Below are 57671 nucleotides of genomic sequence, written 5' to 3'. Positions count from 1 at the left end.
ATCGAGATGCGCGGCGTTTCCGGTGCCTGGGCCTCGGCCGCCTCGGCGGTCGCGGCGCCCTCGCCGGCCGGCGTCGAGCCGCCGACCTCCGACTGAAGCGGGGCCGCGGCAGAAGCCGCTTCGCCCCCGCCCGATCGTTCACTGTCGTTCATCGTCCGCTGCTCCCTCCGTTGGGGTCCGGTGCCGGCATCGGCCGCCACCCGCGCCTTCCGCCCGACCGCCGCGCTCGTCGGCGAGTCCTTCCGTTGCGTATCCTTCTCGACGTTCGACGCAGCCCGCGCGGGATCGAGCCGCGGCCAGAGCGGATCGCCCTTCACGACCTGCCGCTCGGCGCCCGGCGGCGTCGTCCAGACCGCATCGCGGTCCAGGTTTGGCTCGAAGCCGACCGGTGTCCCGACCCGCGCCAGCACCTCGCGGCACGAGCTGGGCATCACCGGCGCGAGAAGCAGGGCGGCAATCCGCACCGCTTCGCTCACGTCGTACAACTGCCGGTCGAGCTCCGCGGCACGCGCCGGATCCCGCGCCGTCGCCCACGGCTCGACCGCCGCGATGTACTCGTTGGCGGCGTCGACGAGCCGAAACGCCGCGGCCACGCCGCCATGCAGCGCGAAGGCGTCCATCGCCTCGCGGTAGGCCGTCACGGCCCCGCAGGCCGCCTCGGCCAGCGGCCCGGGCGCGCTCGGCGGCGCCACCAGCCGACCCTTGCGGTAGCGGTGGGCCATCGACGCGAGCCGCGAAACCAGGTTGCCGAAGTTGTTCGCGAGGTCGACGTTGTAGCGCTCCTCGAACCGGTCCCACGTGAAGTCTCCGTCCTGGCCGAACGCGATCTCCTTGGTCAGATACAGCCGCAACGGGTCCGGTCCCAGGCGGTCCGCCGCCTCCAGGGGATCGACCACCGTCCCCAGCGACTTGCTCATCTTCTGGCCCTGCCAGTGCACCCAGCCGTGGCCGAACACCCGGCGCGGCAGCGGCAGCCCCGCGCTCATCAGCATCGCGGGCCAGAACACGCAGTGGAAGCGGGTGATGTCCTTCCCGACGACGTGCAGGTCGGCTGGCCACCAGGTCTCGAACAGCGCCTCGTCGGCGCCGTATCCGACCCCCGAGATGTAGTTGATGAGGGCGTCGACCCAGACGTAGATCACGCTGTCGGGATCCGACGGCACCGGGATGCCCCATGCCTGGCCGGTGCGGCTCATCGAGATGTCGTCGAGCCCCGACTCGAGCAGCCGGAGCATCTCGTTGCGGCGGATCTCCGGCTGCAGGAACTCCGGATGCGCCGCGTAGTGATCCAGCAGCGGCTGCCGGTACTTCGACAGCCGGAAGAAGTGGTTCTTCTCCTTGATCCACTGCGGCGGCTTCCCGTGCACGGGACAGTTGCCGTCCTCGAGGTCCTTTTCCGGCTTGAACGCCTCGCACGAGACGCAGTACCAGCCCTCGTAGTAGCCGTCGTAGATGTCGCCGGCCTCGGCCAGCCGCGACACCAGCGCCGTCACGCTGGTCCGGTGGCGCGCTTCCGTCGTGCGGATGAAGTCGTCGAACGAGATGTCGAGCCGCGCCCAGACGTCGCGGAAAGCCGTCTCCATGCCGTCGCAGAAGGCGAGCGGCTCGACCCCGAGCTCGCGCGCGCGCTGGAAGACGTTCTGCGAGTGCTCGTCGTTGCCCATCATGAAGCGGGTCTCGACGCCGCACAGCCGCTGGTAGCGGGCGATGACGTCGGCCGCAATCTTCTCGTAGGCCGTCCCCAGGTGCGGGCGGCTGTTGACGTAGTCGATCGCCGTGGTGAGATAGAACTTCGCCATCGCGTCAGAGAGCCGTTTCCGTGTTCCCGTCGAGCCAGGCCTTGACGGCGATGGCCTGCACTTCCTTGATCGAGAGCCGGCGCTCGGCGGCCAGCCGCGCGCAGTCCTCGAACTCCGGCGACGCGTTGCGGATGGCGCCGTCGCGCCGCGCCACCTTGATGCGAACGGAACCGATCGGCGTCTCGACGGCGACCGCCTCCCGGTCGAGCCGCTCGCGGTCCGTCTCGGTCACCCGCAGGCCGATGGTGGTGGACTCGCGGAACAGGACGTCCGACAGCGCCTCGCGCCGTCCCGGCGGCGCCACCACGGTGACGAGCGTACCCGGCCGGTTCTTCTTCATCTGGATCGGCGCGTAGAAGACATCGAGCGCGCCGGCGGCGGCCAGCCGATCCATCAGCACGCCATAGAGCTGGGGATTCATGTCGTCGATCTGGCACTCGAGGACGACGACGCGCTCGAACGCGCCGGTCCCGGTTCCCTCCCCCACGAGCGCGCGCAGCACGTTGGGGCGACCCGCCGGATTCCGGTCGCCCGCGCCGTAGCCGATCCGCTCGACGCGCATCGGCGGCGCCGGACCGTAGGCGTCGGCGTACTCCGTCACGATGAGCGCGCCGGTCGGCGTGACCAGCTCGGCCGGCGGCCCCTGCGCATAGGTCGGGACCCCCAGCAGGAGCTCGGCCGTCGCCGGCGCCGGGACCGGCAGCTCGCCGTGCGCGCACGTCACCGTGCCCGAGCCGACATTGAGGGGCGACGCGACGACGCGGTCGGGAGCGAGCCATTCCAGGGCCTCGACCGCGGCCACCACGTCCACGATGGAATCGACCGCTCCCACCTCGTGCAGGTGCACCGTCTCGACCGGCACCTGGTGGATGCCCGCCTCCACCTCGGCCAGGCGGCGGAAGAGCCGCGCCGCGCGCTCCCTGCCCGCCGGCGACAGCGACGACCGGTTGACGATGCCGGTAATCTCCGCCAGACCCCGGTGGTGATGGCCCCCATGCCCGTGCGCGTGCTGCCGGCCGTGGCCGTGCGCATGGTCGTGGCCGTGCGCATGGTCGCGGTCGTGCGCGTGGTCGTGGCCGTGCCCGTGGGCGTGGCCGTGCGCATGGTCGTGGCCGTGGTCGTGCCCGTGAGCCTCCGCGCCGGCGTCGGCCGCCTCGCCGTCGACCGTCACACGGAACTTGGCCGCTCCGATTCCGCTCCGGTCGACGCGCGCGCTGCTGACGCCGACGCCGTCCAGACCGAGCGAGTCGACAACCTTCTGCAGCACGTCGAACGGCACACCCGCGTCGAGGAGCGCGCCGGCGATCATGTCGCCGGACGCTCCGGAGAAGCAGTCTAGGTAGAGGATTCTGGACATCGCCCCTGGGCGCCGCTCTCCCCGGCAATCAGCGTCCGGCGCCGCGCGCCGGCCGGCTACAGGCGGCCGTGCTCCTTGAAGCTGTAGTAGCAGGCATCGGCCAGCACCATGTGATCCAGCACGTCGATGCCCATGATGGCCCCGGCCTCCACCAGACGCGCCGTCAGGGCCACGTCGTCCTCGCTGGGCGTGGGATCCCCCGACGGATGGTTGTGAAACACCACGATAGCCGCCGCCCCGCCGGCCGTCGCCATCCGGAACACCTCGCGCGGATGCGCCAGCGTCTCGTCCAGTGTCCCGACCGACAGCAACGCCGTCAACAGCACGCGCTGCCGGGCGTCGAGCTGCACTACCCCGAACTGCTCCACCGACCGCGCGCCGTACCGCGGCAGCAGGTAGCGCGCCACGTCGCGGGGCCCGCCCAGCCTCGTCCGGGCGTCGGGCAACGCGAGGGTGCGGCGGCCCAACTCGATCGCGGCCATGATCCGGGCGGACATCGCCGGTCCGACGCCGGCAACCCCCTGCAGGTGCCCCTCGAGCGCGCGTGTCAACCCGTGTACCCCCCCGGCGTGGCAGAGGACCCGGTTCGCGATGTCGAGCGCGCTCTCGTTCTGGGATCCGTGACCGAGAACCGCGGCTAGCAACTCGTTGTCGCCGAGCCCGGCCGGGCCCAGACGCCTCAGCTTCTCGCGCGGCCGATCGTGCAGAGCCAGCTGTCTTACGCTCACGCGGCAAGCACATACAATCCGCGTGCCGCATTGGTCCGATCGTACTACACACCCGTTGGCGGAAGCGGCGGGACCCACCGCCCGCGTGCGACGATGTCGGCCCATCCGGTGAGCCGGATCTCCTCCTCCGTCCAATCGACGCGCTGCGCACCGCCCGGCGACACGACCTCCGCGCTCCGGGCCGCGCCGCCGTAGCTGGCCGCCGCCACCGCCGCCGCGCACGCCCCGGTGCCCGAGGCGAGCGTCGGCCCGACGCCCCGCTCCCAGATGCGGATCCGAATCCGGTCGGGGCGCTCCACCGTCGCGAACTCCACGTTGGTCCCCTCGGGAAACCGATCGTGCATCGCGAGGAGCCGCCCCAGGCGGCGAAACCGGCTCTCGACCTCGTCCATCGAAGGCGACAGGACCACGCACTGCGGGTTGCCGACCGACAGCACGACGACGCGCACGCGCTCGCCGCCCACGGCCAACTCTTCCTCGCGCAACCCGCGGGGCCGCCCCATCCCGGCGCGGAACGTATAGCGCGGGTGCTCCGCGCGCAGCAGCGTCAGCGTCTTGAGGCCGCCCGCCGTCTCGATCTCGATGGAGTCCGCGGTTGCGCCGTCCATCTCCCCGGGAGCCGACTCCACCAGCAGCGCACCCAGGCAGCGCACGCCGTTGCCGGACACCTCTGCAGGACTCCCGTCGGCGTTGAAGAGCCGCATCGTTGCGCCGGCACGCGCCCGACGATAGACGATCAGGCCGTCAGCCCCGACCCCGTGCTGCCGTCGGCAGATGGCTCGCGCCAGGTCGCCGAGCGCCTCTCCGCCGACCTCGTCCTCCTCGATGAAGAGAAAGTCGTTGCCGTAGGCGTGCGCCTTCGCGAATCCGACCGGCGCACCGGGCCGCCGTCCGCTCACGGCAGCTCCAGCGCGCGGAAGACCCACGTCAACCCCGTGGTCACGCCGAGTCCCGCGTCGTGCGCCGTCAGGCCGGCCACCAGCGCCGCGTCCACCCGGACCAGGCCGCGCGTGAAGCGCGCGCCGAAACGGACGTAGCCGGAGCTGTCGGTCCCCGGGGGAGGCGTGCCCGGCCGCGTATTGGCCCGGCCGTTCACCTCGCCGACGATCTCCGCGCCTTCCGCGAACGCCCGGGCGAAGGAGATCCCGTAGGTCAGCACGTCGTTCTGGCGGTCCCCGCGAGTCGGGTCGCTCAGGATCCCGAGCCCGACGTTCCCCACGACCCGGAGCGACCGGATCGTCTTGCCGACCAGCAACGAGTTGTAGAAGTCCATCGTATCGAGCCCGATACCCTCCTCGTTGCCCGCGTTCGGCAGCTTGGTGGCGAATCGGAGCGCGATTCCCGGACGCCTGCCGCCTTCGGACAGCAGGCGCGTCTTGGCGCCGACAACCGTATCGGACCAGCTCGACGTGCGATCGCCGCTGACGCGCAGCAGGTGGGAGAGCGGCGCCTCCGCCCGGCCGGTGATGCTGAGCGTGTCGTAGGACACGTTGTCGATCTGCACCTCGGCGATCGAGCTCACCCCGATGCTGACGCCGAACCGGGGGACGCTGCGCAGGTGACCGGTCAAACCCGACACGGGAAAGTGCTGATCCTTCTGGTAGTCGAACCCGGCCTCGACCAGCACGAGGCCGCTGCCGACGGACTCCGGATCCTCGGTCACGAGCGGTCGTTGCTGCGCGCCGGCGGGCGCCGTGCTGCAGAGAAAGGCGAGCACCACGCCCGCCGGGACTGTCGATCGAAGACGCATCCGGTGATTCTAGCCCGGCAACCGTCGGCTCCCGCTACGGTTGCCGACCCAGCCAGGCTTGTCCGGAACTCCGCACCGGCGCTACGGCACGGCCCCCTGGCCTCCCGGTCCGCCGGCCTACCCCACGACGCCCCCCTTGACGGCCGCACACTCGCGTCCGCGTCGGATATAGGCGAGCGCCCAGGCATCGTACAGCGCGTGCGCGACGATCGGCGCCAGCAGCCCGCCGGTCGCCGCCGCCAGCCACCCGAGCGCCGCGCCCATCAACGCCACCCAGCAACCGAAGGCGAACGTCCCGCGCCCACCCGTGTGCAGCACGCCGAAGACCAGACTCGCCGGGATCAACCCGATCTCCGGCTGCAGCACGCCGCGGAACAGCAGCTCCTCGCCGATGCCGGCGGCGAGCGATATCACCACCACCTCCCGCGCGCCGATGCCGGCGAAGGCGGGCTTCAGCAGGTCGCGGTACACGCGGCGGATGGCGCGCACCGGCCGCAACGCCGGCGCGCGGCACAACAGGCCGTGGTTGACGACGGCGAGGGCGGCGGCGCCGGCCACGCCGGCGGCCAGGTCACGGGGCCAAGGACCGGCGGCCACGGTCAGCGGAAGGGCGCGGTAGCGCGCCCAGCCCAGGGCCAGCAGGACCAGCAGCAACTCGCCGGCCAACGCCAACCGCAACAGGGAGTTCGGCGACCGAGGTCGCGCTTCGTCCACCACCGTCTACCCTCGCGTTCCGTCGTGCAGTCGCGGCGCGGACCCCTTGCCCGGATTCGCGAGGACCCTTTCGCTCCCGACGAGCCGCCGGCGAAGCGCTTCGACGTCGAGGAACGACGAGTACAGCACGATCCACGTGAAGAACGGTGCGGCCATCGTCAGATAGATTCCCACATGCAGCGCCGCCCCTGCGGTGAGCAGATACTTGCGCGCCCCGGTGACGAACACGGCCACGAAGAAGAAGACTTCCACCGCTACGGTCACCACGGACCCGGCAACGCACAGCCAGAAGTTCTGCGCCAGCCACAGCCCGGCCGGCATGCCGTGGCGGACGTAGTCGGTCAGGACCATCTGCTGCAGCGTCGCGCCGTTCATCCAGGCCAATCCACCGTCCAGCAGCTTCGCACTGCCCGACGAAAAATAGGCGACGGCCAGCAGGCACTGAATCAGCCGCAGGGCCCACGTCGCGTTGTCCATTCGCGCGTGCGGCCCCCACTGTTCGGGATGACGCGAACGCCTCCCCATCCACGAATCGACCGAATAGCAACAACCGGAGGGCGACAGGCCCAGCAGTACGAGCGCAATGCAGTACAACGCCTCCGGATGGTGCAGCTCGCCATACGAGTAGAGGTGGGCGATCAGGATGCAATAGCCCAGCCCGAGCGTCAGGAGTGCAGTGCGGGTGAAGAAGCCCACCGCGGCCAGAACCCCCGCCGCCGTCGCCGTCGACCAGACGCCGCGCAGAAACGACTCCGTGTGGAAGACCTCGACCGGGACGAGCACCAGGATGCCGCGGATCAGCGCCTGGTCTATGCGCGCCGGATCGTAGGTCAGCGCGACCGCGTAGTCGTCCGGCGAACTCGCGAAGATCAACAGCCACGCCGGCACGAGCGCCAGACGACAGACGGCGAGCGGCACCGCGGTCGTGACAGGGAACCAGAATCGGGTCCACCTGTCTCCCAGGAACGTGAACGAAGCCCGCGATGCGTGGCTGCTCATCGCGGACCCGTACCGGCCGCAGGCCCGGCGGCGGCCCCTTCCTCCCACGGGGCGCCGGGCTCAACGGCGATCGATTCGACCGCCAACGGCCGACGCTCGGGGAACGCGGCGATGCGCCCCGCCTCGAGCACGTAGGTCGTGCGTTCGGCTTCGATGCGCTCGAACGGCGGCAGATCGGCATTCGCCAACGCGCGCCGGAGCTGCGGCGGGACCGAACCCGGCCGGTCGAACAACCCTGGAATCAACTCGGTGTGGTACACGAACCAGCTCATCCCGAGCGCCTCCGCGGTGATCTCCAGGTAGGTCGGCGGCCCGTGCGCGGGCATGCCGTAGAGCCTGTAGTGAACGGCCCGGACGGCCGTGGTCTGGGCGGCGCTGTACAACGGATAGTCGATGAACGGCCACAGGGTGGGGCGATCCCTGAACAACGCCGACAACTGGAGCAGAAGCACGAAGACGACGAACGCGGAGACGGCTGCGTGGCGCGGCCGTAGGGGACTCGCAGGGGGCCGCAACAGGCTGGATTCCCCACCCAGAAACCGCCGGGCCGACGCCGGCGCCGCGTACAGAACCCATGCCCATGCGAGCAGGTCCACTGCATCGGCGAGTTGCATGCGCCAGGCGAACCGCTCCGGCGCCAGGACGTCGAGACCGGCGCTCACGAGATGCAGTGCGCAGGTCAGAGCCAGCAGGCGAGCGCCGCGCGGACCCAGAACCGATGCTCCGAACCCCGCCGGGGAACTCAGCAACGCCGCCGCGTAAACAGCCGCGAAGAACGCGCTCGCGACGGCCAGCCACCCGCACAGAACCGCTACGTTGCAGATGCCGAGCAGCCAGCGGGCGACGATGAAGCCGACCGCACCGGCGCATCGAGCCATCCGCAGCGTTCGCTCCATGCCTGTAGTGCCGCCCCGCACACGGCCTGACCGCGAGGGCGCTCAGAACGCACGCCGGCTGTCGAGCAGGACGGTCACGGGACCGTCGTTGACCAGCTCGACGTCCATCATCGCCTGGAACTCGCCGGTCTGCACGGACAGGCCACCCTGACGGAGCCGCCCGACGACGGCCTCGTAGAGGGCGCGGGCCTGCTCCGGGGCAGCCGCCTCACTGTACGAAGGCCGCCGGCCGCGACGGCAGTCACCCAGAAGCGTAAACTGCGATACGACGAGCACGGCGCCGCCGACCTCGGCAACCGAGAGATTCATCTTTCCCGCCGTGTCGGTAAACAGGCGCAGATCCCTGATCTTGTTCGCAACGTAGGTCACGTCGTCGTCCGTGTCCTCCCGGCCGACGCCGAGCAGGACGAGGAGCCCCCCCGCCATCGCGCCAACCACCCGCCGGTCGACGGTCACCGAGGCGCGCCGCACACGCTGCACTACGGCCCGCATGGCGCTGATCCGCGTTCGACGCCAAGGCGGAGAATCGGGGCAACCGCAAGGTCGCCCATCACGACGGCGCGGCGCCCTCCGACACCGGCTCGGGCAGATCGGACGGGATGTGGCCTGCAGCACGCAACTCGCCGGGAGGATTCAGACGCGTGTCCAGCAGATGCCGTGGAGCGACGTTGCCGAGGGCCTTCAGCATCGAGCTCTTCACGCCCGGATGCTCGCGCTCGAGGTCCAGCAGCCAGCGTTTGATCCGCTGCCGCTTAAGGCTGAGGTCGCCGCAGACCGGACAGCAGCAACCGATCACTTCCAGCCCGCATTCGCGCGTATACGCGCGCGCTTCGTCCTCCGTCACGTAGACCAGCGGCCGGATGACGACGTGCCTCCGGTCGTCCGAGACCAGCCGCGCCGGCATCGCCTTCAGCGACCCGGCGAAGAGCAGATTCAGCAGCAGCGTCTCCACGAAGTCGTCCGCGTGGTGCCCCAGCGCGATCTTCGTCGCGCCCACCTCGGCGGCGATCCTGTACAGCACCCCCCGCCGCAGCCGTGCGCACAGCGAGCACGGGGTCGCGTCGGCGTCGAGCACGTCGTCCATGATGTCGCCGATAGACGTGTGCTCGATGCGGTACTCCCACCCGCGATCTTCACAGGTACGGGCGATGACCTCGTGCTTGTAGGCGGCGTAGCCGGAATCGACGTTGACGGCCACCAGCGAGAAATCGACCGGCGCGCGCCGGCGGAGCACGTCGAGCAGGTGCATAAGCGCCCAACTGTCCTTGCCCCCCGACAGGCCGACCATCACACGATCACCGTCCTCGATGAGATCGAAAGCCTTGATCGCGCGGGTCGTCTTGCGGGCGAGCCGGGCTTCGAGAGTGCTCTGGTAGGCCATGCGATGATCGTCGCACAGTCTATACTCCCCCGGAGTCGTCTCACAAACGACGGTCGTGACTACACACGTGCAAGGGAATGAAGATATTGACGGGAAGGCTCGGCCGCAGTCTGCGACCCCTTGGCAGGGTCGCATCCGGCTGGAGATCGGCGGCATCGTGCTGCATCCTCCTGAGCGCCGCCCTGACGACCGTGTGGACGCAGTCCGGACAATTGCCTTTCGGTGGTGACGAACCGCACTACGTCATCATGTCCGTCAGCGTCGCCCGCGCCCTCGACCTCGAGCTGCGCAACAACTACTGGTGGGACGCCAGGACGCGAGAGGTCTTCGGCCCGGTGAACGCGCATGCCCTGCCCACGACGAAGGGCTGGTCACCGATGCACACGCCAGGGCTCGGCATGCTGCTGGCCGCCCCATGGTCGCTAGCCGGCGTGCTCGGCGCCAGAGTCGCTCTGTCTGTGATTGCGCTGTCGTTGCTGGCGATGGGCTGCTGGCGCCAGATGCGCGACAGCATCTCCCCGCACGCGGCACGGTTTGCCGTCCTGGGCATCATCGCCTGTGTGGCGACGATCTTCGGCGGCTCCCAGATCTATCCGGACCTGCAGTGCGGCGCGATCGTCCTGGCGCTGGTTACGTGGGTGTGGAGTCCGGCGCGGCGCACGTTGCCGGGATGGGCAGGCTACTGGCTGGTCGCCGGACTGCTCCCCTGGCTCCATACGAAGTACTTCGCCACCTCGGTGCTGCTCGCGGCGGTCGGAGCGTGGCAGGCCCGGCGCGACCAACGGCGGCCCGCCCTGGCGCTCTCGGTGCTGTTCGCGGCCGGGAGCGGTTCGCTGATGTGGTGGCACCTGCAGACGTTCGGCGGCGTGCTGGGTTGGCGCCGGCTCGCTGATCTGGGCACCGATCCGCTGCGGGTTCTGGAGGTCTTTCTCGGACTGCATCTCGACCAGGCCCAGGGCATGTTCTTCCAGCAGCCGTTACTTCTGGCGGGGCTCATCGGACTCGGCCACATGGTTGGCCGGCGTCACCCGCTGACCGTACCCTGGCTGCTACTCTACGGGTCCCTGATCGGCCCGAACTCGATGGAGCTGAATTGGTACGGCGGAGGCGGACCCGCCGGACGTTTCGCCTGGTCGGCGATGTGGCTGTGGATAGTTCCACTGGGCATCTGGCTGAAGGACGAGAGAGCCGCGGTAGAACGCTATGTTCGCCCGATCGTCCTGACGGGACTGGCGTACCAGGCGGCCCTGGCGATGCAGTGGGTCCCGGCGCCCTCCACGTTGTTTCCGCGCTACTCCGAGCTGCTGTGGGAACGGAACTCGCTCTTTCCGGTCGACTTGCGCCACTTCGTTCCCAGCTTCTACTTCTGGGACTTCGAGACCTACCTGTCACATCCTCCGAACGTCGTCTGGGTGACGGCGGCAGTACTACTGGCCGTCACCGGCTTCCTGTGGAACAGCCGCCGTAGAATCGACTACCGACCGGCCGGCTGGTGGCCATGGTCCTGACGGCTGCGACGGCAGCGAACCGATGGTTGCCGGCCGCCATCCTGTTTCTCGTCCTTGCGGCCATTCATACGTGGTCCCTCGCGACGGGGCCGGCGCACCTGTCGTTCCTGAATGACGACGAGTGGCTCAACGCGTGGGCCGTGGCGTGGATTGGACACCAGATTCCCCGCGATCCGCTGCACCTGTTCGACGCGAACATGTTCCATCCACGCCGCGGCGCCCTCGCCTACACGGAGCCGCTCATCGTTCCCGGCCTGATGGCCGCCCCGATTCACTGGCTCGGCGGTTCCGCGCTGCTCGCACACAATGTTCTGGTCTTGGCTGGACTGACGCTCACCGCGCTGGCGACGTACTGGCTCGTCAGGGTCTGGACCGGCGACTGGCGGGCCGGTCTGCTGTCGGGCGCGCTGTTCGCGTTCAGCACGCCGTTCATCACCCGCATCCCGCATGTGCAGGCGCTGCACGCATACTGGTTGCCGCTGGCTCTCGTCGCGCTCCAGCGGCTGCTGACATACGGGCGGGCGCGACATGCGGCCTGGCTGGGGCTCTGCGTGATCGGCGCGGCCTTGACGTCGGGGTATCTCGTGGTCTTCCTGTTCTTTGCGCTCGCGGCCGCCGCGGTGGCGCGTGCACCGGCGTTTCTGGGACGTGAGGGGATCCGACTGCTCGTGCGTCTCGTGGCGGCGGCGGCGGCCACGCTTGTGATCCTGCTCTTCTTGTTGCGACCCTATCTGGATGCGGACAACCGCCGACCGCCGGCCGCCGAGACGCCGGAGATAACGACGGCGCTGAGCAGCTATCTCGCGTCGGCCGCGCATGTGCACTACAGAACGTGGAGCGGCGGATTCTACCATCGGGCGCCCGGCACGTTGTTTCCCGGCTGCGTCGCACTCGTACTGGCCGGTGTTGCCCTCTGTCGCCGGCGGCGGGCGGCGCCGTGCGGCACGCGGCGGCTGCTGCTGGCAGTCGGAGGCATCGGCGTACTGCTGTCCCTCGGCTCGCACACGCCGTTCTATATCTGGGCATACGAAGCCTTCCCCCCGCTGCAGGGACTCCGCGCGGTCAATCGTTTCGGAGTTCTCCTGGTGTTCGCGACGGCGGCGCTGGCCGGCATCGGGCTGAGCGGATGTACATGGCCTGCGCCGGCGCGACGGCGGACCCTCGTCACGTTCATCCTGATCGCGCTGGCCACGGTGGAGAGCTTCCACGGGCCATTCGCATACTCCCGGCTCGACTACGCCGGAAGCATCCACCGCTTGTTGGGGAGGTCGTCCTGGCCCGGCGCAGTTCTCGAACTGCCAATCTACGGGTTCCGCGAGTTTCACCGGAACGCCCGGTACCTGCTGGCCTCCACGGCGCATTGGCGCCCGCTCGTGAACGGCTTCGGCGGTTTCGCTCCGCCGGATTTCGACGAGACCGTCCAGGTGGCACGGCAGTTCCCGTCCGTACCGGCGGTGGCGTGGCTTCAAGACATCGGCGTCGGGTACGTCGTCGTGCACCTGGATGCGTTTCCCGACCCGATGCACGCGCTTCGGAGTCTGATTCGGCTGGAGGGGCGACGGGACTTGGCGCTGGAGGCCGTAGAGGGAGCGACGAGGCTGTACAGGGTTCGACCCGAGAGAGCTCGTGCAATCGCAGCACTGACGCCCGCCCCGCGCTGGTCGCAGCTCCGTTTCGTCGACGATTCTACCGACGGGAGCATGCTGCGGGCTGCCGGCGGAACGCGCCGCGCCTTCGGATTCCAGTCGCCGCGGCGCTTCATCGCTTACATCGAGCCGACGGGGTTGGAGTCGTTCGTGGCCCTGCGACTGCCCGTCCCGATGTCGGGTCGCTTCCTGGACGCCACGACCGGCGCGGTGCTGCAGGGACTTGCGATTCCGGCCAGCGAGGCCGCCGACCCGCCGGTCCGCGTGATCGCGCCGCCCGGGCATCACGGAGTGCTGCTCGACCTGCACGCCCGGCGGGGCCCCGACTAACACTAACCAGGTAAACCTGAAAGCTGGGCTGGAATCGGCCTACGGGAGTCGAGTGTCGGTTCGGTCGTGAGGGTTCGCATCGGGCGAGAGGGTGAGCGGATCCGGCCCTCCTGCGGTAAGTTGGTGTTCAGTGACTAACGCCAGCACGCAGACAGGACCGGATCATGGACCGATTGTTGCAGCTTCTCGGACGGTTCGTCCAGTTCAGCTACGCCTGCTGGGACCGCATCGTGCTGCGCGGCTATTACCCAAGCCTGCAGCGCCCGGCGAACATCGTCCACCTCTTCCGTGACGTCGGGGGCGAGGCCCGGATCACGCCGGCCGTGTTGGCGCGGCGGACGGCGAGCTACCGCGCGTGGCTGGAGAGCTATGCCGAACAGCAGGGGATTCCCATCCTGACGGCGCCGAAGGGCGCCCGCAAGGAGGAATTCGTCGCGCCCTACTACCGTGCGTTCAGGGGCGAGTGCGGCGTGGTCGTCATCCTCAAGAGCATGGAACAGAGCTCGACCTTCATCTCCTACGAACCGCGCCACGCCCCGCCGAGCGGTGACGATTATCGGATTATCAACCGCGCCAGCAAGCGCTTTCTCCACTACTACTTCTACATCCTGGACCCGGTCATGGGACCGATGAGCCTGTGTGTCGCGTCGTATCTGCCTTTCACCGTCAGCTGCTTCCTGAACGGACACTCCTACGTCGCGCAGGAGCTGCGGCGCGCCGGTGTCCGGTTCCAGATGGACGACAACGCGATCGTCCGCTGCGCCGAGCCCGACCAGTTGAGCGCCACCGCCGACCGCCTCGACGAGAAGATCTTGCGGCAGCGTGCTGGCTACTGGACCTCGCGCCTGACCCCGAGGTTCAGTCCCCGCGAGCGCGCCGCGTGCGGGCTCGACTACCAGTGGTCGGTGGCCCAGATCGAATTCGCCCGCGACGTGATCTTTCGTCGCCGGGCGCGGCTGCACGAGCTGTTTCAGCGGGCGGTCGAGATCGGCGTGGCCCTGGGCGGAGCAACCCAGACACGGCACATTTTCGGGCGACGCATCAACTGCCGCTACCAGGGCAAGCTCGAGACCATCCTGGAGCGTCGTGATGAAGGCTTCCCGGTGCTGCGGGGGTACTACAAGAGCTCCTACGTCAAGCAGTACGAGAAGGGCGACCGGCTGCTGCGCACCGAGACCTGCCTGAACGACACCTACCACCTCGCCATCGGACGCAAGCTCGACAATCTACCCGCGATCAAGCAGCATCTGGCCGCCACGACCGACCGCTACCTCACGCAGCAGGCGGAACTGCTCGATTCCACCGTGGACCGGGGCGCGCTGGCTGCGCTGGCGGCACCGGTGACCACCGGGACGCGCCGCGTGCCCGGCATCAAGCTGCATGACGACCGCCTCGTCCGACTGCTCGACAGCCTGCTGTACACCGGCGGTTTGCTCGGGGACTGGACGACCCGACAACTGCACGAACGCATCCTGGCTCGGCACCGCCTCGGCGAGGATGACTACACCCTCGGTCAGCTTCGTTACGACCTGGGCAAGCTCCGCGCCCATGGCTTGGCGGAGCGGGTCGGTCGCAGTCGGCGCTATCGACTCACCCCTGACGGTGTGCGGCTCGGCGCGTTGCTCGTCAAGATCCGCACCCGTCTGCTCGGTCCGATCTTCGCCGACCCTACCCTGGCTCCCAAGCCACGTAGCAAGAACCCCAGCACCGTGGAGGCCGCCCTGCGCACCGTCGACCGAGCCCTCGACACCCTCTGTTCCACCCTCGGGCTTTCCGCCGCAGCTGCCTGATCGCCGGCAACCCGTTGCCGACGGCGAGGACCGCGCGTCACACGCCCGCAGTTTGTACAGAATCCGAACTTCCGCCGGACAAGGCAGCTAACCAGGTAAACCTGAAAGCTGGGCTGGAATCGGCCTACGGGAGTCGAGTGTCGGTTCGGTCGTGAGGGTTCGCATCGGGCGAGAGGGTGAGCGGATCCGGCCCTCCTGCGGTAAGTTGGTGTTCAGTGACTAACGCCAGCACGCAGACAGGACCGGATCATGGACCGATTGTTGCAGCTTCTCGGACGGTTCGTCCAGTTCAGCTACGCCTGCTGGGACCGCATCGTGCTGCGCGGCTATTACCCAAGCCTGCAGCGCCCGGCGAACATCGTCCACCTCTTCCGTGACGTCGGGGGCGAGGCCCGGATCACGCCGGCCGTGTTGGCGCGGCGGACGGCGAGCTACCGCGCGTGGCTGGAGAGCTATGCCGAACAGCAGGGGATTCCCATCCTGACGGCGCCGAAGGGCGCCCGCAAGGAGGAATTCGTCGCGCCCTACTACCGTGCGTTCAGGGGCGAGTGCGGCGTGGTCGTCATCCTCAAGAGCATGGAACAGAGCTCGACCTTCATCTCCTACGAACCGCGCCACGCCCCGCCGAGCGGTGACGATTATCGGATTATCAACCGCGCCAGCAAGCGCTTTCTCCACTACTACTTCTACATCCTGGACCCGGTCATGGGACCGATGAGCCTGTGTGTCGCGTCGTATCTGCCTTTCACCGTCAGCTGCTTCCTGAACGGACACTCCTACGTCGCGCAGGAGCTGCGGCGCGCCGGTGTCCGGTTCCAGATGGACGACAACGCGATCGTCCGCTGCGCCGAGCCCGACCAGTTGAGCGCCACCGCCGACCGCCTCGACGAGAAGATCTTGCGGCAGCGTGCTGGCTACTGGACCTCGCGCCTGACCCCGAGGTTCAGTCCCCGCGAGCGCGCCGCGTGCGGGCTCGACTACCAGTGGTCGGTGGCCCAGATCGAATTCGCCCGCGACGTGATCTTTCGTCGCCGGGCGCGGCTGCACGAGCTGTTTCAGCGGGCGGTCGAGATCGGCGTGGCCCTGGGCGGAGCAACCCAGACACGGCACATTTTCGGGCGACGCATCAACTGCCGCTACCAGGGCAAGCTCGAGACCATCCTGGAGCGTCGTGATGAAGGCTTCCCGGTGCTGCGGGGGTACTACAAGAGCTCCTACGTCAAGCAGTACGAGAAGGGCGACCGGCTGCTGCGCACCGAGACCTGCCTGAACGACACCTACCACCTCGCCATCGGACGCAAGCTCGACAATCTACCCGCGATCAAGCAGCATCTGGCCGCCACGACCGACCGCTACCTCACGCAGCAGGCGGAACTGCTCGATTCCACCGTGGACCGGGGCGCGCTGGCTGCGCTGGCGGCACCGGTGACCACCGGGACGCGCCGCGTGCCCGGCATCAAGCTGCATGACGACCGCCTCGTCCGACTGCTCGACAGCCTGCTGTACACCGGCGGTTTGCTCGGGGACTGGACGACCCGACAACTGCACGAACGCATCCTGGCTCGGCACCGCCTCGGCGAGGATGACTACACCCTCGGTCAGCTTCGTTACGACCTGGGCAAGCTCCGCGCCCATGGCTTGGCGGAGCGGGTCGGTCGCAGTCGGCGCTATCGACTCACCCCTGACGGTGTGCGGCTCGGCGCGTTGCTCGTCAAGATCCGCACCCGTCTGCTCGGTCCGATCTTCGCCGACCCTACCCTGGCTCCCAAGCCACGTAGCAAGAACCCCAGCACCGTGGAGGCCGCCCTGCGCACCGTCGACCGAGCCCTCGACACCCTCTGTTCCACCCTCGGGCTTTCCGCCGCAGCTGCCTGATCGCCGGCAACCCGTTGCCGACGGCGAGGACCGCGCGTCACACGCCCGCAGTTTGTACAGAATCCGAACTTCCGCCGGACAAGGCAGCTAACGGAAGACCCGCGGTGGGGCAATCCCGCCTTTCGACGGGACGAGTCGCGACAGCGCGAGCAGCGCAACCCCGTAGATGCCCAGGGCGATCACCTCGGTGATGGTGAAGCCCAGGTAGATCGACAGCAGCACGCTGGCCAAACCGCCGACGACGGTGAACAGTCCGTTCATGCCCCAGGCCCACGCGACTGCCGCCCGTGAACGTCGCTCGACGCACAGCACGCCCAGAGGGAACGCCATCCCCATGAAGAACCCGATTGGGAAAAGGTAGAGACCGGCAATCGTCATCCGTAACGACACCGGCAGTCCGAGTGCGGCATCGAAAAGGAATTCGTGCGTGACCAGGAAGAACCCTCCGTACAGCAACGTCCCGACGAAGGGCAGATGCCAACGTTCCGTCGGCAGGACCCGCAGGCGCGGCGACGACAGACTGCCCAACCCCGCCGCGAGCAGCAGCGTGAACAGCACTATCGCGTACGTGTACAGGGGGTACCCGATGAATTTCCAGAGCTTCTGAATGAAGGTCAGCTCCAGGATGATGAATCCGGCCCCGAGACACGAGAAATACACCAGCGTGCTCGCCTTCCCGCGCCATGGCTCGCGCCCCACCCGCGAGAATGCAAGCGGCACGCCAATGAACACGAACGCGAAGACCAGCGAAACCACGCCCGTCACGATTAGATGGACCACATCCATCGGAATCCCACCCCCGCGTTCGACCTGGCTGTTCAGCAGGTATGCGACCTCCGGGCGGACGAAGCCCTGCCGGTCGACCGGAGCCCCGCTCAGCCGCCGGCGAATGAAGTTGAAATACGGGCGATCGTCGGTCGTCGGAACGATCCGGTAGCCGGCCTGCTCGACGATCTCCGCCGGGAGGGCCCCGGAGTAGAACTCCGGCGGCAGATAGCTGCCCCGGGGGTCGAGCGGGTCTTCCACGACTTCATAGTGCGCCTCCCGCCCCGGATCCAGCGAGTACAGGTCCCTGAGCCGGCGCATCTCCGACGCCGTCCACGGAGTCATCTTGACCAGCACCGTGGGCAGCGAGTCGATCTCGATCGGGTACCTCATGACCACGACGACGTGCCGCCGGAAATCGGTCCGTCCGAGCCGCTTCCAGCCCAGGGCCGCCGTCGTGACTATACGCGGGTAGATATGGTGGTTTATGTGCAGGATACCGTCGCCGCCCAGGCCTTCGAAATACTCCTCGAACGCGTCGGCGGTCAACAGATACGTCGGGTCCATCGCCCCGGCTCCGGCCGCAACGCTCGAGGTCGAATGGTTGCTGAAGATCTGGATGATGTCGTACGGCTGGTCCGCCGCCCGAAGAAACGCTCGCCCTTCGCCGTGCACCGCGTTGACCTGGAAGTGGTTCAGCACCTGTCCGTTGTAGAAGCTGTACTCGTTCCGTCCCAGATCGATGACTTCTCCCACCAGCTCGACGGCATCTATGTCGCCGGCGCCGAAGGCGAGGGCGGCCCGTATCTCCTGACCCGCGGCGCTGCCGATGACAAGAACCCGCCGCGCGCTCCCTTCCCGCATCCAGTGCGACGCGAGGACGCCCCTTTGCCAGAAGTTCCGCAGAAACCCCCCCTCGTCGTTCCCTTCGGCCGCCATTCCGAGCTCGCGCCGCAGCCGCGGGTATTGTCCGTCGAACGGATATATGAAGCTGGACTGTGATCCGCCGTCATAGATGATGTTCTTGACCGGTCCGATGTCGATGACCTCGACTTTCGAGATCGGATCCCACCTGACGACTTCCGATCGGCCCTGGGCGCGCGCGTCTCGCAGCCCCCGATCGGCCTTGTGCTCGACGAAGACGAGGTAGCCGGGGAGCAGGAACGGGGTCACCACGAGCAAGGCCGCCAGCGCGGCAGGCACAAGGCTCCGTGGTCGCCACGGGACGAACATGACGGCGGCGGCCAGCGCCACGCCCGCTGCAACGAGCAGCCCGCCCCCCGGGCCAATCGGGAGCAGCAAGGGGACCAGCGCCACCGAACCGATCGCCGCCCCCGCGAGATCCCAGAAGTACAGCACCTGTATATGTCTGGCGTGCGTCGTGAACACGAGAGCGAAGATCAGGCCCGCCAGCAGAAACGGCATGGTTATCAGGAAGTACACGGCCAGGAAGCAGGCGAACTGAAACAGCGGCTGCGCGGCGATCGCATCGTAGTGGAAGGGAATCGCGTTGAGCGCGGGCCGAATGACGAGCAGCGACCCTGCCATTCCTACCGACAACCACCACAGGCGAGTTGGAACCTGTTCGGCGTCCGGCAGCGGCCGCAGGGTGGTATATATTCCAGCGAGTCCAAAGGCGAAAAGGGCGCTTGTGATGATCATGTAGCCGATGTTCGGATACAGAATCACGTCGAACACGCGCGTGAGGAGAAGCTCGACCATAAGCGTGTTGAATGCGGTCAGACCGATCCCGAGTGCGAGTCTTTGCATGGTTGCGCGGAATGTACCATGCGGCCGCGCGGCGCCGCAAACGGGCAGGCCTGCCCGGGCGCCGGTGAAGTGCCTCGGGGCCTGCCGGCTGCCGGCTCCGGCCGGATCGAAGCCCCACTTCATTCGCACGGAGTACCAGCGCCGGAGCCGCGCTGATAAGCTGGGCTCGCAGACAGGAGGCGACCTTGACCGATTCGATTTCCCCGTCTTCCGGGCGTCCCGAGGGCGCGGACGGACGACGGATCACCGTGATCCAGCAGGAGCTGTTCAAGCCCGGACGCTCGAGGGCTGCGCGCTACGCGCAGCTCGTCGTCGGCCGGCCGGGCGTCGGGGCGCTGGTCAGGTATGAAGCCATCGTGACCCTGTGCAGCGCCCTGCCCGGCGCGATCGGACTCTTCCTGCGCTCCAGGCTGTACCCGCTCCTGCTCGGCCGCACCGGGCGCAACGTCACCTTCGGCTGTAACGTGGTGCTTCGCCATCCGCACAAGATCCGAATCGGCGACAACGTCGTGATCGACGACGGATGCTGCCTGGACGCAAAGGGGAACGACAACCACGGCATAGACATCGGCACAGGCGTCTTCATCGGCCGCGGGACGATACTCAGTTGCAAGAACGGCGATATCGAGATCGGCGACCATGCCAACATAGGCTTCAACTGCGAGATATTCTCCGGCGCCCGCGTCCGACTCGGCAAGCACACGCTGTTGGCCGCGTACACCTACCTCGTAGGCGGAGACCACACCCACGATCGCACCGACGTCCCCGTGCTCCATCAGGAACGCATTGCCCGGGGAATCGAAGTAGAGGACAACGCCTGGCTGGGCGCGCATGTCGTCGTCGCCGACGGCGTGACCATCGGACGCGATGCAATCGTCGGGGCCGGCGCCGTCGTACGCACCCGGATTCCGCCATTCGCCGTCGCGGCCGGTGTGCCGGCCCGGATCATTCGCGACCGGCGAAACGACTCACCGGCTTGACTCCGCCCGCACCGAGATGCGCTGGCGCCTGTCGCATGCGATATTCTTGTCGGAGCCCGGTTCCACCCCGACAAGAGCGCCCGGCGTATCCGGACCGCCCGTCGCAAGGAAGATGACCGCAACCCCGCGTCCGCTCAACATCGTTCAGGTCTGCGATCACCTCGGCTGGCCCGGCTCACGGATGCACGGCGTCAAGCGATTGTTCACCTGGATGATCCCGCGCTTCGACCCCGAGCGATTCAACGTGAGCCTCGTCAGCCTGCGCTCGCCCGATACGTCGCAGGAACGCCTGGAGGACTACGGCATCGACGTCACGTACCTCTCGCGATCGAAGTTCGATCCGCTGACCCTCCCCGCGCTTCTGTCGGAGCTCGACCGGCGCAAGACCGACGTAGTCCATATGCACGGATACGGCGCAACCACCTTTGGACGGCTGGCTGCCGCACGACGCGGCATCCCCACCGTGCTGCACGAGCACGCGAACCTGACGGGAACCCCGTGGTTCCAGAAGGTGGCCGACCGGCTGCTCGCACCCTACACGGACCTCGCGATCGCCGTGTCGCGCTCGACGGCCGAATTCGTCATCGGGGCGCGGCAGGTTCCGCGCAACCGGACGAGAATCGTCTACCTCGGCGCCCCGCTGGAGGATTTCTGCAGAGCTCGGACACCGGAGGAGGTGCGGGCGATGCGGTCGTCGCTGGGCTTGCCGGCCACCGGCCCGGTAGTCGGCACGGTCACCAGACTGATGCCGTCGAAAGGCAACCGGTACCTCGTCGAGGCGGCCAGGCTCGTGCTGGACCGCGATCCGGACGTTCACTTCTGCATCGTGGGAGAGGGAGAACTGCTCGGCGACCTCAGACGGCGGGCCCGGCGGCTCGGTGTCGCGGAACGCGTCCATTTCACCGGCTTCACCCGTAACGTGGCCGGGGCGCTCGCGGCATTCGATCTGGTCGTTTTCCCATCGCTTTGGGAAGGAACTCCGCTGACGGCCTTCGAGGCGCTCGCGGCCGGGCGCCCGATCGTCGCGAGCGACGCCGACGGTCTCACCGACATCCTGCAAGATGGCCGCGATTCCGTCGTCGTCCCGAAACGCGATGCCGGGGCCATCGCTCGGGCCGTAGTGGCGCTGCTCGACAATCCGGGCCGCCGCGACGAACTCGCCTGCGCCGCCCGCCTTACCGGCGCCCGCTACGACATCACCACCTTCGTGCGAAAGATGGAACGGCTCTATCGGATAATGCACGAGTCTCGAGGCAAACCGGCGCCCCGCGGCCTTGCCGGGGTGAATCTAAGCTTCCTTTCCGACCAGGAGTCGGCGCCGCAGCGGACGGTGCTGACGCAGTGACGCGCCTTCCCCCCGCCGGCGCAGGTAGAAACATGGTCACCGACCGGCGGTTCCCTCGAGCCGACCCCGCCGCCGCCAGCGAGGCAGGGCGGCGGCGGGAACCCGGCGGCGACGTGCTCAGTGGGCCGTTTCTGATCGACGGCCACGTTCACTACTACCCGAACTTCGATCGAGATCGGTTCTTCGACAGCGCGCTCGCCAACTTTCGCAGCGCCGCAGGCGCCCATGCGTCGAACACCGAATACGCAGGTTGGCTGCTGCTCGCCGAATCCGCGGGCATGCACTACTTCCGGCGTTTTCGCGACACGGCCGGACAGACCGCCGACGGCGTCTGGACCATTCAAGCGACCGGGGAGGCGGAAAGCCTGGTGGCCCGGCGCGACACCGGCGCGAAGCTGCTGCTGGTCGCCGGACGGCAGGTCATCACCGCCGAGGGTCTGGAGGTCCTCGCGCTCTGCTGCGACGCCAGCCCCGACGACGGCCGGCCGCTTCGAGCGGCCGTCGCTGCTGCGCGCGGCCTGGACGCCATCGTGGTGCTTCCCTGGGCCTTCGGGAAGTGGTGGTTGCGGCGCGGCGACCTGATTGACGAGTTCGTGAAGGCGGCCGAACCGACCCGGATCTTTCTTGGCGACAACGGCGGCCGCACGCGCCTTGGACCTCGGCCGCGCCCCTTTCGGGTGGCGGAATCACGCGGCATTCGAATCCTTCCGGGCAGCGACCCCTTTCCGCTGCGCTTCGACGCGGGGCGCACAGGAAGCTACGGTTTCGTGATCGATGGAACGGTGGAAAGATCGCGACCGGCCGCCGGCCTCAAACGCCTGCTCAGAAGCGGCGTCGACTCACCGTTGCCCTACGGCGATCCGATCGGGGTGATCGGATTCTGCAGGAACCAGTTGCTGGTGCGCCTCAACCCGCAGCGCAGCCGCCTTCGACGTGCGGCGTCAGGGCGATGAGCGCGCCGAGGAAGCGGTCGTCACGTGAGCCCGGGGCAAGGAGGCTTGGAATGAACCCCGTGCTCGTTCGAACCGACAACAGATAGCTCCAAAGGCCTCGCACGAGGACGCCGGACGGCTCCAGCAGAACACGCGCCTCCACCCCGGGCCGCAGGTCGGTCGCCGCTTCGTCACCTCCGAAACGCACGGTAACCTGGTTCGCGACCGGCGCGCGGAGCGTTACCTCCATCGACGACAGGCAACGCCCGCTCCTGAGGGCGATGTCCGTACGGCTGCTTCCGGCCACCCACAAGTCGAGCGCGCCCGAGCGATGCACGTTGCGGTCGAGCATGGAGAGTAACAGTTCGGGATCCGAACGGTATGCTACGCGATGACGGGACGGGTGCAGGGCAATGGGCAAATCGTCGACCATCGTCAACTCGACCGGAAGCACGCGGAGCACTCCGCGCTCGGGACTCAGGTACGGATGCTTGGCCGCGACGAAAGGATTCACGAGAATGTGCGCGGTGAAGACCGCGCCGCCCGCCCACGCGACGATCGCGGGAATAGAAGACGCCAGCGGCGGCATCAGGAACAGCAGCGCCGGATAGATGCTGACAAAGTAACGGTTGCCCGCCGGTCCGCCCCCTCCCGACCAGGTGTACGGCATGGTCCCGCTGAGCACGACGACGCTGAGCGCCACGACACAGAGTGTGCTCCACTGCCACGGACGACGCTCTCGCCGCGCCGTGAGGAAAAGCGCGACCACCACCACGCCGGGAAAGAAGAACGGCAGCAGGCCGAAGTGGCGGCCGACCAGGAAATACCCGAGGTTCCTCGGCATCAGCGACAGGAAGCCGACGCGCCATGCCTCCTCGTCCACATCGTTGGTCGTCATCGAGGTACCGCGGTTGTCGAAGGTGGCTCCCGGATGCTCGAACGGATACGCTTCGTAGAAGATCTTTCGGTCTCCCCCCTGGTAGTTCAGCTCTCCGCTGATGACTGCATTGGTCGCGAAGCTGGCGGCGACAACGACCACGAACACGGCAGCGATGAGCGCGCTGTGGCGCAGGCGCCACCGTCCCGCCGCCAGCAGCACGCAGGGCCCGACGAGCAGGGCATGTGAAGGCTTCGAGAAGGTGGCCAGCCCCAGCAGGACGGCGGCGACTACGTCCGATTCAGGCCTCCACAACCAGGCTGTCCACCGGTCCGGCCGCGGCGGTGCGACCTCTTTGTAGCACCAGCAGAAGTACGCGAACGTCACGCAGGCGGCGTTGAATATCTCGGAGCCCAGAAACACCGCGTGCAGCGGCATGATCGAGACGCCGAAGAAGGCCAGCGCCGAGAAGATCGCTACCGCGCGCGGCGAACGCGCCGCCAGGAAGAAATAGGCCGCCAGGACCATGCCGGCGAGCAGCACCACGTGAAACAGCAGCATGCCGTTGAGACCCGCGATGCGAACGAACGGTGCGGCTACGAAGGAGTAGATGTACGCCTTCCCGAAATAGAGGCGATCGCGGAGATCGCGGACGCCGCCGCCGCGCTTCAGGAAGATGCCGGAAGGCCCGCCCTGGTAGACCTCGTGCAGGCGGGCGATGTCGCGCGACTCGTAGACCAGGTCACCGTCGTAGGCCACGCTGAGCGCCATCGCGACGTAGGTGGCCTCGTCGCCCTTTACCCCGTACGCGGTCCGCGCGACATCGACAGTCAGCGCCGTGCAGGCCCCTGCCAGCAGCAGAAATCCTATCGCCAGCAGTCCCGGATCGACGCCGCGTCGCATTCGGGCGCCAGGGTCGCGGACGGCAGCTACCTTCTCTGCAGCCAACCGCCGAATTGTCGCAGCAAGGGCAAGTACCGGTCAACGCCGCCTCTCCGCCGGACCGCACCCCGGGGCAACGACCGCACTTCCCGGCGTATGGACGGATCGGCAACCCGACCCTTGCCGCACGCGAAGTGAACCGGGAGAAGCTCCACTTTGCGTCTGGTATTCTGCTGCGCATGGTCGGTGAGGGACCGCGGGAACGTACGCGCCGCATCCTGGTCGGTTGCCTGGTGCTTGCCCTCGCGGGGTCCGGGATCCTTCAGGTTCGCCGCCTGGTCTTCGGCGACCGATCGGCCCTCATCCACGTCCGCTGGGCTCCCGAAGTGAACGCGGTGACGAGGAGCGAACGCGAAACCGCGTACGCTCTCACCCGGGGCAACCCGCTGGGAGGGCGGACCTGGGAGTACTACCTGGCGGACATCTCGCGGGGAAACCTCCGCGCGCTGGTTCAGGACTCCGCCATCGAGGTCACCGACGCGGTCGACCGAACCGGGTCTCGTTTCGAAACCGACGCTCCGCGCGGACCGTATGCCAGGGGACCCGACTGGCTCGCCGAAGTGCTGAACGGCCTGGTCGTACTGTTCGCGACCCTGGCGGTGCTCGCGTTGACGACGGCGATACTCGGGTGGCTATGGCTGCCGGCTTTCCTGCGGTCTCCGCACGCCGCGCTCTCCTCCCTGTTCACCGACCCGCGTCGAGCGGGCCCGGCGCTGGCGGAAACCGCGGCCCGCTGGGTGTCGCCGGCCTCACCGGACGGCGCGGGCGGTCACAGGCTCGTGGCGGCGGTATTCGTGACGGGCTGTGCCCTCCGGCTGATTCTGTCATTCGTCAACCAGCAGGCGAACGACGATCACATGTGGATCATCCGCACGATCGCCTTCGAAGACCGGGTGCCGGGCCTGAAGGACGACTGGCAGGGCTATCAGCCCAAGCTCTATCACTGGACAGTGGCATGGCTGCTGAGGTTGGCGGCACCGTGGATCCCCGAGGGCGGAGACGTCCAGATCCGGATCGCCAACCTGGTCAACTGCACGGCAGCCATCGCTCTGCTTCTCGTCGCACGGAGCTGGCTGAGGCGCTCGAGCCTCCCGCCCCCCATCGTGCTGATGACGTTCGGCTTCCTGGTGCTGAATCCACGACTCGTCGGCGTCGGCAGCCAGGCGACCAACGACATGTTCGTCATTCTCTTCGGCACGCTGTCCCTGTTCTGGGGAGTGCGATTCTTCGACGCCATGTCCTGGCGGGCGCTGTTCGGGATGAGCGGTTTTGCGGCACTCGCGGTGCTGTCCAAGGGGAATGGACTCGTGGTGCTGCTGGCCCTCGCGTGCGTTTTCGCGGCGCTGCTGGTCCGGCGCACCAGCCACGACGCGTGGCCGCGGGTGCGGCTGGCGACCGCCGCACTGCTGTTCGTCGGGGCCGTCATCTCTTCCGCGGCGGCGTTCGGTCCGTACCTCGACAACTATCGGGACGCGGAATCGCCGTTCGCGCAGAACATGAAGGCGCCGCCGCTGCCGCACTTCTTCGAAGAGACGACCGCGTACCGGCCCGGCATCCGGTCGGTCGCGAGCGGCATCTTGACGTTTCGTCTCGGCGACATGCTGCGGGAGCCGTCGCTGGTGAACCGGACGCTGCACGACCTCGACGATCCGACGAACTACGACGCGAGCGGCTACCCGCTGCACCAGACATCGTTGTGGTCGCAAGTGTACGGACGGTTGCATTTCGTGCACTTCGACAGTTGGCCGCCGACGTGGCAATCCGACAGCGCAATCGTTCTCTGGATCGGCCGGGCGGCGCTCGTGCTCGGGCTCGCCCCGACGGCCGTGCTGCTGATCGGTCTCGTGCGCGAGGGCCGTCGCAGCCTCATGGTGCTGGCGGACCGTGCGCCGGCGGTTCCGGCCGCCGGAGCGCTCCTGTTGACCGTTGCGGCGTTCGGGTCTCTCGGCTTCTCGATCGTCTATGCACTCACCATGCGCGATTTCGGCATCATGAAGACGATCTACATGTTTCCCTGTATTCTGGGCTTCGCGTGGTGCTTCGCACAGGGCTGCGAATGGTTGCGCGCGCGTGCGACGCCGGCAGGGCGCCGGCTGCCCGCGTGGTTCACGGGGAACGTTGTCGCGCTGTGTACGGTGTACTTCCTCGACATCGTCGCGCTGATCGCGGGGCTGCTTTCCGCCTGACGCGCCAACATGCGCGTCCGGGTCTCACCGAAAAGTACCTCGCCACGCGGCAGGACAGCTTCGCGCCGCCTCCTGCCGGTGCCGTCAGCCGCCTCCTGAAGGCGAATCCGGAGCTGTGACGACCGAACGCTCTCGACCGTCGACATGGTCGCCCCACCCGCCGCAAGCGTCGGCCTGCGTGGTCCGGAACCGCCTGGCTGCCGCCGTCCGGCCGTACGTACAGGTGGCGCGACCCGACCACTGGTTCAAGAACGTCTTCATGCTGCCGGGAAGCCTGCTGGTGCTGAACGCGACGGCCGGGTTCGGCAACCCGGCGCTCGCCTGGCGGATCCCGCTGGCGTTGGTGGCCGCCTGTCTCGTCGCGTCGAGCTACTACGTGCTCAACGACATTCTGGACGCGCCGTCCGACGCGAGACATCCGGTCAAGCGCAACCGGCCGATCCCTTCCGGGAGAGTGCGCCTGCCGATCGCCTATGCCGAGTGGGCGGCCCTCGCCGCCGCAGGGTTCGGCATGGCCACCCTGATCGGGGGACGGTTTCTGCTCACGATCGTTGCCCTGTGGCTGATGAGCCTCGTATACAACGTCCGACCGATCCGGGCCAAGGACCGAACCTACCTCGACGTGCTGGTCGAGGCGATCAACAACCCGTTGCGGCTCGCGATGGGTTGGTATGCAACCGGGACGACGCTGGCGGTGCCCTTGTCGATTACCCTGGCGTTCTGGATGCTCGGCGGCTTCTTCATGGCGGTGAAACGCTTCGCGGAGTACCGGCACCTCGACGACCGCGAGCGCGCCGCCGCCTACCGCGCGTCGTTTCGCGGCTACACGGAAGAGCGCCTGCTCGTGCTGGCGATCTTCTGTGCCGTGGCGTTCGGGCTGTTCCTTGGAATCTTCCTGATCCGCTACCGGATCGAGTTGCTGCTCATCGTGCCCTTCGTTGCGGGACTGATCGCCTGGTACATCCACCTGGGATTCCGGAGCGACAGCCCGACCCGAGATCCGGAACAGCTCTATCGGGAGCCCTACTTCATGGCGTTCATCGTCGTCTGCGTGCTTGTCGGCCTTCTGGCCCTCAACATCGATCTCCCGTGGCTGCGGGAGCTGTTCAAACCCACCGCGATCCTGGATGCCGGGGGAGAGTAGCAGCGCAGGCCCCAGCGGGCGCGTAGGGTGGCGGGGATGAATCGAGGGACGGGCCTCATCGGCCACGCCGCACGCGCAAGCATCGCGGGGATGAGCACGCTGCTGCTGGCCGTCCTGCTCGTCGTTGCCGGGCGTCTGCTCGGAGACCAGGAGTACGGCAAGTTCTCCTTCGCCCTGGCGCTGGCGATGATCTTCGAGACGGTGATGGACTTCGGCTTGAAGGAAATCACCACCCGGAAGGTCGCGCGCGACCGCAAGGCGGCGCAGTCGCTGGTAGCCCAGACTTTCGGATTGAAGCTGGCGCTCGCGCTGGCTGCGGCGATCGGCCTGGTGGTGGCCGCGAACCTGTTGCGTCCGGAGGCGGACGTCCGGCTGGCGTGTTATCTGCTTGGCGCCGCCTCGATTCTCCGATCCTACGTGCTGACGATTCGGTACACCCTGCAGGGGATTGAGCGATTCGGCCTGGACGGCCTCGTCGTGGTCATCGACCGGTCCCTGTTGCTGGTCCTGGGCGCGGGAGTCCTCGCGGGCGGCTTCGGGCTGATCGGGTTGGCGGTCGCCTTCGTCGGCGCTCGCGTGATCTCGTTGATCGCGGCCTGGGCGCTGGCCGCCGGTCAGATCGGAGCCTTTCGCCCGGCGTTCGACCGGGAGCGTTGGCTGGCGCTTCAGCGTCAGGCCCTGCCGTTCGGGGCCTTCATCATCGTGCTCCATCTGTACAGCTACGCCGACACGGTCATGCTCGGCGTGATCCGGGGGGACGAAGAGACAGGGCTCTACAACGCGGCCTATCGGCTCTATGAAGGCCTCGCCAACGTCGGACAGGTGCTGCAAACCGTGCTGATTCCCAGGCTGTCGCTCCACTATGGGACCAACCGGGCCGCGCACGGTCGGTTGGCGCGTCGCGGGTTGCTGGCCGGTGGCCTGCTCGCGCCCGCAACCGCGGCGGCGGGCTTCCTCCTGGGCGAACGGGCGGTCATCCTGCTGTTCGGACCAGCGTACGCACCGGCGGGGCAGGTACTGCAACTCCTCTCGATCGGTTTCGTGTTCGTCCTTCCGCTCTGCGCTCTGTATGCGGTGGCGCTCTCGGCGGGCGCCGGCGCCTGGCTTCTGCGGACGGCTGTCACGGGATGCGTCGCCAACATCGCACTGAACCTGGTGTTGATTCCCCGCTTCGGAATGCACGGCGCCGCCGCGGCCACCGTGGCCGGCGAGGCGTTGAGCATGACCGTGTTGGCGATGGGTCTTCGGCGCCACGTCTGGCCGCCCGCCGGCGTTCCCCGCCCGACGACCTGCGAGTAGGGACACGTGAGGGCAATCAGGCAGGAATACGATATGCACCGCGCAAGGACGGTGTGAGCCGCCTCATGCCGGTGTCATTCCTCGGGTGCGTCCGTCGCTCTCGCCGCGAGGCGCACCTGCACACCCAGATACCTCTCGTCGTCGGAGTCCAGCTCCGACAGGTGCGGAACGTAGCCGTCCCGTGTCCGGATGGAAAGCAGATGCAACCACGAATTGCGGGCGTAGACCGCCCGTGGCTCGATGCGGAGCGTGACCGGCAGATCGCCCCCGACCTGCACCGTCTCCGTGGCTCCACCGATGGACACTTCCACCGTGTTCGGCACGTGCGACGACAGTTGGACCGCAAAGACTTCCACCGGCACGAAGGTGCGCACGATGATTTCGGCCGTCGCCCCGCCCTCGATCCACATCGCGGACTCCTCGGGAGGAGTGGAGTGCCCGTCGAGCAGATACAGGAACATCTCGGGCTTCTCGCCGTACTGAAGGCCCCGCCGCTGCGGGATGAGATTGACCGGCAGGTCGCTTACCATCGTGAGTTCGACCGGCAGCAGTCTCAGAACTCCCTGCTGGGTGGGCGCATAGGTCTGGCGGGCCGAGACCAGGGGGTTGATCAGAATGTGCGCCACGAAGATCGAGCCGCCCGTCCAGGCCAGCACCGCGGGCCACATGGTGGCCATCACCGGCGCAAGAAAGAGAAACACGCCATAGGCGCTGAGGAAATAGCGATTCCCCAGGGGGCCTCCGCCGCCCGACCAGGAATGCGGCAGAAGAAACAGCAGGACCGCGGCCATGCCGCAGGCAGCCCCGAGGACCAGGACGTGCCAGGCGGCCATGGAACGGCGCCGCCACAGCATGCACGCGACGGCCACCACCGCCGGAAAGAAGAACGGCACGAATCCGAAGTGCCTCCCCACGAGGAAGTAGCCGGCGTTGCGCAACAGCACGAGCCACGACTCGATCCTGTCCGGCGGCTCGTCGAACGTCACCTCGTTGGTCGTCATCGGGATGCCGGCCTGGTCGAAAGCCGTGCCGTGCTCGTAGGGAAATCCGCCCGCGCCGCCATAGAACGTCCGCCGGTCGCCGCCCATGTAGTTCCATTCACCGGTCATGAGCGTGTTGACGCCGAACGCCCCGGCCGCCACCAGCCCGAAGACTCCCGCCACCAGCAGACCGGGAACGTACCGTCCGCGCCACCAGTAGAGCGCGACCAGCGGGGCGAACAGGGCCAGATTGGGCGGCTTGGAGAACGTCGCCAGCCCCAGCAGCACGGCGGCGATCAGGTCCGACCGCGAACCGGCCAGCCACCGCGATTGGGGGAGGCGTTCCGGCGGCGCCACCTCCTTGTAGAGCCAGAAGAAGTACGCGTACACGACCAGCGCGAAGTTGAGCATCTCCGGTGACAGCCAGACGACGTAGATCGGCGTAATCGACGCGCAGAGAAACGCCAACGAGAACGCGCACGCCACACCGTCCGGCGAGCGCGCGGCAACGAAGAGGTATCCGGCCACCGCCGCGCCGGCCAGCAGCCAGACGTTCAGCACCAGCAGACCGTTGAGCCCGAGCACCCGGACGAACGGCGCCGCCACGACGGCGTGAAGCCAGGCCTTCGCGAAGAAAAGTTGCCCGGGCGCCCCCGGCCCCGCCTCGCGCTTTAGAAAGAGACCCTCCGGCCCGCCTTGATACAACCGGTAGAACCGGCTCAAGTCCGTCGACTCGTACACCATGTCGCCGTCATGAGCGGCGCTCAGGGCCATCATCACGTAGGTGGCTTCATCTCCCTTGACGCTCCCCAGTGCGCCGACGACGTCCAGCGAGAGGGCCGCCGCGGTACCCGCGACGGAGATGGCGAGTATCAACAGCAGCCCGGGCTCGACGGCGCGGCGCAGGCGCCGGGACCGAATCCCGCCCGACGACGATTCGGAGTGCCCCGTCACTTGACTGCTCTCATCGGGATTCCAGCCCCTGCATGCGGCGGACGGCATGAAGACGACGGCGCGGCAGTCATCGAAGCCCACGAGCACCACGGCTCCGGCCTTGCCGATAAATGCGGATTCTACCACCGCGGACTCAGCGTCCGCGGGCGCAGGCGGCCGGTGTGCAGCGCGGTGCGTCCCGACCCCGGCCGCAGCGAAGCCGGAGTGAAAGCAGGGCGCCGGCTCACCGTCTCCCGTTGCATCGGCTCGCCGAGACGCAGTAGACTCCGTGCGCATGAGTGGGAGTATGCGCCGTGCGGTCGCGCTGGATGCCGTGGCGGTGCTGGCGGCGCTGGTGTTGACGAGCGGCTGCGCTCCCCCTCCCGAGCCCGTCGGCGTCGCAAGGGTTGCGCTGGACCGGCACACCGTCCCGCTGGGCGCCTCGATCGAGGCAACCATCCAGTTCGATCTCGCACCGACCCTCGAGCCGCTGGGCGAGGACTATCAGGTGTTTCTCCAGATGCTGGACCAGAACGAGGTCCTGCTCTGGACCACCGAGCACGATCCCCCGGTACCGACGACGGCATGGCGGCCCGGGGAGTCGATCCGGTACACGCAGAACGTCAGGGTGCCGGCCTATCCGTACGTCGGTCCGGCGACCGTCGCGATCGGCCTCGTTTCCCCCGTCTCCGGGGAACGCCTCGCTCTCGCGGGCGACGACCTCGGCGAGTTGGCCTATGGCGTAGCCACCCTGACTCTGGAGCCGCAGCACGAGAGCAGCTTCGTCATGTACGACGAGGGCTGGCACCAGGTGGAGTTCGACCTTTTCGACGAGACCTCGTGGCGCTGGAGCACCGACCGCGCGGTGCTCTCTTTCCGTAACCCGGGAAGCGCGGCAACACTGCTCCTGGAACTGCAGGGCCGTCCGAGTCTGTTCGACACTCCGCAGCAGCTCACGCTGACCGTCGGCGGGCGCACGTTCGACAAAGTCACACTGGACACGGAAAGCCCCGTGCGACTGGAGTACGAAATGACCGCCGCGGATCTCGGCGAAGCCGACGACGTCCGGGTCGAGTTGCTGGTAGATCGGACCTTCGAGCCGGCCGCTCTCGACGCCGGCGCTCTCGACACGCGCAAGCTCGGTATCCGGTTGCTCGATGTGTACGTCGAGCCGCGTCCGAACTGACCTGCCGGTATTCGGGACGGGCGTCCAGAACGGGCGGTCCCCTCCCAACCCTCTCCCGTGTCCTGGTCCCTTCCAAGCCGTTTGCGACCCCGCCCGCGGCTCTGTAGCGCCCTGGATCCGGAGGCGCAGCCGCAGCTCCAGGCGTTGAGCGAGCGGCTGCAAGCCTTCTACAACGACAGCGCCGTCGCCGCCGGTTACTTCGAGGCCGCCGAGCGGACCAACCCCACCTGGACGCCGAAGATGACCGGACACTGGCGGCTCAAGCAGACCATCCCGCCGGGCAGCCGCGTGGTCGACCTCGGGTGCGGGACCGCACATCCGTGCCGCAACCTGGAAGATCGCGATGTCCGTTATACCGGCGTGGACTGGTCGACGCCGCAGATCGACCGCAACCGGGAACGCATGCCGAACCACGAGTTCGTGGCGGGCTCCCTCTACCGCACCTCCCTGTCCGCCGGTTCGTTCGACGCAGCGATCAGCCTCTACACCATCGAGCATCTCTGCTGGCCGCACCTCCTGCTCGAGGAGATGATTCGGCTCGTTCGGCCGGGTGGACTCATCGCCGTTCTCACGCCTCCGTTTCGCCAACGCGCTTCGATCAAGTCCTTCGACTACGGTCTCAGCCCGCGTCCCTTCAAGGACAAGATCCGCACGTTCAGATGGCTGGATGCCGCGCTCCACCTGTACCAGCACCGGGTTGCGTACCCCTGGTTTCTCCGCCGGAATCATCCCATCGACGCGCCCGAGCACCGTTTTCTGGTCCACCTCGACCCCATCTGTCTGCAATCCCGGACCTGGTTCCCGGACGCTGACGCGGTCTATCTGACCTATGCCCGCGAGATACTGGACCACCTGGTGCGACTGGGCGCCGACGAGGTCGAGTTGCGACCCTTCGACTGCTACGTCGTCGCCCGCAAGCGATAGCAGCGCTCGACCGCCGGGGCGCCCCGACCGGCTCGGCCTCGCCCCCTTGCGGCGCTCCACCACCTCGTTCGGCTATGATTGCTCACGATTATTCGGGCGGCCGGCCGGCTCCCTGATTCGTCGCAGGCCACTTCATACCGGAGACACTTCAACGCGGCGGTTCCCGAACGAAACCATCGCAAGGCGTCCGGACCGTGAACCGACCAGATTTTCCGCGCGACGTGTCGGTCGCGATCGTGGCCCACAACGCCGCGGCTACGCTTCCCGACACGCTGCAATCGCTACGGGAGGCGGGCTGCCCCGAAGCGCGAATCACGGTAGTCGACGTCGCCAGTACGGACGAGACGGCCGCGTATCTTTCCCGGAGCGCGCCGGGCGTGCACCAGCGCCGACTCGACGCCAACCGGGGGCCCGGTCCGGGCCGCAACGTGGCCATTGTCGAGTGTCCGACCCCCTGGGTGCTGCTGCTTGATGCCGACGTCATGGTGGAAGCAGACACGATTGACCTGCTGCGGCGGGCCGCGGAAACGCCCGGCGCGGCCATCGCCAGCCCCGTCGTGATTCACGCGGATCGACCGGACCTGATCCAGTACGCGGACACCGGGTTCCACTTCATCTGCGAAGCAGTCAATCCATACCTGGATCGACCGGTCGAGGCGCGCGGAACGGACACGCGTGACATCGGCGCAGCCTCGGGTTGCGCTCTGCTCATCGACTGCGCGGTCGCGGCCGAAGTCGGGTTGTTCGACGAGCGCTACTTCATCGGCAAGGAGGATGGAGACTTCACGCACCGGGTCAGGCTGGCCGGCTACCGAATCGTCGAGCCTCCACGCGCGCGGGTTCGCCACCGCAGCCGCCGGCGCGGCTCGTGGCTCTTCTACTACCAGATCCGCAACCGCTGGCACGTGATCCTCAAGAACTACGAGGTCCGTACGATCCTCGTTCTGCTGCCGGCTTTCGTGCTTCACGAAGCGCTGCAGGCGATCGTCCTGACGGCCAAGGGACACGCCGTCACCTACTTCAGAGCGTGGGCCGGCCTGTGCCGCCTGCTTCCCGCACTGGCCGCCGACCGGGCGCGAGTCCAGCGCATCCGGGTTCGTTCCGACCGGGAGCTGCTGAAGGACGGCGCGCTGGTCGTGCGGCCCGATCTGGCCGGCGGGAACCTGACCGGCCGGGCGCGGCACGGGTACGAGCGGATGCTTGGCGCCTACTGGCGCGCCATCAGGCCGGTACTGTCGCCGGGCCGCAGAAACGCGTCGGGTACATGACATGCGCCGTCCACGGGTGCTGGTGCTGACGACGTACTACGCGCCGATCCTCGGTGGCGTGGAAACGCACGCGCGCCTCATTGCTCGCTGGATGCACGAGCGAGGCTACGAGACACTGGTGCTAACCACGCGCGTCGGGATGGATCGACCCGCGCCGCCAACGGTCGACGGCGTACCCGTGCATCGGACACGCCCGTCGGGCAGCCGCCGGCAGTGGGCGAAATGGCTGGCTCTGCCGTTCATCTTCTGGGCACTGGTTCGATTGCGCAATCGCTACGATGTCGTCTACTGCCCCGATCCGCGGGGAGTCGGCGTCGCGGCGGTAACGGCGCGCCACCTCCTCTCCAAGCGGCTCGTCTTCCAGGCGGCGACGCCCGGAGTACTGTCCTGCACGCACTGGGACGGCATGCTGGCGCGCGCCGCCCTGGATCCGGCGGGAAGACTGGGACGGGCCATCAAGAGCACGGGCCGCCGGGTCTACGGCGCCGCCGACGCGTACGTCTGCATATCGCAAGAGATTTCGAACGAAGGCCGGTCAGCGGGAATACCGGAGCGGCGAATGGTGTACCAGCCCCACGGCGTTCGCCTCGATCGGTACCGTCCGGCCGCGACGGATGCGGTACGGCGGATCCGCGACGAGCTCGGCCTGCCGCGGGAGCGAATCATCTGCCTGTTTCTCGGCCGGCTCAGCCGGGAGAAGGGCGTCCTCGATCTCGTCGATGCCTGGCGGCGCGTCGACGACGAGTCGGCGGTGCTGGCACTGGCCGGGCCGGAGATGCCGGGCCATCATCTGGATGCCGGCCCCCAGGCCCGGGAGCTGGTCGCGCGGTACGGCCTCTCCGAACGGGTGCGGTTCCTGGGCGCCACCGACACGCCGGCCAGGGTCATGCAGGCGGCCGACGTATTCGTGCTTCCTTCCTACTACGAGGCCTTCGCCATCGCGGTGGCGGAGGCCATGGCGTGCGGCCTGGCGCCGGTCGTCTCGCCGGTCGCGGGCATCGCCGACCACCTCGACCACGGCGAGAACGCGCTGCTCTGCGAACCCGGGCGACCGGACCATCTGGCTGCAACGCTGCGGCGCGCGATCGGCGACACCGCGCTTCGCGTCGCGCTCCGCCGAGCGGCGCGGGCCACGGCCGAGCGTCATTTCGACGGCGAGCGGATGGCGGCGCGCATCGCCGGGCTCCTGACCGACGTCGCAGCGTTCCGACGCGAGGCGGCGTGACCCCGCGGAACCAGAGCCTCGTCGGCAACGCAGCCCGCGCCAGCGGTTCGATCGCCAGCACGCTGCTGCTCGCCGCACTGCTCATCCTGGCCGGCCGGGTGCTCGGAGACGTCGAGTACGGCAAGTTCTCCTTTGCACTCGCGGTGGCGATGATCTTCGAGGCTCTCGTCGACTTCGGACTCAAGGAGATCACGACCCGTGAAGTGGCCCGCGAGAGGCGGGCGGCCCGCCGTCTCCTGGCCGACACCTTCGGATTGAAACTGGTGCTCGCCGCCGCGGCCTCGATAGCCCTGCTGTTGGCGGTACATGTCCTGGGCGCGGAGCCCGACGAGCGATTCGCCTGCTACCTGCTGGGAGCCGCATCGATCCTGCGATCGTACCTTCTCACGATCCGACACACGCTCCAGGGGCTCGAACGCTTCGGACTCGACAGCACCTCGGTGGTCATCGACCGCCTGCTTCTCCTGGGGCTCGGATCCGCGGCCCTGACCGGCGGATTCGGGCTGCTCGGACTCGCCGCGAGCTTCGTGTTCGCCCGCATGCTGTCGCTCTTCGTCGCCTGCATGCTGGCGGCGAGCCAGGTCGGGCGAATTCGTTTCGCGTTCGACGTGTCGTCGTGGCGTGCTCTCCAGCTCCAGGCCCTTCCGTTCGGGGCGTTCGCGGTCGTGTTCTATCTCTACAGCTACGTCGACACCGTCATGCTGTGGGCTCTCCGCAGCGACGCGGAAACGGGGCTCTACAGCGCGGCGTACCGCCTCTACGAAGGCCTGAGCAGCGCGCCGCAGGTGCTGCATGCGGTCCTGATTCCACGGCTGGCGAGCCACTTCGTCCGCGATCGGGCGGCCCACGCGAGGTTGTCGTGCACGGCTCTATGGGTGAGCTTCGTACTGGCCGTCCCCGTGTGCATCGGCGCGGTTCTCCTGGCCAACCCCCTGGTCGGCGTCTTCTTCGGCGCCGAGTACGCAGCGGCGGGACTGCCGTTGCAGATACTCGGCGTCGGGTTCGTGTTCGTGTTTCCGCTCTTCGTCCTGCACGCGGTCGCACTGTCGGTCGATGCCGGCTCCCGACTGCTGCAAATCGCGGTCATCGGATGTCTGGCGAACATCGCGATGAATCTCGTCCTGATCCCACGCTACGGCATGCATGGCGCGGCGGCCGCCACGGTGGCGGGCGAAGCCCTGAGCGCGGCTCTGCTCGGATGGGGGCTCCGCCATCGGCTCTGGCCCACACATGCCCCGCCCCGGTAGACGAGCCGACGACCTCGGCGGGGGTCCGATCCCGTCGGACGATTCGCGTCCCGAGACCCGTCACCCCGGGCTGCCGCGCGCAGCGCAGGGGTATACTTTGCGTCACGGCACTCCGGCGTTCCTGGAGCTCGCGGCCGTGGTGAGTCAAGCGCGGTGGGCACCTCGGCTCTTGTGCCATTCGCAGAACGGGGCGGTACGTTGCGAGGCATGCTCGACCTCGCCACGGGCCGCTACCCTGCCTTCCTCTTCGGCGGACCGATCGGGCGCCTCCTGCCGGTGTTTCATCTCCACGAAGTGACGAGGGCCTCGCTCGAGCCGAAGCTGCAATACCTGGCCGAGCACGGGTACCGGACCGTAACCACCGAGGAAATCGACCGTTTCGTGCGCGGCGGCGTGCACCCCGGCGAACGAACGGCGGCAATCTGCTTCGACGACGCGCACGCGAGCCTGTGGACCATCGCCGTCCCGCTGCTTCGCCGGTACGAACTCCGGGCAATCACGTTCGCCATCCCGGGACGGATCGAGGACGCGGCCGCCGTTCGCACGACAATCGACGACCCGGTCCCGCCGCCGCCGGCGCGGGCGGGCGACTTCGTGACGTGGCCCGAGTTGCAGGCGCTCCACCGGGAGGGTGTCGTCGACGTACAGTGTCACGGTTACTCGCATTCGAAGATCTTCTTCCACGATCAGCCGCAGGGTTTCGTCACCCCGGACTTCGCCAGGTGGCATCCGCTCGACCGACCGCTGATCTCCCGGCGCGCAGCCGACGGCTACCTCGCACCCGACGATCTCGGTGCGCCTCTCTACCCGCAGCGATCACGCTTGAGCGACGCCCTCCGACACTTCGACGGCACGGGCGCGCGCGAGCGGTGCACGGCGTACGTGCGCGCCCGGGGTGGTGCGGCGTTCTTCCGGCGCAAGGGCTGGCAAGCCGAGCTGCTGGCACTCGTGAACGCGAACGACAGGGGTGTCTTCGAAACCGAGAACGAGCGCCGAGATGCGATCTACGAGGACCTGGATCGCGCGCTGGCGGTGTTGCGCGACAGACTTCGAACCAGGACCGTCCGCCATCTCTGCTTTCCCTGGGAGATCGCGGGCGCCATCGCATACGGCGCGGCGCGGTCGATCGGCTTTCGAACCGCCTTCTCCAGCCGGCTTCTGGGCCTGCGGGCCGTCCGTGCGGGAGACGATCCGTGGCGGCTCATGAGACTCAATGGCAGGTTCATCCCGTGGCTGCCCCGGCGGCGGCGCCTGGTCGCCCCCGGCCGGATTCGTCGGGTCCGCGGCGGATCGCACCGAACCCCGTGACTGCTCGTACCGGTTCCGATTCGACGCTCTCCTCCGTATGGTAGAGTCAGCGGCCACGTGAGCAGTCTGGCGAGGATTCTGATGCTCGCCCCCGAGCCCTTCTTCGAGCCTCGGGGAACGCCCTTCAGCGAGTACCACCGCATCAAGGCCCTAGGCGAGCTCGGCTACGCCGTCGATCTCGTGACCTATCCGTTCGGCCGCGACGTGACGCTCCGCAACCTGCGGATCGTGCGCTGCGCGCGACCGCCGTTGGTGGAGGGCGTGAAGGTCGGCCCGTCGGCCACGAAGCTGCTCCTCGATGGACTCCTCGCCGTGACCGCAACACGGCTGGCGTTCGCCCGCCGTTACGACGCGATCCACTCCCACGAGGAGGCCGGCGTTCTCGGGCTGTGGCTGGCGAGACGACTCGGGATTCCCCACCTGTACGACATGCACTCCAGCCTGCCGCAACAGTTGGCCAATTTCCAATACACCCGCTCCGCGCTGCTCCGCCGGCTGTTCGAGCGCGTCGAGATCTCGATGATCGAGCACTCGCAGGTCATCATCACGATCTGTCCCGAGTTGCAGGCGACCGCCGTCGCGCGGGGCGCCGGCCGCCGGGCGTTCCTGATCGAGAACGTGATGGGGGGCGACGTGGAGGAGACCAAGCCGATCCCGGCGCGGGAGATGCGCGCGCGCTACGGCGTGGGCTCCGACCAGCCGCTGGTGCTCTATACCGGAACCTTCGAGCCGTACCAGGGACTCGATCTGCTCACCGAGGCGGCCGCGCTGCTGCGGCGCTCCCACCCCGACGCGCGTGTCCTCGTGGTCGGCGGAACGGTCGCGCAGGTCGATCGAGCCCGTGCGCAGGCGGTGCGGTCCGGCAGCCCGCTCGTGCTCGCGGGCCAGCGTCCACCGCAGGAGATCCCCAGCTTCGTGGCCGCCAGCGACATCCTGGTGTCGCCACGCATCAGCGGCACCAACACGCCCTTGAAGATCTACTCGTACCTGCGGTCGGGCAAACCCATCGTGGCGACGGATCTTCAGACGCACACGCAGGTCCTCAGCGACTCGACCGCGGCGCTCGTGCCTCCGAATGCTCCTGCTCTGGCTGCCGGCCTGGCTAGACTCATGGACCGGCCCGAGGAACGCCGCCGACTGGCAACGGCCGCCCGCTTGCTGGCCGCTTCACGCTACAGCCGGGAGACCTACCTCTCGCGTACCGCGGCCGCGTACGAACGGCTTCTCCGCCGGCGTCCGTCCATCGGAAGCGTCGGCGCCCCGCATTCGGGAGCCGCATGAGAGTCCTGGTCAGCGGCGCCACCGGATTCACGGGCGGCCATCTCGCCCGTTACCTCGCGACGCGCGGCGCATCCGTTCGCGGGCTCGTTCGCCCCCGCAGCCGCCCGCGGGCCGCAGCGCTGGAGCAGGCCGGCGTCGAGATCGTGCTCGGCGACCTGGCCGACGACGCGTCGCTGGCGCGCGCCTGCGACGGAGTCGACGCGGTCTACCACATCGCGGCCACCTACAGGAACGCGGGTCAGCCGGATGCGGCCTACCGCGCGGTCAACGTGCGCGGCACCCGTGCGCTCCTCGACGCCGCGCTGGCAGCCGGCGTCACCCGGTTCGTCCACTGCAGCACGGTAGGCGTCCACGGGCACGTCGAGCGTCCGCCCGCGGACGAAGACGCGCCGCTGGCGCCCGGCGACATCTACCAGGAAACGAAGCTGGAAGCTGAACGCCTGGCCAGGTCCGTGGGCGCGTCGGGAGACATGGAGGTGGTGGTGGCCCGTCCGGCCGGCATCTACGGCCCCGGCGACACCAGATTCCTGAAGCTGTTCCGGGGTATCGCCAAACGCCGCTTCCCGATGCTCGGTTCCGGCGCGGTGTGCTACCACTTCACGTACATCGACGATCTCGTCGAGGGATTCCGACTCTGCGGCGAGGCGCCGGTTGCCGCCGGCCGGACATACATACTGGCCGGCCGCCGGCATACGCCGCTCACGGAGCTCGTTCGAGTTGTCGCCGACGAGGTCGGCGTCCCACCGCCGCGCTGGCGGTTCCCGGTCTGGCCGGTCTGGGCGGCGGGCGCAGTGTGCGAAGCCGTATGCGTGCCGCTGGGGGTCGAGCCGCCGCTCTACCGGCGGCGCGTCGAGTTCTTCACCAAGAACCGCGCGTTCGATACGGCGCGCGCGCGGCGCGAGCTTGGCTTCGAGCCGGCGGTCGATCTCGTCGAAGGAGTGCGGCGCACGGCCGATTGGTATCGACGGGAAGGGCTGCTGTAGCATTCCTCCCGTGGCTCAGGTCTACGCGCTGCGGTACCTCGCTCGAGCCGCGGCAGGGGCCCCGAGAGACCTTGCCGACGCACTGCTGGCGCGGTTCCGGCCGATTCAACCCACCGTACTCATCTTCAACTGCACGTTCGACTGCGACGCGCAGTGCCGGATGTGCGGAAACTGGAAGCGTGGCGGCCTGCAACCGGACCTGACTCTCGCGGAAATCGAGCGCGTCTTCGGCTCGGCGTTGTGGACCCGTCTGGAGAACTTCCACCTGTCCGGAGGAGAGCCGACGACCCGGGACGATCTGGTCGACGTCTGCCGCGTCGTTCTCGACCGGCTGCCGCACCTGCGGAAACTCGGCCTGAGCACGACCGGCCTCACGCCCCACCGGGCGATTCCGATGCTGACCGACATCGTCGAGTTGTGTCACGAGCGGGACGTCATCGCCAGCTTCCGCATCGCCATCGACGGCATCGGCCCAAGGCACGACGCCATACGGGACGTACCGCGCGGCTTCGACAAGGCGGAGGAAACGATCCGCGCGATGCAGGAACTGCAGAGGCGGCGCCGCTTCAACCTCGGCGTATCGACGACCGTCTTCTCCGAGAACCTGGACGACGCCGAGAACATCCTCGCCTGGGCCCGCCGGAGAAGACTCGACATCGTGTTCAACATGTTCCGCGTCACCGACCCGATGCTCGGAAACGGCGACCTGGCGGACGGCTGCCGGCCGATCGGGGAGGCCGAGAACAAGATGCGGCAGTTCTTCCTCGACCGGGTTCGATCGGACCCGCTGCTCGACGGTCAGAACTACATATACCTGCACTATGCCGACATGATCGCGAACGGCTATCACCGGCAGGCGCCGTGTCCGTTCCAGACCCAGGGCGTCATGCTGAATCCGGACGGCGGCTTCTTCTTCTGCGAGAACAGCGAATCGGTCGGCAACGTGCGTGAAGAGGATCCGGTCGACATCTACTTCCGGGAATCGAGTCAGGCTCACCGGCGTCGCATACGGCGGGAACGGTGTCCGACCTGCGTGAGCCCCTGCCAGATCAACGTCGCGGCTATCAAACAGGTCCTACCCTACGTGAAGTTCCTGTGCCGTGCGTCGTACGAGAAGCGGAAGTGCGCAGAGACCTCGCGACGCTGACGTCCCGCACCTTCGACCTGCTCGTCATCGGCGGGGGCATATACGGCGCGATCGCGGCCTGGGACGCGACCCTGCGAGGCTTGCGCGTCGGCCTCATCGACCGCGCCGATTTCGGCGGCGGCACCTCGTTCAACAGCGCAAAGACACTGCACGGCGGGGTTCGGGCGCTGCAGTCCGGCAACGTCGCCGCGCTGCGCCGGTTCGTGCGCGAGCGCCGCGCCCTGTGCCGCATCGTTCCGCATCTGGTCCGGCCATTGCCGTTCGTGGTCCCGACGTACCGCGGGATAACCCGCAATCGAACGCTGCTGCGCCTCTATTTCGCGATCAACGACCTGCTGGCGCGCGATCGGAACGACGGAATCCCGGTCTCCAGGCAACTGCCGCCCAGTCGACTGCTGTCCCGCAACGAGTGTCTCGATCTCAATCCGCTCATCGATCCCGACGGCGTGACCGGGGGCATGGAGTGGTTCGATCACCAGATGCACAACAGCGACCGGGTCCACTTCTCGTTCATCGCGTCCGCCGTGGAGGACGGGGCGATTGCCGCCAACTACGTGGAGGCCAGGGCCGGGCTCACGCGGGGAAACACGGTCGAGGGCGTTCGCGCATCCGACCGCCTCACCGGCGAGTCGCTGGAGATTCGCGCCCACATCGTCCTCAACGCCGCTGGACCCTGGGCGCCGGAGCTCGCACGCCGGCTCGCGTCGTGCGACCGCGGACGCCTCGATGGGCGACTGTCCAAGGCGATGAACTTCGTCATGGCGTCGCCGTTGCGGGGCTCGCATGCGGTCGCCGGGCCGGCAGCCGGACGATTCCTGTTCATCGCGCCGTGGCGCGAGTTCGCCATCGCGGGCACGAGCTACGACAGCTACGACGGCAGTGCGAACGGCCTCGCGCTCGATCGGACCGAGATCGAGCGGTTCATCGGAACCCTCCGCGAGGCGTTCCCGGGGCTGTCCCTGGAGCTCGGCGACCTGCGCCTGGTCCATCGCGGCCTGTTGCCGGTGTCTCCGAACGGCGACGGCGTTCGGCGCAGGACAATCAGCGAGATCGTGGATCATCGCCACGACGGACTCCACGGGCTCATAAGCATGCTCGGCGTGCGCTACACGACCGCCCGCGATACGGCCGAACGCGCCGTCGATCTGGCAGTCCGCCAGTTGCAGCGCGTCGCCGCCCCCTGCCGGACCGCGGACACACCCCTCCTCGGCGGCGACATCCCGGCCGACGTGGATGACTTCATGAAAGAAGTCACGCGTCCGGGGGACGGCCCGATTTCGCCCGAGACGCGAAGGCGGCTGGCTTGCACGTACGGAACCCGACACCGGCAGGTCCTCGGCATGCTGACCTCCTCGAAGACGGACCGGGTGCCGCTCGGCTCCACGTGCGCCGTCACTGCCGGGGAGATCAGGTACGCGGTCCGAGAAGAAATGGCGGTCAGACTGGCCGATGCTCTGCTGAGACGTACCGAAGCGGGTTCCGCGGGCTACCCCGGAGAGGATGCGGTGTTCTCGGCGGCCGGGATCATGGCAGAAGCGTTGGATTGGACGCAGGAGCGTATCGACACCGAAATCGCGGACGTTCGCGGCGCGTACCGCCTTCCCGGTCAGCCGGATCGGTGACCTCCGCGTCAGAACAGCACGCGGAGCCCGGCGCCGGTCTGGATCCCGCCGACGTAGTAGGTACTCTGCTCGCCGTCGGCGGAAGGCGTATCGACCGAACCGAGCGTCAGACGTACGAAGTACCCCACGCCGAGCTTGGGCGCCAACCTGGCGGGCGTCAGTATGACCGTAACGTCGAGGCCCGCATTGAACCCCACGCCGTTTCTCGTGTGCTCCCCGGTATCGACCCGCAGATCGACGTCGGCGAACGGCGGTCCGCCCGCCTCGCTTGCGGTCAGGTTGGCGACGACCCCCTGGCGCAGGTTGAAGTAAGTGGGCCCTGCCGAGAACGCCAGACTCCAGATGCCGCTCGGTCTGAAGCGCCACGCAGCGTAGACGTGGGTGGCTCGCTGCCGATGGGGCAGCGTAAGCGTCTGCGCAGGCGCCGTCCGATCCCGGCCCCTATCGAGAGGGTGCGGGACCGCGCCGGTTACCAGCGCTGTCCCGGACCTGCCGACCTGGGTGTAGCTCGCGCCGATCTCCAGTCCGCGCCAGAGATGCAGGGCGCCGCCGGCGTCGACGTGCGCGGTGCCCCCGAACTCCTCGCTCACCAGAAACCGCGCGCGTTCGCCGTACGCTCGAAAATCGGTCTCCCTGGCGTAACGCGTGTCACCGACCTGGTAACCACCATTGACGTGGAGCAGCATGCGGCCGGAAAGGAGCCATCCGGAATCTCCGGACCGAGCCTCCGGCGCCCGGGAAACCGAGGGCTCTTCCTCCTGTGCGAACACGGAGCCGGCAGCGGCGAACAGCAGGAGCGAGCTCAATCCCATCCCCGCCGCCGAGCGCCACAAGGTGTGGGTCATCCCTGTCTCCGGCGAGCGACCGACTGTTCACCCGACGCGAGCGCCATTCCACGCGCAGCGCCGCGCTGCTCGCCGGTCGCGGGCACGATCTCCACGTCGTAGCGGGCCACGAGAACCCGCTCCAGCTCTTGCGCCATCAAGTCGTAGCCTTGCTCCGTCGGGTGCAGGCCGTCGCGCCCGATGCATGGAATCTGCGGCAGGCCGCTGCACGGTCCCGTCAGCAGGAGGTGATGGATATCGATGAGCTCGGCGCCGTGTCGGGCGGCGATCGCCTGGATGCTGCTGTTCAGCCCCGATACGAGAGACGCCGAGCCGGTGCCTCGTTGGGGTGGGATGGTCATCAGAAGAGTATCGATGCCGGCGGCGCGCGCGGCCGCGACCATTCCGTCGAGGGCCGCGGCGGCGCTGTCCGCGCCGGATCCGGCGATCACGTCCAGGTCGTTGGTGCCGTGCATCAACAGCACGACCTCCGGGCGGTGCCTCCCGAGTTCCAGGCCGAATCGTGCCTCGGCCTGCGACGCTTCCTCTCCAGGCACGCCGGCGTTGACGACCTCGATGTCCTGGGTCAGATAGAGTGAAGCCAGACGCCGCCGGAGACGGGCCGGGTAGGAGTTGAAGCTGTCCAGCCTCGCTCCTCCGTTCGGTGAAGACACGACACCCGCGGTGATGCTGTCCCCGAACGCGAGCAACCGGGTGACCGCCAGTTTCGGCGGACCGAGAACGGTCACCCCGAACACGCAGCTCGCCGTCTGCTGCAGTGCATCCGAGGCGCCGCACGTCACCTCCGTCGTACCGATTCCGAAGGCGCTGCCGGAGTGCGGCGAGCACCCCGCGGTCACCGGCGGCTGGCCGCCACTGACGACAGGCGCCGCGAAGTGCACCGTGGCCGGTCTGCCGTCGAACGACTGGGCCCGACCGCCGGCCGGGCAGGCGATCGCGAGGCGCCCGATCCTGTCGGCGGGCAACGGCGAGGGCGTCGCCGGCGGCAACACGGACGACTCTGCGCATGCGGACAGCCAGAGGAGGACCGTGACGACTGGAACGAGCGTACTGCTGCTGTGGAATCTCACGACGAGGCCGGACGATTCGACGGTGACGAGATGTTAGCCTCAACAGTCATGCGAATCAATTCGCGACGCACGCCTCCGGCGGCGGGCCGTCGGACCGCGACGTGCTCGACCGCAAGCACGACACGCGTCCGGCCCGTCGAGGGCACCGATCCCAAGAAGCGCCGTCCCCGGGGCCCCGCGGCCTCCTGGTTGCTGTTGACAGCGGCCATGGCCTGCGCGGGTCCCGCCGACCCCGAGCTCGTCGAACGATTCCGGGTTGCCTGCGCGCGGCTGGCCGCGGAAGCGTCGGCGGCGGGAGAGGAGGTCCTGACCGGCAGCGACGGGTGGCTCTTCGCCGTGGACGAAGCCGCCGCCCTGGGCGCCGCAGCTCCCCGTTCGGGTACGGCTGTCGCCGCGATCGCGTCGGCGGCCGAGAGGCTGCGCCGCGACGGCATCGAGCTCATCGTCGCACCCGTGCCGCCGAAGGGCATCGTCTACCCCGACCGGCTCGCGCCGGACCTCGACGTACCGATTCCGGTCCGCCGGCTCGACGCGACCCTGCAGGCCCTCTACGACGACCTCCGGGCCCAGGGCGTTCGTCTGGTCGATCTGACGCCGGCGTTCCTCCGCGACCGGTTTCATCACGAGGGGCCGCTCTACTGCAGACAGGACTCGCACTGGTCGGGCGTCGGGTGCGTCGTGGCGGCGGGGATTATCGGGGAGGCGGTTCGGGACCACGTCGCTGTCGACATGACGCCGGCCCGGCCATACGGCCTGGCGTGGTTCACCACGCCGATCCGCGGGGATCTGTGGCAGCGCCTGCCGGAAGCGCCGCCGCGCGAAGAGATTCGCGTGCGCGGCATCATCGAGCCGGAGGATCCGCTGCTCGCACCGGTGGCGATCGGTGGCGACGCGCCGGTCGCAGTCGTCGGCGACACGCACGCGCTCGTATTCCACCCCGGAGAGCCCCACCACGCGCGCGGCGCCGGGGTTGCCGATCAGCTTGCCTTCGAGCTCCGACAGCCGGTCGCCCTTCATGCGGACGACGGGACGGCATTCGCCGAGGACGCGTGGCGTCTTCCGGCCCTTGGCGAGCAAACCGTGGTGGTTGTCTGGATCTTCGCGGCAGCCCGTCTGCTCAGCGGGGCGTGACGCGGCCGGCTCGGCCCCCGCCCGTGGCGTCGGATGCCCGGTCGTGCGGCGACGGGTCGGCCTGCGTCTCCAGGATCTCGCGAACCGCGTAGATCGGTTTGTCCTGCGATTCGTGGTACGTCCGGGCCTGCAACTCGGCGAGGAGCCCCAACGTCAGGAACTGCATGCCGGCGAAGATCAGCAGGATGCCGAGCAGCAGCAGCGGTCTGTCCCCGATCGGCTGATCGGCGACGAGCCGCACGTATCCGAGGTACGCGGTGATGGCGAGTCCGGCCGTCCCCATCAACAGCCCGGGCGGACCGAAGATCTGAATCGGCTGCGTCGAATAGCTGAGCAGGAACTTGACGGTCAGCAGGTCGAGAACGACCCGCATCGTCCTGGCCAGACCGTACTTGGACTCGCCCATGCGCCGCGGCCGGTGGTTGACCTCGACCTCGGCGATGCGGACCCCCTGCTCGCTGGCGATAGCCGGAATGAACCGGTGCATCTCGCCGTAGAGCCGCAGAGAGCGGACCACATCGCCCCGGAACACCTTGAGCGAGCAGCCGTAGTCGTGAAGCCGCACGCCGGTCGTGCGCGAGATCAGCCAGTTGGCGATGTTCGAAGGCAGCCGCCGGTTCAGCCACGGATCGCGGCGCTTTCGGCGCCACCCGCAGACGATGTCGTGCCCCTGGTCGAGCCTGTCCACCATCATGGGCAGGTCCCGCGGGTCGTTCTGCAGGTCGCCGTCGGCGGTAGCGATGACCCGCCCGCGCGCGTGCGCGAAGCCGGCCGCGAACGCCGCGGTCTGTCCGAAGTTCCGCCGAAACGCAATGACGCGAACGTGGGGGTCCCCGGCCTGCAACGACTTCAACGCCGCGAAGGTGCCGTCGCTGCTGCCGTCGTCGACGAGCAGGAGCTCGTAGGAACGGCCCCAGGCGCCCAGCGCCGCGGTCAGCTCGCGGTGCAACTCGGCAACGTTGGGCTCCTCGTTGTAGAGGGGAATCACGACCGAGAGGTCGGGGGTCATGCTTCGCTTCGATGAGGCCGCGGGGAATCTACCCGTGGAGGCGGTCGATTATAGCTCGCCGGTGCGCGTCGCCCTGCGCTGCCGCCAGAGGATCCAGACCACGCCGCCGGCGACGATCAATCCCACCAGGACGAGGGCGACGGCGCGGCCGTTGGCCTCGATGAACGCGATGGCGTCGTCTCCATAGCGGACGGAGAGCATCCCGATCGCGAAGTATCTGAATCCCCGCGCCAGGGCGATCGTAGTCGCGAACTGCCACAAGGGCACGGCCGCGACCCCCGCGAGCAGCACGAAGATCTTGAAGGGCGCCGGCGGCGGCAGGATGGCCGGGATGGCGATGGCGAAGACACCATAGCGCTTCGAAAGCGCGAGAGCCCGCGCCATCCGTGGCCCGCCGAACCGCCGCCGGACCAGGGCCTCGCCGCCGGACCGGCCGATGCAGTACAGCACCAGGCACCCGGTGACCGAGCCCAGGGTCGCCATCAGCGCGTAGTACGGCATGCGCGCGTTGTGCTCGATCACCAGCATCACGACGAGCAGGTCGTTGATCTCCGGCAGGGAGAGGAAGGACGAGTCGAGGAAGGCGACGACGAACAGCCCCGGGCCGCCGATGCCGAGGGCGAAGGCCTGAATCCAGGATACGATGCGGGCCACGGACGCCGGCATTATACCAACCGGCGACCGCCGCACGTCCGCGGCCTCACCGTGCCGGTCAGAAACCCACCTGGAACGTCACCTGCGTGGTCAGGCCGCCGAGGTCGATCTCGTCTTCGAGGAACCCGTTGTCGATGCCCACCAACCCGCTCACCTCGTGGTACTGGGCCTCGAGGCCGAGAGCGTACCGGTCGCCGAAGGGAATCCGCACCCCGCCCAGCACGACGCCGCCGGCGTCCGTCCCTTCGGCCACGAAGCGGTCGTTGAACGTATCGAAAGAACCGAACCGGTCGACCGCGCTGAAGTCGATGAACTTGCCGAATTCGGCGTAGCGCCACGCGTAGAGGCCGAACCCGCCACCGAAGTACGGCTGTACCGGCGTGTCTCCGAACGGCAGGAAGCGGATGGTCGCGGTTGCCGGAACGATACGGAGACGGAAGTCCTGGAAGATCTCGCTGCCGTCGACGTCCACGTAGTCGTTGTACACGCTCGGGACCGTCCGCTGGTAGAAGCCGAGGCCGAGACTCACCTCGAAGTGGTCCCCGAGAGCGAGATCCCAGGACCCGCCCACCGCCCCGCCGTCGAAGTCGTCCAGCCGGAACGCGAAGACGTTCAGGTTCTCCAGCAGGACGTCACGGTCGATCCGGCTGTCGAATCCCTTGATCGCGAACTGCCCGGCGGTTAGCGTGACCGACTGCTGCGCGAGCGCCGACCCCGTGCCGAGGACGCTCGCGACGATTACGGCGGCGGCGAAACCCGTTCTCCTGGCGCTGCGTGACATGCTGGCCTCCGGTGTGTAGTAGACAGGCATTCGATCCCTCCCACCTGTCTACAAGCACGATCGATGCCAGCAGGCCGGCACGCGGAACGCGCGCGCCATCAGTGCTTTCCGCTCGGCCGGAGCCGCGGAAGCATCCCATGTTATCTGGCGGAGACGGGTCCGGCTCGGCCGCGGGGCCCCGGCCGAAGCTGGCAAGAGACGAGCGTCGACTCGCCGATCGGTGTCGCGGATTGGTGTCCAACCGTCCAGTGCAGAGAACGCCGGCCGACCATCGACACCCTGTCGACGCGCAGGCAGGGCGATGGGCTATACGGCGCGTCCGCGAATGATGCCCAGCATGGCGTCGTGCAGCAGACCGTTGGTCGCCACGACCGAGCCCTCGCGCGAATCGAAGGACGCGCCGGCCAGCGTGGAGACCGTGCCGCCGGCCTCGGCCGCGATCAGCGCGCCGGCCGCCATGTCCCACGGATGCAGGCGCTGCTCCCAGAAGCCGTCGAACCGCCCGGCCGCCACGTAGCACAGGTCGAGCGCGGCGGAGCCGAGCCGCCGCACGGCCCGCGCCTCGGCAACGAACGCGCCGAACAGCCCGATCACCTCGTCCACCGTCTCATGCACGTCGTACGGAAACCCCGTACAGAGCATCGCGTCGACCAGCCCCGAGGTCGTGGACACGCGCAACGGAACGCCGTTGACCCGGGCGCCGGAGCCCAGCTCGGCCGTGAAGAGCTCCTCGCGCATCGGGTCGTAAACGGCGGCGATGCTTGGAACGCCGTCGATCTCGAGCGCCAGCGACGCACAGAAGATCGGCAGGCCGTGCGCATAGTTGACCGTGCCGTCGATCGGGTCGAACACCCAGCAGTAGCGCGGCTGCGCGGGTACGCCGGCGTGATCGTCGAGCTCCTCCGCGAGGATGGCGTGGGACGGGAACCGCTCCCCGATCATGTTGCGGAACCAGCGCTCGACCTCCAGGTCGACCTGCGTCACCAGGTCGATGACCCCCTTCTTGTCGACCTGCACGTCGGTTCCGAAGTGTGCGCGCTGAATCCTTCCGGCCTGCAGCACGGCTTCGGCCGCGGTGGCGACCAGGAGTGGATCCACCGCCTCCGCATCGCCACGCCGGCCCGGCCCGCCCCGCGTCATTCCGCCGCGCCCAGCTTCTTGACCATGCGCACCTCCATCCCCCCTTCGGGGATTCGCTGCAGCCTGATGTCGTCCATGAAGCTGCGCATGAAGAAGATGCCGCGGCCGCTCGACCTGAGGAGGTTCTCGGGGGCCAGGGGATCGGCTACGGCGTCCGGGTCGAAACCCGGACCCTGATCGAGAACGCGAATGACCAGGCGCAACGGCTTCGCCCGGGGCTCGAGCCGGATCTCGACGGTTACGCGCTTGTTGCGGTCCTCACCGTTGCCGTGCTTGATCGCGTTGATCACCGATTCGCGAACCGCCACGCCGACCCAGTGGATCGTCTCCTCGTCGAGACCTCCGACCTGACCCGCGTGATCCGTCAACACCTGGACCACGTCCAGCATGTCCAGATGGCTCGGAAAGTCGAGGCGGATGAGATTCCCGGCGGGAGGCATGCGCTGGGGTCGACGCGTAAAGATAACCGGCTGGCCGCGGTCGGGCAAGCTCGTCGGCAAGGAGGGTCGCATGGCAGGTCGTCCAATAGTCGCTCACGGTGAAGTGCCATTGAAACGAGCGGGTTCGACGCCAAGCGGCTGCCCCTCCGTTCGAACTGCCGGTCGACGTCGGGTAGTACCGCGTGCAACCGGCAAGCAAGAAACGTGCGCTATAGTGGGCGCGCATGCGCGTCGCGGCGTCGCCCTCCGTCATCGTGGAACCGGCCCGGCTGCTGCGGGGGCGGCTGCGGGTGCCGGGCGACAAGTCGATATCCCACCGCTATGCCCTGTTGGCGGCGCTGGCGCATGGCACGTCGACGATAGACGGCTACTCGACGGGCGCGGACTGCGGCTCGACGCTCCGCTGCCTGCGCGAGCTCGGCGTCGAGATCGAGGAGACCGGGACGAGCGACGGGACATCCACCTTGCGCGTCGCGGGCCGCGGGCTCGGCGGTCTCTCTCCCCCGGCGCGCGTGCTCGACGCCGGCAACTCGGGCACGACCATGCGCCTGCTGGCCGGCATCCTCGCCGGGCATCCGTTCGATGCGGTGCTCACCGGGGACGGGTCCCTGCAGCGCCGGCCGATGCGGCGCATCATCGAGCCGCTGGAGAGGATGGGGGGGCGCGTCGAAGCCGACGGCGGCCGCCCACCGTTGCGCATTCGCGGCGGCTCCCTGAACGGCATGACGTACGTGCCGCCCGTCGCCAGCGCCCAGGTCAAGAGCGCGGTGCTGCTGGCCGGCCTGCATGCCCGGGGAGTCACGCGAGTCCGCGAGCCGGCGCCGACCCGCGACCACACGGAACGCGCGCTCGAGGCGTTCGGGGTGCCGGTCGACGCCGGAGACGGCGCGGTCGCGGTCGCCGGCGGCTCTCCGCTCCGGCCGCTGGCCCTCAGAGTGCCCGGGGACCCGTCGTCGGCCGCTTTCTGGGCGGCGGCGGCCGCCGTGGTGCCGAACTCGGACGTGACCATCGAGGCCGTCGGGCTGAACCCGACACGCACCGCGTTCCTCGACGTTCTCATGCGCGCCGGCGCCGCTATCGAGGTGCGCGTCGAGGACAGCTCCGGCGGCGAGCCCCTCGGCGACGTCCGGGTCCGCTCGGGATCGCTCCGGAACCTCGTCATCGGGGCGCCGGAGGTGCCGTCGCTCATCGACGAGCTTCCGGTCCTCGGCGCCCTCGCCGCGCACGGCCCCGCCGTGGACGTCGGCGGCGCGGCGGAGCTGCGCCACAAGGAGAGCGACCGCATCACGGCGCTTGCGGCCGGCCTGCGCGCCATCGGCGTGCGGGTGGACGAACGTCCCGACGGATTCCGCGCCGAGCGCGAGGGCGTACCGCCGGGCGGCGCGGCGGACGCGGCCGGCGACCATCGCCTGGCCATGGCGTTCGCGGTGGCGGCCCTCGCGGGCGCCGGACCGAGCGTGATCCACGGCGCCGGCGCGGCGGACGTCTCGTATCCGGGATTCTTCAGCGCCCTGGACTCGCTGCGCGCCTGATCGGCGCGGGACCGCGCGCCGCCGGGGCGCCCGCGCAATCCGCCGCACCCTTGCTACACTGCGCCGCGTGCGAACCGACAAGGTCTTTCTCGTAGGCTTCATGGCCGCCGGCAAATCGACCGTCGCCCGAGCGCTCGGCGCGCGTATCGACTGGCGGGTGGAGGACGTGGATTCGCGGATAGAGGCGCGCGAGCGCCGCGCGGTGGCCGACATCTTCGCGACGCACGGCGAAGCCCGATTTCGCGCGGTCGAGCGCGAGGTGCTCCGCGAGCTGCTGCCGATGCGGCACACGGTGGTCGCCACCGGCGGCGGGACATTCGCCGACCCGGCGAATCGGCAACTCATCAACGCCGACGGGGCTTCCATCTGGCTGGACGTCTCGTTCGAGACCGTGGTCGATCGGATCCCGCCGGACGGCCGCCGTCCACTGGCGGCCGACCGCACGACCATGGAGGCGCTGTACCGGACGCGGCAGTCGGCCTACCGGCACGCCCACCTGCGGCTCGACGCCGACCGCGCACCGGCCGGCGAGCTGGTCGAGCGCGTTCTGGAATGGCTGGGAGAATGAAGGCGTCTGCGGCCACGCCGCGCGAACGGCGGATCACGCCGTCCGCGGCTTGACCTGCGCGCGCCGCGCCGCCCGCGCCTCCCGCTCTTCGCGGCGGCGCAGCTCGGCCGCGTAGGCGTCGGCGGCGGCGCGCGATCCGAGGATCCAGCCGATCACCATCCCGAACAGCAGCACCGCCGGAATGAAGACGAAGTGGCCGGCGGTCATGTCGAACATCAGGCCGCCTCCAGGGGATCGTCGTCGTCCGGGACCGGACGGCGGCGGGCCAGCTCCGCCAGATCGCGCTCGACGTCGGCCTGCCGCCGCGACAGGAGCCAGAAGTAGCCGAACGCGAGGATCCAGACGATCGCGTAGGCGCTGATCAGGAACGGCGCCGCGGGCAGGCGATCCTCCTCCGGCAATTCGTCGATCGGCACGAACTCGTTCACCTGCTCCGGCTGGGCCGCGGCCCAACAAGGCAGGACGCACACGACCGCCGCCGCAAGGACCGATACGAGCGCCAACGGCGACGCGCGTCGCCGGCGGGCGCCTCCAACGCCAGGTATTCCGGGGTTCATCGCCAGCACGCGTCGCATCCTGTGAAGGGGTCAGTAGTCGTCGTCATACGCCAGTCGCAGGCGGTCCAGCTCGGCCTCCTGCTCCGCCAGCCGGCGCCGGCCGCCGAGCATGACGAAGAACAGCGCGAGAAAAGCCGCCACGCACCACCAGAACGGGCCGGCCATCGACGCCGGAAACTCCGGCACGACCGTGGTCTGCGGGTGGAGGGTCCGCCAGACGTTGACCGACACGTACACGATGGGCACGTTGAACATGCCGAACAGGGCCAGCCCCGCGGAGAGCTTGTCGGAGCCGGGCCCGCCGTACTTGCGCAGCAGCAGGTAGGCGACGAAGGTCATCTCCAGGATCAGCGCCAGGGTGAGCCGGACGTCCCAGACCCACCAGGCGCCCCAGGAAACCCGCGCCCAGAGCGGGCCGGTGGCCAGGCCCATCGCCCCGAACAGCACCGCCAACTCGGCCGCGGACACCGCCAGCCGATCGGCCGCGGGCCGCTCCTTGAACAGGTAGATGCCGCTGGAGATGCCGCAGACGAAGATCGCGAGGAACATCACGAACCAGACCGGCACGTGGAAGTAGACGATCTTGGCCACCAGGCCCATGGTCGCCTCGTAGGGCGCCTGCGCGATCAGCAGCGGAGCCACTGCGAACATCACGGTGGCGACGGCGAGCCACCCGATCGACCAGCGTCCCGTCATGCGCCTCATTCTGTCATGAGCGGTTCGAATGTCCAAAACGAGAGCGTCAGGAAGACCGCGTCGAAGAAGACGATCAGCGCCAGCCAGAACCGCGCCAGGTCGAGGTTCGGATCGGCCTGGATCAGCGCCAGCGTGCCGTTGACGCCGGCGATGAGCACCGGCACCGTGATCGGATACAGCAGCACCGGCAGGAGCACCGCGCGGCTCTGGGCCCTCGCGAGCATCGCCGCGAACAGCGCGCCGACCCCCGCGAAGCCGATCGTGCCCGCCGCGAGCAATCCGACGAACAACAGCGCATGCTCGAAGAACGGCGTCGAGAAGAACAGCGCCACGAAGAAGACGACGACCACCTCGACCAGCGCCATCAGCAGCACGATGCCGAGGAGCTTGCCGGCGAAGATGGCGCCCCGCTCGACCGGGGCGAGCAGCAGCCCCCGCAGTGCGTCGTGATGCAGCTCGCGTTCGAACGCGCGCCCCAGGGCAAGCTGGCCCGCGTAGGCCAGGGCGACCCAGACGATGCCGGACTCCGCCCCCTCCACCGGACGTCCGGAACGCACGAAGGCGAACGAGAAGACGAGCACGCACGACGCGGCGAAGAAGGTGGTCGTGTACAGGACCTCGCGGCTGCGGGACTCCACGCGGATGTCCTTGCGCAGGACGAGCCAGGCGATCCGGAGCACCTCACGCACCGGAGGTCGTCCTCCCCGCGCGTTCGTCGGCGACGGCGGCCCGGTATCTCTCGCGAAGGCTGCCGCCGTCTTCGCCGAGCGGTACCGTGCGCCCGGCGCGGAGGACCACGGCGCGATCGAGGAGCCCGTCGACGATGTCCAGATCGTGTGTCGCCAGCAGCACCATGCGACCCGCCGCGCGCAGACCGCGCAGGCGCGCCACGAAGTCGCCGACCGACCGCTCGTCGAGACCGGTGAACGGCTCGTCCAGCAGCACGAGCCGCGGCTCGTGCAACAGCGCCCGCTCCAGAGCCAGACGCTGCCGCATGCCCCGGGAGAAACCACCGACACGATCCCCCCCGCGCTCGGTGAGTCTCGCCCGCGCGAGCGCCGCCGCCACGCGATCCGCCGGTTGCGCGACGCCGTAGAGCCGGGCGAAGAACTCCAGATTCTCGCCGGCCGTCAGCTCCGGATAGAGCTGCAGCTCGTGGGACAGATAGCCCAGGCGGCGGCGCAACGCCGCCCCCAGCTCGCGTGCCGGAAGCTCGCCGTACAGAACCCGCCCCCGCGACGGAGCGATCAGGGTGGCGAGCACCCCGAGCAGCGTGGACTTGCCGGCGCCGTTCGGGCCCAGGAGCCCAATGATCTCACCGCCGCGGATGTTCAGGGACACGCGCGACAGCGCGCGCTGGCGGCCGTAGTGGCGCGAGACGCCGGCGACCGTGAGCCGTTCGAAGTCGAAGACGCCCGAACTCGTGGTCGGCATGGGATGGCGAACCGCGGGAAACGAAGCGGGGCCGGCTACCGCCGCCAAACCCGTCGCGAGACTCCGTGCTCGGCCCCGGCCCCCACCTCCGCAGGACCCTGCCCCTCGGAACTCACTTCGTTGCGTCCTGCGGCGCAAGCTCCTGGCCGGCGCTGCTCGACTGGCTGGTGACGGGCGGCACCCCCGCCCCGGCGGCGGCCGGGCTCGGCAGGACCGGCGCGACCTCGTCGTCGAGCTCGGCGTAGATCCGTTCGAGCTCGGCCATCAAGACACGGCGCCGGTTCGCGTACTTCGTATCGCCGATCCGGCCCGCACGATGTTGCTGCTCGTTCTTCACGAGCTCGCGGAAACGCTTCTCCCGGCGTGCTTCCATTTGCTGGCGCCGTTCGGCGGCCGGGGCCGAACGATCCGGCGTCGCAGCGCCCCAGGCGCCGGCGGCCAGCAACACGAACGCCACCCCCAGCGCCAGCATCGCCGGCGATCGGCTGTGGTGCGGAAGACCGGAGATCTCCAGCGACACGGCCGCGCCGGCCGCCACGAGCGGACCTGCCGCGAAGATGAAGGTCCGCCCGTCGGCTCCCTCCGGGCTCGCGTCGGCGCGCCGCGCGATCTGCTCCGACGCGATGTCCATGTCGCCCCACTTCTCGACCACGAGCAGCAGGGACTCGAGCGCGGCCGGCAAGGGCTGCTCGAACGCCAGGCTGGGGCCGGAGTACGGCAGCACGAAGCCGACGCGGAGCGGCGTCATGCCCGGCGGGAACGGACCCGGCACCGACACCTGCGCTCCCGCCGCGGCCGCGCGCGGGGTCGAGCCGCCCATCAGCGTCGTGCCCGTCGCGCCGACCGGCAGCGACAGCGCGATGGGCGTGTCCGGCTCGATCGGCACGTCGCGCCAGTTCACGATGTCGAGCAGGTAATAGACGTTCAGCACTTCCTCGCCCAGCTCGATCACGATCCGCGAGTCGGAGCCGAAGTTGACCGTGCCGGACTCGGCCGGCGCATCCGGCTGCGGCGGGTCGGCGCCGCCTACGAGCATCAGCCGAATGCCTCCCTGCCCCGGCACGGGAAAGGGCTGCGACTCCAGGCGTACCCCGTCGAGCTCGGTGGCCGCCACCACCGTCGCCCCGGGATTCAGCGTCAGAAACTCGGCCCGGCCCTCCGCGTTCGTCACGGCGGTGGCGACGTTGTCTCCCTCGCGCAGCTCCACCGCCTGATCGGGCACGTTGTTGGACAGGGTGCCGCGAACGACCCGCACCGTAATCGTGCCGGCCGGCAACTGCGGATCGGGAAGCGGAATGCCCGACATCTGGCGCGGATCCGGCTGCGCCGACGCCGGCGCGGACAGCAGAAGCGCCACGGCGGCGAGAAGAACGGCTCCAGGGAAGCCGCGCCTGGCCGCAACGCGGTGCGCCGTCCCCACCCGCTCCGTCTCCTCTTCGATTCCCATGACGCCTACAGCGCCGCCCCGCATGCCTTGCAGAACTTCGCGTCGAGGTCGTTGCTTGCGCCGCAGTGGACGCACACCAGAAGGGTCGCCGGCGCGCCGCTCGTTTCCGTCCCCGCGTCGCCGGCTCCCGTCAACCGCTCGGCCAGCTCACGCTCGATCTGGTCGCGGTAGCTGGCCCCGTCCACGTCGAGCTGCTTCAGGAGCGAGCGGGCGCGGAAGCGGAGCCGACCGCCCATCTCGTGGAAGTCCGCGTCGGACACCTTGCCCATCGCCCGGTCGAACTCCAGCTCCTTGAGGGAACGCAGTACGAGGGTCTTCTCGCGGTCGAGGGCCGCCCGCGTTCGGCCGCCCACCATCTCGACGCGCTCGGCGAAGTCGCGCGTCAGCAGCGGCACGACCATGCGATAGATCGCGTAGCCGACGTAAGCACCGGCCCACGCGGCCAGCACCACCAGCACCAAGGGCGCGAGACCGCTCGGGCGCACGGTGACCACTGCGACCGTCGCGCCGGCCAGGCCGGCCAGTACGAAAAAGTGCCAGGGGCGGAAAGTCGCCGGCGCGGCGTCAGTCGAGGTTCCGGAGCTCATCATCCAGTCGGGCGTCGAGCTCGGCGTCGATCGGCTCGGGGGCCGGCGCCGCCTTGCCATCCGTGGCCCCGCCGCGCCGCGACCAGCGGACCGCAACACCGCCTACGGCCACCAGGCACCCGAAGCCCACGAGATAGGGGAAGAGCCAGGCCATGCGGTTGAAACCCTCGTCGAGCGGCGCGCCGAGCGGCTCCTGGCTGCCGTACGCGGCGACGAAGTAGTCCAGGATCTCGCGCTCGCCGCGGCCAGCCTCGATCTGCTCGCGAAGCTGGCCTCGCATGAACTCCGCGCCCGCGGCCACGAGTTGCTGCGAACCGTCCGACCCTCGGACGTAGCGGGGAGGCGACGAACAGCGACAGTCGGCCAACGTGTAGTGGGGACAATCGCCGCAGGTGCAGACGAGCCGCCGCTGCAGGTCGGCCTCCAGCGGCGTGGTGGCGGCGTACGACTCCGGCGGGGCGCCGACCTGAGCGTGCACAGGCCCCGCCAGCCCCGGCACAGCCAGGGCCAGGACCAGCATCGTGGTCGTCACCCCCGACGTCGCGCCGACCTCCGAGCCGGGCGCCCGGCTGGCGAGGAACGCGAAGCGGCTCTCCGGCAGCAGCGCAATCCCGGTCCCGAACGCCAGCAGCGCGAACCCGAACCAGATCCAGTTCACCAGCG

The 57671-nt window shown here is 68.6% G+C and carries 50 protein-coding genes (1 of these 50 running past the window's edge); 23 read left to right on the top strand and 27 right to left on the bottom strand.

Annotated elements, in window-relative coordinates; translation table 11 throughout:
- The 9 genes from metG to ttcA form a co-directional block, all read right to left on the bottom strand.
- On the bottom strand, positions 1–1799 hold the 5' portion of the coding sequence (gene metG, locus F4X11_13125) for a methionine--tRNA ligase (protein ID MYN65955.1). The gene continues 319 nt to the left of window position 1, outside the view; 1799 of the gene's 2118 nt are visible here — the first part of the coding sequence; its start codon is at positions 1797–1799; the stop codon falls past the left edge of the window.
- A 4-nt stretch (positions 1800–1803) separates the two neighbouring features.
- Positions 1804–3156: a nickel pincer cofactor biosynthesis protein LarC gene (larC, locus tag F4X11_13120; protein MYN65954.1), complete on the bottom strand. Its 1353-nt coding sequence runs from the start codon at positions 3154–3156 to the stop codon at positions 1804–1806.
- 56 nt (positions 3157–3212) lie between these two features.
- Positions 3213–3989 (bottom strand): DNA repair protein RadC, encoded by a 777-nt coding sequence (gene radC / locus F4X11_13115; protein MYN65953.1) that lies wholly within the window; start codon positions 3987–3989, stop codon positions 3213–3215.
- Positions 3929–5623: a diaminopimelate epimerase gene (dapF, locus tag F4X11_13110; protein MYN65952.1), complete on the bottom strand. Its 1695-nt coding sequence runs from the start codon at positions 5621–5623 to the stop codon at positions 3929–3931. Before dapF ends, radC begins: the two co-directional genes overlap by 61 nt.
- A gap of 128 nt (positions 5624–5751) precedes the next feature.
- Positions 5752–6351: a CPBP family intramembrane metalloprotease gene (locus F4X11_13105; protein ID MYN65951.1), complete on the bottom strand. Its 600-nt coding sequence runs from the start codon at positions 6349–6351 to the stop codon at positions 5752–5754.
- A gap of 3 nt (positions 6352–6354) precedes the next feature.
- Positions 6355–7347 (bottom strand): hypothetical protein, encoded by a 993-nt coding sequence (locus tag F4X11_13100; protein ID MYN65950.1) that lies wholly within the window; start codon positions 7345–7347, stop codon positions 6355–6357.
- Positions 7344–8225, bottom strand: coding sequence for a hypothetical protein (locus F4X11_13095; protein MYN65949.1), 882 nt, complete (start codon positions 8223–8225; stop codon positions 7344–7346). Before F4X11_13095 ends, F4X11_13100 begins: the two co-directional genes overlap by 4 nt.
- Before the next feature lie 60 nt (positions 8226–8285).
- On the bottom strand, positions 8286–8735 hold the full coding sequence (locus F4X11_13090) for a D-tyrosyl-tRNA(Tyr) deacylase (GenBank protein MYN65948.1): 450 nt from the start codon (positions 8733–8735) through the stop codon (positions 8286–8288).
- Positions 8736–8793: 58 nt separating this feature from the next.
- On the bottom strand, positions 8794–9624 hold the full coding sequence (gene ttcA / locus F4X11_13085) for a tRNA 2-thiocytidine(32) synthetase TtcA (protein MYN65947.1): 831 nt from the start codon (positions 9622–9624) through the stop codon (positions 8794–8796).
- A 248-nt stretch (positions 9625–9872) separates the two neighbouring features.
- On the opposite strand from ttcA, the gene F4X11_13080 reads away from it, so the two are divergent.
- From F4X11_13080 to F4X11_13065, 4 genes are all read left to right on the top strand, one after another.
- On the top strand, positions 9873–11132 hold the full coding sequence (locus tag F4X11_13080; GenBank protein MYN65946.1) for a hypothetical protein: 1260 nt from the start codon (positions 9873–9875) through the stop codon (positions 11130–11132).
- Positions 11123–13108 carry a hypothetical protein gene (locus F4X11_13075; protein ID MYN65945.1) on the top strand — a complete coding sequence of 662 codons (1986 nt, stop codon included), beginning with the start codon at positions 11123–11125 and terminating at the stop codon, positions 13106–13108. The genes F4X11_13080 and F4X11_13075 overlap by 10 nt, the downstream gene beginning before the upstream one ends.
- Positions 13109–13272: 164 nt before the next feature.
- The gene (locus tag F4X11_13070; GenBank protein ID MYN65944.1) at positions 13273–14898 is read left to right on the top strand and encodes a hypothetical protein; all 1626 of its coding nucleotides are present in this window, start codon (positions 13273–13275) and stop codon (positions 14896–14898) included.
- A gap of 249 nt (positions 14899–15147) precedes the next feature.
- Entirely contained in the window at positions 15148–16773 is a 1626-nt protein-coding gene (locus F4X11_13065; GenBank protein MYN65943.1) for a hypothetical protein, read from the top strand.
- Positions 16774–16860: 87 nt separating this feature from the next.
- On the opposite strand, the gene F4X11_13060 is transcribed toward F4X11_13065, so the two are convergent.
- The gene (locus tag F4X11_13060; GenBank protein ID MYN65942.1) at positions 16861–19308 is read right to left on the bottom strand and encodes a hypothetical protein; all 2448 of its coding nucleotides are present in this window, start codon (positions 19306–19308) and stop codon (positions 16861–16863) included.
- A 185-nt stretch (positions 19309–19493) separates the two neighbouring features.
- Here F4X11_13060 and F4X11_13055 point away from each other — a divergent pair, with 185 nt between their 5' ends.
- The 3 genes from F4X11_13055 to F4X11_13045 are packed head-to-tail and all read left to right on the top strand — an operon-like array spanning position 19494 to position 22586.
- Positions 19494–20288 carry an acyltransferase gene (locus tag F4X11_13055; GenBank protein ID MYN65941.1) on the top strand — a complete coding sequence of 265 codons (795 nt, stop codon included), beginning with the start codon at positions 19494–19496 and terminating at the stop codon, positions 20286–20288.
- On the top strand, positions 20176–21633 hold the full coding sequence (locus F4X11_13050; GenBank protein MYN65940.1) for a glycosyltransferase: 1458 nt from the start codon (positions 20176–20178) through the stop codon (positions 21631–21633). The genes F4X11_13055 and F4X11_13050 overlap by 113 nt, the downstream gene beginning before the upstream one ends.
- A 32-nt stretch (positions 21634–21665) precedes the next feature.
- Complete coding sequence (locus F4X11_13045; protein MYN65939.1) at positions 21666–22586, top strand: hypothetical protein; 921 nt, start codon at positions 21666–21668, stop codon at positions 22584–22586.
- Here F4X11_13045 and F4X11_13040 read toward each other — a convergent pair.
- Positions 22540–24345, bottom strand: coding sequence for a hypothetical protein (locus tag F4X11_13040; GenBank protein MYN65938.1), 1806 nt, complete (start codon positions 24343–24345; stop codon positions 22540–22542). The two genes, F4X11_13045 and F4X11_13040, sit on opposite strands and share 47 nt — an antisense overlap.
- A 218-nt stretch (positions 24346–24563) precedes the next feature.
- Here F4X11_13040 and F4X11_13035 point away from each other — a divergent pair, with 218 nt between their 5' ends.
- The 3 genes from F4X11_13035 (at position 24564) to F4X11_13025 (ending at position 29013) form a co-directional block, all read left to right on the top strand.
- Positions 24564–26570, top strand: coding sequence for a hypothetical protein (locus tag F4X11_13035; GenBank protein ID MYN65937.1), 2007 nt, complete (start codon positions 24564–24566; stop codon positions 26568–26570).
- Between the two features lie 259 nt (positions 26571–26829).
- Positions 26830–27714: a prenyltransferase gene (locus tag F4X11_13030; protein ID MYN65936.1), complete on the top strand. Its 885-nt coding sequence runs from the start codon at positions 26830–26832 to the stop codon at positions 27712–27714.
- 36 nt (positions 27715–27750) lie between these two features.
- The gene (locus F4X11_13025) at positions 27751–29013 is read left to right on the top strand and encodes a flippase (GenBank protein MYN65935.1); all 1263 of its coding nucleotides are present in this window, start codon (positions 27751–27753) and stop codon (positions 29011–29013) included.
- A gap of 74 nt (positions 29014–29087) precedes the next feature.
- Here F4X11_13025 and F4X11_13020 read toward each other — a convergent pair whose 3' ends face one another.
- Complete coding sequence (locus tag F4X11_13020) at positions 29088–31073, bottom strand: hypothetical protein (protein ID MYN65934.1); 1986 nt, start codon at positions 31071–31073, stop codon at positions 29088–29090.
- Positions 31074–31233: 160 nt separating this feature from the next.
- Here F4X11_13020 and F4X11_13015 point away from each other — a divergent pair, with 160 nt between their 5' ends.
- The 10 genes from F4X11_13015 to F4X11_12970 all read left to right on the top strand — a co-directional run bounded on the left by F4X11_13015 (position 31234) and on the right by F4X11_12970 (position 43117).
- Entirely contained in the window at positions 31234–32112 is an 879-nt protein-coding gene (locus tag F4X11_13015; protein MYN65933.1) for a hypothetical protein, read from the top strand.
- 144 nt (positions 32113–32256) lie between these two features.
- Positions 32257–33036 (top strand): class I SAM-dependent methyltransferase, encoded by a 780-nt coding sequence (locus F4X11_13010; GenBank protein MYN65932.1) that lies wholly within the window; start codon positions 32257–32259, stop codon positions 33034–33036.
- A 134-nt stretch (positions 33037–33170) separates the two neighbouring features.
- The gene (locus F4X11_13005; GenBank protein ID MYN65931.1) at positions 33171–34304 is read left to right on the top strand and encodes a glycosyltransferase; all 1134 of its coding nucleotides are present in this window, start codon (positions 33171–33173) and stop codon (positions 34302–34304) included.
- Between the two features lies 1 nt (position 34305).
- Entirely contained in the window at positions 34306–35529 is a 1224-nt protein-coding gene (locus F4X11_13000) for a glycosyltransferase family 4 protein (protein ID MYN65930.1), read from the top strand.
- Positions 35526–36776, top strand: a complete 1251-nt coding sequence (locus F4X11_12995; GenBank protein MYN65929.1) for an oligosaccharide flippase family protein — start codon at positions 35526–35528, stop codon at positions 36774–36776. The genes F4X11_13000 and F4X11_12995 overlap by 4 nt, the downstream gene beginning before the upstream one ends.
- Before the next feature lie 207 nt (positions 36777–36983).
- On the top strand, positions 36984–38084 hold the full coding sequence (locus F4X11_12990) for a polysaccharide deacetylase family protein (GenBank protein ID MYN65928.1): 1101 nt from the start codon (positions 36984–36986) through the stop codon (positions 38082–38084).
- Positions 38085–38141: 57 nt separating this feature from the next.
- Entirely contained in the window at positions 38142–39365 is a 1224-nt protein-coding gene (locus F4X11_12985; GenBank protein MYN65927.1) for a glycosyltransferase family 4 protein, read from the top strand.
- On the top strand, positions 39362–40348 hold the full coding sequence (locus tag F4X11_12980) for an NAD-dependent epimerase/dehydratase family protein (protein MYN65926.1): 987 nt from the start codon (positions 39362–39364) through the stop codon (positions 40346–40348). The genes F4X11_12985 and F4X11_12980 overlap by 4 nt, the downstream gene beginning before the upstream one ends.
- A gap of 10 nt (positions 40349–40358) precedes the next feature.
- Positions 40359–41495: a radical SAM protein gene (locus tag F4X11_12975; protein MYN65925.1), complete on the top strand. Its 1137-nt coding sequence runs from the start codon at positions 40359–40361 to the stop codon at positions 41493–41495.
- A complete protein-coding gene (locus tag F4X11_12970; protein MYN65924.1) occupies positions 41471–43117 on the top strand; it encodes a glycerol-3-phosphate dehydrogenase/oxidase in 1647 nt (548 codons plus the stop codon). Before F4X11_12975 ends, F4X11_12970 begins: the two co-directional genes overlap by 25 nt.
- A gap of 8 nt (positions 43118–43125) precedes the next feature.
- Here the strand turns inward: F4X11_12970 and F4X11_12965 are convergent, their stop codons facing one another.
- A complete protein-coding gene (locus tag F4X11_12965; GenBank protein MYN65923.1) occupies positions 43126–43962 on the bottom strand; it encodes a hypothetical protein in 837 nt (278 codons plus the stop codon).
- Positions 43959–45032 carry an HYR domain-containing protein gene (locus tag F4X11_12960; protein MYN65922.1) on the bottom strand — a complete coding sequence of 358 codons (1074 nt, stop codon included), beginning with the start codon at positions 45030–45032 and terminating at the stop codon, positions 43959–43961. Before F4X11_12960 ends, F4X11_12965 begins: the two co-directional genes overlap by 4 nt.
- A 30-nt stretch (positions 45033–45062) precedes the next feature.
- Between F4X11_12960 and F4X11_12955 the strand changes: the two genes are divergently transcribed.
- Positions 45063–46163 (top strand): hypothetical protein, encoded by a 1101-nt coding sequence (locus tag F4X11_12955; GenBank protein MYN65921.1) that lies wholly within the window; start codon positions 45063–45065, stop codon positions 46161–46163.
- Here the strand turns inward: F4X11_12955 and F4X11_12950 are convergent.
- The 5 genes from F4X11_12950 to F4X11_12930 form a co-directional block, all read right to left on the bottom strand.
- On the bottom strand, positions 46150–47172 hold the full coding sequence (locus F4X11_12950) for a glycosyltransferase family 2 protein (GenBank protein MYN65920.1): 1023 nt from the start codon (positions 47170–47172) through the stop codon (positions 46150–46152). The genes F4X11_12955 and F4X11_12950 overlap by 14 nt on opposite strands.
- Before the next feature lie 48 nt (positions 47173–47220).
- The gene (locus F4X11_12945) at positions 47221–47838 is read right to left on the bottom strand and encodes a hypothetical protein (protein MYN65919.1); all 618 of its coding nucleotides are present in this window, start codon (positions 47836–47838) and stop codon (positions 47221–47223) included.
- 46 nt (positions 47839–47884) lie between these two features.
- Positions 47885–48637: an outer membrane beta-barrel protein gene (locus F4X11_12940; protein MYN65918.1), complete on the bottom strand. Its 753-nt coding sequence runs from the start codon at positions 48635–48637 to the stop codon at positions 47885–47887.
- Between the two features lie 276 nt (positions 48638–48913).
- A complete protein-coding gene (locus F4X11_12935; protein MYN65917.1) occupies positions 48914–49747 on the bottom strand; it encodes an inositol monophosphatase in 834 nt (277 codons plus the stop codon).
- Positions 49744–50259, bottom strand: coding sequence for an ATP-binding protein (locus F4X11_12930; protein ID MYN65916.1), 516 nt, complete (start codon positions 50257–50259; stop codon positions 49744–49746). The genes F4X11_12935 and F4X11_12930 overlap by 4 nt, the downstream gene beginning before the upstream one ends.
- 152 nt (positions 50260–50411) lie before the next feature.
- On the opposite strand from F4X11_12930, the gene aroA reads away from it, so the two are divergent.
- Together aroA and F4X11_12920 are read left to right on the top strand one after the other, a co-directional pair.
- Positions 50412–51719, top strand: coding sequence for a 3-phosphoshikimate 1-carboxyvinyltransferase (gene aroA, locus F4X11_12925; GenBank protein MYN65915.1), 1308 nt, complete (start codon positions 50412–50414; stop codon positions 51717–51719).
- 67 nt (positions 51720–51786) lie between these two features.
- Positions 51787–52287, top strand: a complete 501-nt coding sequence (locus F4X11_12920) for a shikimate kinase (protein MYN65914.1) — start codon at positions 51787–51789, stop codon at positions 52285–52287.
- A 33-nt stretch (positions 52288–52320) separates the two neighbouring features.
- Here the strand turns inward: F4X11_12920 and F4X11_12915 are convergent, their stop codons facing one another.
- From F4X11_12915 to F4X11_12880, 8 genes are all read right to left on the bottom strand, one after another.
- Positions 52321–52503 (bottom strand): hypothetical protein, encoded by a 183-nt coding sequence (locus F4X11_12915; GenBank protein MYN65913.1) that lies wholly within the window; start codon positions 52501–52503, stop codon positions 52321–52323.
- The gene (locus F4X11_12910; GenBank protein MYN65912.1) at positions 52503–52862 is read right to left on the bottom strand and encodes a CcmD family protein; all 360 of its coding nucleotides are present in this window, start codon (positions 52860–52862) and stop codon (positions 52503–52505) included. The genes F4X11_12915 and F4X11_12910 overlap by 1 nt, the downstream gene beginning before the upstream one ends.
- Before the next feature lie 12 nt (positions 52863–52874).
- Complete coding sequence (locus F4X11_12905; protein MYN65911.1) at positions 52875–53549, bottom strand: hypothetical protein; 675 nt, start codon at positions 53547–53549, stop codon at positions 52875–52877.
- Positions 53546–54562, bottom strand: a complete 1017-nt coding sequence (locus F4X11_12900; GenBank protein ID MYN65910.1) for a hypothetical protein — start codon at positions 54560–54562, stop codon at positions 53546–53548. Before F4X11_12900 ends, F4X11_12905 begins: the two co-directional genes overlap by 4 nt.
- Positions 54222–54974: an ABC transporter ATP-binding protein gene (locus tag F4X11_12895; protein ID MYN65909.1), complete on the bottom strand. Its 753-nt coding sequence runs from the start codon at positions 54972–54974 to the stop codon at positions 54222–54224. The genes F4X11_12900 and F4X11_12895 overlap by 341 nt, the downstream gene beginning before the upstream one ends.
- 112 nt (positions 54975–55086) lie before the next feature.
- A complete protein-coding gene (locus F4X11_12890; protein ID MYN65908.1) occupies positions 55087–56421 on the bottom strand; it encodes a hypothetical protein in 1335 nt (444 codons plus the stop codon).
- A gap of 5 nt (positions 56422–56426) precedes the next feature.
- A complete protein-coding gene (locus F4X11_12885; GenBank protein MYN65907.1) occupies positions 56427–57068 on the bottom strand; it encodes a zinc ribbon domain-containing protein in 642 nt (213 codons plus the stop codon).
- Positions 56986–57671, bottom strand: a 686-nt coding sequence (locus F4X11_12880) for a hypothetical protein (GenBank protein ID MYN65906.1), incomplete at its 5' end; no start/stop codon positions are given. The genes F4X11_12880 and F4X11_12885, both read right to left, overlap by 83 nt.

This window comes from Acidobacteriota bacterium (assembly GCA_009861545.1).
In the GTDB taxonomy this organism is placed as follows: Bacteria; Acidobacteriota; Vicinamibacteria; order Vicinamibacterales; family UBA8438; genus WTFV01.
Note: the sequence above shows the minus strand (reverse complement) of the source record. Positions and strands in the feature narration are given on the sequence as shown.

Excerpts from the sequence above, each read along its gene's own strand:
- larC (MYN65954.1), bottom strand. The coding sequence starts at position 3,156 with ATGTCCAGAATCCTCTACCTAGACTGCTTCTCCGGAGCGTCCGGCGAC.
- radC (MYN65953.1), bottom strand. The coding sequence starts at position 3,989 with ATGGGCCGACATCGTCGCACGCGGGCGGTGGGTCCCGCCGCTTCCGCC.
- F4X11_13100 (MYN65950.1), bottom strand. The coding sequence starts at position 7,347 with ATGAGCAGCCACGCATCGCGGGCTTCGTTCACGTTCCTGGGAGACAGG.
- F4X11_13095 (MYN65949.1), bottom strand. The coding sequence starts at position 8,225 with ATGGCTCGATGCGCCGGTGCGGTCGGCTTCATCGTCGCCCGCTGGCTG.
- F4X11_13090 (MYN65948.1), bottom strand. The coding sequence starts at position 8,735 with ATGCGGGCCGTAGTGCAGCGTGTGCGGCGCGCCTCGGTGACCGTCGAC.
- ttcA (MYN65947.1), bottom strand. The coding sequence starts at position 9,624 with ATGGCCTACCAGAGCACTCTCGAAGCCCGGCTCGCCCGCAAGACGACC.
- F4X11_13080 (MYN65946.1), top strand. The coding sequence starts at position 9,873 with ATGTCCGTCAGCGTCGCCCGCGCCCTCGACCTCGAGCTGCGCAACAAC.
- F4X11_13075 (MYN65945.1), top strand. The coding sequence starts at position 11,123 with ATGGTCCTGACGGCTGCGACGGCAGCGAACCGATGGTTGCCGGCCGCC.
- F4X11_13070 (MYN65944.1), top strand. The coding sequence starts at position 13,273 with ATGGACCGATTGTTGCAGCTTCTCGGACGGTTCGTCCAGTTCAGCTAC.
- F4X11_13065 (MYN65943.1), top strand. The coding sequence starts at position 15,148 with ATGGACCGATTGTTGCAGCTTCTCGGACGGTTCGTCCAGTTCAGCTAC.
- F4X11_13060 (MYN65942.1), bottom strand. The coding sequence starts at position 19,308 with ATGCAAAGACTCGCACTCGGGATCGGTCTGACCGCATTCAACACGCTT.
- F4X11_13050 (MYN65940.1), top strand. The coding sequence starts at position 20,176 with ATGCAATCGTCGGGGCCGGCGCCGTCGTACGCACCCGGATTCCGCCAT.
- F4X11_13045 (MYN65939.1), top strand. The coding sequence starts at position 21,666 with ATGGTCACCGACCGGCGGTTCCCTCGAGCCGACCCCGCCGCCGCCAGC.
- F4X11_13040 (MYN65938.1), bottom strand. The coding sequence starts at position 24,345 with ATGCGACGCGGCGTCGATCCGGGACTGCTGGCGATAGGATTTCTGCTG.
- F4X11_13035 (MYN65937.1), top strand. The coding sequence starts at position 24,564 with ATGGTCGGTGAGGGACCGCGGGAACGTACGCGCCGCATCCTGGTCGGT.
- F4X11_13030 (MYN65936.1), top strand. The coding sequence starts at position 26,830 with ATGCTGCCGGGAAGCCTGCTGGTGCTGAACGCGACGGCCGGGTTCGGC.
- F4X11_13025 (MYN65935.1), top strand. The coding sequence starts at position 27,751 with ATGAATCGAGGGACGGGCCTCATCGGCCACGCCGCACGCGCAAGCATC.
- F4X11_13015 (MYN65933.1), top strand. The coding sequence starts at position 31,234 with ATGCGCCGTGCGGTCGCGCTGGATGCCGTGGCGGTGCTGGCGGCGCTG.
- F4X11_13000 (MYN65930.1), top strand. The coding sequence starts at position 34,306 with ATGCGCCGTCCACGGGTGCTGGTGCTGACGACGTACTACGCGCCGATC.
- F4X11_12990 (MYN65928.1), top strand. The coding sequence starts at position 36,984 with ATGCTCGACCTCGCCACGGGCCGCTACCCTGCCTTCCTCTTCGGCGGA.
- F4X11_12980 (MYN65926.1), top strand. The coding sequence starts at position 39,362 with ATGAGAGTCCTGGTCAGCGGCGCCACCGGATTCACGGGCGGCCATCTC.
- F4X11_12965 (MYN65923.1), bottom strand. The coding sequence starts at position 43,962 with ATGACCCACACCTTGTGGCGCTCGGCGGCGGGGATGGGATTGAGCTCG.
- F4X11_12955 (MYN65921.1), top strand. The coding sequence starts at position 45,063 with ATGTTAGCCTCAACAGTCATGCGAATCAATTCGCGACGCACGCCTCCG.
- F4X11_12950 (MYN65920.1), bottom strand. The coding sequence starts at position 47,172 with ATGACCCCCGACCTCTCGGTCGTGATTCCCCTCTACAACGAGGAGCCC.
- F4X11_12945 (MYN65919.1), bottom strand. The coding sequence starts at position 47,838 with ATGCCGGCGTCCGTGGCCCGCATCGTATCCTGGATTCAGGCCTTCGCC.
- F4X11_12940 (MYN65918.1), bottom strand. The coding sequence starts at position 48,637 with ATGCCTGTCTACTACACACCGGAGGCCAGCATGTCACGCAGCGCCAGG.
- F4X11_12935 (MYN65917.1), bottom strand. The coding sequence starts at position 49,747 with ATGACGCGGGGCGGGCCGGGCCGGCGTGGCGATGCGGAGGCGGTGGAT.
- F4X11_12930 (MYN65916.1), bottom strand. The coding sequence starts at position 50,259 with ATGCGACCCTCCTTGCCGACGAGCTTGCCCGACCGCGGCCAGCCGGTT.
- aroA (MYN65915.1), top strand. The coding sequence starts at position 50,412 with ATGCGCGTCGCGGCGTCGCCCTCCGTCATCGTGGAACCGGCCCGGCTG.
- F4X11_12915 (MYN65913.1), bottom strand. The coding sequence starts at position 52,503 with ATGTTCGACATGACCGCCGGCCACTTCGTCTTCATTCCGGCGGTGCTG.
- F4X11_12910 (MYN65912.1), bottom strand. The coding sequence starts at position 52,862 with ATGCGACGCGTGCTGGCGATGAACCCCGGAATACCTGGCGTTGGAGGC.
- F4X11_12905 (MYN65911.1), bottom strand. The coding sequence starts at position 53,549 with ATGAGGCGCATGACGGGACGCTGGTCGATCGGGTGGCTCGCCGTCGCC.
- F4X11_12895 (MYN65909.1), bottom strand. The coding sequence starts at position 54,974 with ATGCCGACCACGAGTTCGGGCGTCTTCGACTTCGAACGGCTCACGGTC.
- F4X11_12890 (MYN65908.1), bottom strand. The coding sequence starts at position 56,421 with ATGGGAATCGAAGAGGAGACGGAGCGGGTGGGGACGGCGCACCGCGTT.
- F4X11_12885 (MYN65907.1), bottom strand. The coding sequence starts at position 57,068 with ATGGCAAGGCGGCGCCGGCCCCCGAGCCGATCGACGCCGAGCTCGACG.